Genomic DNA, 57,671 nt, shown 5'->3' on the forward strand with positions numbered 1-57,671 from the left:
CTTCGGCTTCGGCTTCGGCTTCGGCTTCGGCTTCGGCTTCGGCTTCGGCTTCGGCTTCGGCTTCGGCTTCGGCTTCGGCTTCGGCTTCGGCAGCAGTGTCCTCACCGGACGCAGTTGCGTCCAGCGATTCATCGCCATCTGTCGCTTCTTCGCCTTCGGGCCCGGCCGTCGCTTCTTCGGTACCGCCCTCACCTTCGGCGGCGGCCAGCTGCCCCAGATCCAGCGCCTGGTTCAGGCTCTCGATATCGCGGATTTCCGCCAGGGTCGGCAAGTCGTCCAGGGTGCGCAGATTGAAGTAATCGAGGAATTCCCGGGTCGTCGCATACAGGGAGGGCTTGCCGGGAACATCGCGCTGACCCACGACCTTGATCCAGCCGCGCTCCGACAGGGTCCGCACGATGTGCGAACTTACCGCAACGCCGCGAATCTCCTCGATGTCACCGCGGGTGATCGGCTGGCGGTAGGCGATGATCGCCAGGGTCTCGAGAATGGCGCGCGAGTACTTCTGCGGCTTCTCTTCCCACAGGCGATTGACCCAAGGTGCCAGGTCCTCGGGGACCTGGAAGCGCCAGCCGCTGGCCACCTGCTTCAGTTCGAAGCCGCGCTCGGCGCAGCTCGTGGCGATTTCATCCAGCGCCGTCCTGAGCTCGGCCTTTTCCGGGCGCTCGCCCTCATCGATCAGCGACAGCAGCCGGTCTTCGGTCAGCGGCTGACCCGCGGCCAGCAGCGCGCCCTCGACGATGCGGCGCAATAATTCCGGAGCAATGGTCATCTTTTTACTCTAATCCAAATACCCTCAGGGCGCTCAGTGGCGGCCAGAGGTCTGACTACTCTATATCGGCAATCGCGGGACTGCCGGATACGGTCTCTTCCGCGATTTCACCGTCGGGGACAGGTACCGTGCCCGCTTCCGCGGCGGCGTCCATTTCCCCTTCACTGTCTTCCCACTCTGTGGAAGACTCGGGCTCTTCCTGGCCCGCGGCGCGCACGTGAATGGGCCCGAAGGACTCGTTCTGCACCAGCTCCACCAGGGACTCCTTCACCAGTTCCATCACGGCGAGGAAGGTAACCACGACGCCGAGGCGTCCCTCTTCCACCCGGAACAGGCTCACGAAGGGTACGAACTGGCGGTGGCGTATTTTGTCCAGCACCTGGGTCATTCGCTCCCGGGTGGACAGCTTTTCGCGCTCCACCTGGTGGCTCTCGAACATGTCGGCGCGGCGCAGCACATCGGCCAGTGCGACCAATACCTCCTTGAGATCCACATCCGGATCCGGGCGGGTGACGCTGCGGTCCGGGCCCTGGGCGCTGGCCTGGTGAATATCGCGCCCCACGCGGGGCATCTCGTCGATATCCTCGGCGGCGGTCTTGAAGCGCTCGTACTCCTGCAGGCGTCGGATCAGCGCGGCGCGCGGGTCCTCGCCCTCTTCCTCTTCCGCTTCCGGTGGACGCGGCAGCAGCATGCGCGACTTGATCTCGGCCAGCATCGCGGCCATGACCAGGTATTCCGCCGCCAGCTCGAAGCGCATCGCCGTCATCATTTCCACGTAGGTCATGTATTGACGGGTGATGTCGGCGACATTGATCTCGAGGATATCCAGGTTCTGTCGGCGGATCAGGTACAGGAGCAGGTCCAGCGGGCCCTCAAAGGCCTCCAGGATCACCTCCAGTGCGTCCGGCGGGATGTACAGGTCGGCTGGCAACTGAGTGTAAGCCTCGCCCTGCACCATGGCGAAGGGCATCTCGCCCTGGCGCGGCCCGGCATCGGCGGATTCCGCCGCAGTGGCTTCACCGCCATCCTCCGCCTGCCCGTCTACGGCAGCGGCGACTTCGGCGAGCACCTGCTCTTCCGCCTCGGCTAACAACTCTTCAGTGGACACCTTGCCCGACCCTCTTCTTCAGCAACCCCGAATGGGCAAACGCGCGATTATACATAGGTGTACCGCTCTGTTAGCCCATTATTTCGTCTACAGGGCCGCATCCCTGGCGGATCAGTTCCGGCTCATCCCCGGTCAGATCCAGCACGGTGGTGGCCTCGAGGCCGCAGAAGCCGCCGTCAATCACCAGTTCCACCTGGTGTTCAAGGGTGTCGCGAATATCGTAGGGGTCGGTCAGCGGCTGATCGTCACCGGGCATGATCAGGCTGCAGCTCATCAGCGGTTCGCCCAGCGCCTCGATCAGCGCCTGCACAATGGCGTTGTCCGGTACCCGCAGGCCGATAGTCTTGCGCTTGGGGTGCATCAGGCGCCGCGGCACTTCTGCGGTGGCGGGCATGATAAAGGTGTAGGGACCCGGGGTGTGGTTCTTGAGCAGCCGGAACATCTGGTTGTCCACCTTGGCGTAACTGGCCAGCTCGGACAGGTCGCGGCACATCAAGGTGAAGTTGTGCTGTTTATCCAGCTGTCGCAGTGCGCGAATTCGCTCCACGGCCAGCTTTTCACCCAGCCTGCAGCCAACGGCGTAGGCCGAATCGGTGGGAAACACGATCACGCCACCGGCGGCGAGAATGTCTGCCGCCTGGGCGATCAGTCGCCCCTGAGGATTTTCCGGATGGATCTGGAAAAACTGCGCCACTGCAACTACCCCCTAGCCCTGATTCTGTTGAGTACTCCCGCGGCTCGCAGGCCCGCGTCAATTGGGGCTAGTTTGCCACAGTTTCCACACCGGCTCGACGTCCGCGGGCAGATGCACAGAGCCGAGCTCGCGCCAGGGTTGGTCCGGCTGGTGGAAGTCGCTACCGAGGGAATAACGCGGCCCAAGCGCGCCTGGCGCAACAGTCAGACCGTCGACCAGCTGGCGCAGCTCGCGGGTCTGCACCGGATTCTGGCGGCCGCACAGCAGCTCCACGGCGTCACCTCCGGCTGAGTGGAACTCCTGCAGCAGACTGCGCAGACGGGTCCGCGTGAGTCCGTATTTGAGCGGGTGGGCCAGGACAGCCTGACCACCGGCGGCGTGAATGTCGGCGATGGTATCCGCCAGTGATGGCCAGTCGACCTTCACGTCACCGACCTTCCCCGCACCCAGATATCGTTTGAACGCGCGCGCAGCGTCTTCGACGTGCCCCTGCTCCACCAGCCAGCGGGCGAAGTGCGGGCGCCCCAGGACGCTGTCACCGGCCAGGCTGCGGGCTCCCACCAGCGCCCCACTGAACCCGCGTTTTTCCAGGCGCTCTGCAATTCGCACCGCGCGCTCAACGCGCAGTTCATTGCGGCGGTCAACGGCGTGGTGAATCGCGGTGGACGACGGGTCAACATTCAGCCCGACAATATGCACTCCGCGCTGTCCCCAGCGGGCACTGAGCTCGATACCGGGTATAATGGCTACCCCCAGCTGCTTTCCCGCCGCTCGGGCCTCGGCCACACCGGCCACCGTATCGTGGTCGGTCAGTGCCAGCAGAGTCACGCCGTGGGTTTTCGCCCTCGACACCAGCTCTGCAGGACTTAAAATACCGTCCGAGGCTGTGCTGTGACAGTGCAGGTCCACCGAACCGGCAAAGGCTGTTGATGGGAACAGGGCAATCAATGGAAGGCTCTCTCGACCGGGCAGTCTGCCCGTTTGTGAACATTATTGCGGCGCAGCTGTCAGAGCTGCGCCGACGGATTCAGGGATAAGGCTCCGACCAGGGGTTCTCTCCGGAGAACTCGGAAGTAACCAACTTGCCGCTGACCGCGGTACCGTCAGCCGGGAAGCTACCTTATTTATAGAGATGGCGCACATGTGTCGACCATCTCCAGTAGCGACCCGCGGGCATTATCACCGGAAAAGAGCATGACCGAAACCAACCCCACTACGCCGGCAACCGAACAGCAGACCGCTACGCCGCAGAAGCGCGAGAGCCTGCTGGCCAACCTTGCGCTCAATATCGTCATCCCGACCCTGATCCTGACCAAGCTGTCCGGTGACGACTGGCTCGGCACCAAATGGGCCATTGTCGTCGCGCTGGCGTTTCCACTGCTCTACGGCGTGCGCGATCTGGCCCGCTCCGGCAAGGTCAATTTCTTCTCTGCGCTGGGTATTGTCAGTATCCTGCTGACCGGCGGTATCAGCCTGCTGGAGCTGGACGCCGAATATATCGCCATCAAGGAAGCCGGCATTCCCGGTCTGCTGGGTATCGCCACAGTGGTGTCGCTGTACACCCGGTGGCCGCTGGTGCGCACCCTGCTCTATAACGATCGCATCCTGGACACGACCAAGATTGCCCGCGCGCTGGGCGGAAACGGCAATGAAAGTGCCTTCGAACGCACCCTGACACAGGCATCCTGGATGATCGCCGGTTCCTTTTTCCTATCGTCCGGGCTCAATTACCTGCTGGCCAAGCTGTTGCTGAAAAGCCCTCCCGGTACCGAGGCCTTCAATGAGGAGCTGGGCAAGATGACCGCCCTGAGCTTCCCGGTAATTGCACTGCCCGCCACGATCATCCTGATGCTGGTGCTGTTTTTCCTGTTCCGCCGTATCGGAAAACTCACCGGTCTGAAACTGGAAGAAATCGTCGTCCAGCAGTAACCGTACAGAACCATCAAACCCTATAAGAGCTTGAAAAGACCATGTGGTACGCAATCATCAGTGAAGATGTCAAAGACAGCCTCGCCCTGCGCAAACAGGCGCGCCCGGACCACCTGGTGCGCTTGAACCGGCTGAAAGACGAGGGCCGCCTGCTGATCGCCGGCCCCCACCCCGCCGTCGACAGTGAAGACCCGGGCGAAGCCGGATTCAGCGGCAGCCTGGTTGTTGCGGAATTTTCTTCGCTGAATGAGGCCAAAGCTTGGGCGGACGCCGATCCCTACGTGGCTGCTGGCGTTTACGCGTCCGTAACTGTGAAGCCGTTCAAACTCACGCTTCCTTAAATTCTAATTATTCAATCGATAAGAAAAGCTGTATCAGAATGATGAAACAACTGACCGGTATGACCGCAGCCGCGCTGCTCGCCATCAGCATTCCCGCGATTTCCCAGAGTAGCGGTACCCGCTACATTACCGACGAACTGCATGTTCCCATGCGCTCCGGCAAGGGCAACGAGTTCCGTATCCTGAACAGTGGTCTGCCCAGCGGCACCAAGCTGACTCTTCTCGAAGATGCCCCAGATGAGGGCTGGTCGCGCGTGCGCACTGACGGTGGACAGGAAGGCTGGGTGCGTCGCCAGTATCTCGTTTCCGAGCCGGTAGCGGAGATCAAACTGAAAAAGGCCCAGGCCGACCTGGCCCATTTCGAACAAATGGAAGGCAATCTCGGCGGTGCCGTGCGGGATCTGGAAGCAAAAAACCGCAACCTGCAAAGCGAGCTGACTTCCGAGAAGGAAAAAGCCACGCAGCTGGAGAAAGATCTCAAAGAGCTGAAGGCCCTGTCGGCCGACACCGTAGCCCTGAACACCCGCCACCAGAAGCTGTTGCACCAACACGAACTGCTGAAGCAGAAGCAAATGATGGCCGAAGCGGAAATCCAGCGCCTGTCCGGTAGTGAAACCCAGAAGTGGTATATGTACGGCGCCCTGTCCGTAGCCCTGGGTGCTATTCTGGCCATGATCGCGCCGCACCTGCGCCCGCGCCGTCGCCGCTCCGAGTGGGCCAACTGATCCCACTGGCGCCAGGCACCGCCTGGGGTGACGTCGTTCGCCCCAGGCCATAAACCATAAAGAGACAAGGACGATGCGTAAATTTCTCGCCACAGTTTTACTGGGACTGTCCGGGCTGCTGGCCCTGCCCGCGCTGGCCAATAACCCCCACGTGGAACTCAAGACCGATCTCGGCACCTTGCAAGTGGAACTGTACCCGGACAAAGCCCCGGCCACCGTGAAAAATTTCCTCGCCTATGTGGACAGCGGCTTCTACAACGGCGTGATTTTCCACCGTGTAATTCCCGGTTTCATGGCGCAGACCGGCGGCTATACCTTCGATTTCCAGCTGAAAAAAACCGGCGAGCCGGTGGCCAACGAGTCCGACAACGGCCTCCACAACGTACGTGGCACCCTTGCCATGGCGCGCAAGAACGATCCGGACAGCGCCTCCTCACAGTTCTTCATCAACCTAGTGGACAACACGCGCCTCGATGGCGAAAAGGACAAGCCCGGTTACACCGTCTTCGGCAAGGTCACCGAGGGCATGGATGTCGTCGACAAGATTACCGAAGAGCCCCGCGGTCTCTATCGCGCCTTTCCCGACGCGCCCAACGTCCCGGTACGTATTCTGAACGCCCGTCGTATCGATGACGCCGCGGCGAACGGGGGGAACTAAGCGTGATAGCACTCAGCGTCAACCTCAACAAGATTGCCCTGATCCGCAATTCCCGCGAGGGTAACTTTCCCGATGTGGTCGCCCACGGCCGCACCTGTCTCGATGCCGGCGCACAGGGCCTGACCGTCCACCCGCGTCCCGACCAGCGCCATATCCGCCCCGGCGATGTGCGCGATCTGGCGGCGCTGTGCAAAGGTCGCGACGGTATCGAATTCAATGTCGAGGGGAATCCCTTCGCCGAGCCAATGGGTGACTACCCGGGCCTGATGTCTCTGGTACTGGAAACGCAGCCGGACCAGTGCACCCTGGTACCGGACAGCAATGATCAGCTGACGTCCGATCACGGCTTTGACCTGAAGCGCGATGGCGCGCGCCTCGAACCGATGATCGCCAGACTCAAAGACGCCAATATCCGCGTCAGTCTGTTTATGGATCCGAACCTGGAACAGATCTCGCTGGCGCGGGAAGTGGGCGCCGACCGTATCGAGCTATACACAGGGCCCTATGCCGAAGCCGTCGCCACACAGAGCGCGGATATGGAATCCATATTTGCCGCTCACTGCGCCGCAGCCGAACACGCGCGCCAGCTGGGGCTGGGCGTCAACGCCGGCCACGACCTGAACCTGATCAACCTGCCGCGCTACCGCACCCTGCCCGGGCTGCTCGAGGTTTCCATTGGCCATGCGCTGACCGTGGACGCACTGAACATGGGGCTCGACAACGCGGTCACCGCCTACCTGAACTGCCTGTCCGGCAACTGATGCGCTCACTGAACATCATCGGTGCCGGGCGGCTCGGCAAGACCCTCGGCCGCCTGTGGCACCAACAGGGCACTTTTCGGGTACAGACAGTGTGCAACCGCACGGCGGACAGTACCCGTGCGGCGGTCGCGTTTATCGGCGCCGGCCACGGCGCCGCATCACTTGAATCCATGGACGATGCGGACTGCTGGCTGATAGCCACCGGCGACGGACACATCGAAGAAGTCGCCGCCGCACTGGCGCCCCGGCTGGCGGACAAAAACGACACCGTGGTTTTTCACTGCAGCGGCGCACTCAGCTCGAAAGTACTCGCGCCCTGCAGGCCGGCGGCCATTGCCAGCGCCCACCCGGTGCACAGTTTTGCCGATCCCGCACAATCCGTGCGGAATCTGGCCGGCACCAGCGTCGCCCTGGAGGGCGATGCCGCGGCCACATCACTGCTGGGGAGCGCCTTTGCCGCGCTGCAGTGCAAGCTGCTGGCCATCGCCCCGGAAAATAAATCCCTCTACCACGCCGGCTCCGTATTCGCGTGCAATTACCTGAGCGCACTGATGGACCTGAGCCTGCGCACATTTGCCGCAGCGGGCATCGAGCGCGAGCAGGCGCTCGAGCTGCTGTCTCCCATCGTTATGCAGACGGCGCGGAACAATATGCAACTGGGTCCGGAAAAATCCCTGACCGGCCCCATCGCCCGCGGCGACGCCACAACCGTTGCTGCGCAGCTGGAGGCGCTGCAGCAGACGGACCCACAACTGGCGGAATGCTATCGCCAACTGGGCCGGGCCTGTGTAGAGTTGGCCCGGCGCGGCACCCTGTCACCGGATGGTGCCGACGCCCTCACGGAATTGTTGCAAGAGCCACCGCAGTGAACGACTCGCCCGAATACCTGAAAAAACGCGCCTTTTACGACAGCCTGCTGACCATCTACGGCCGCAAGCCGGTGCTCGAAGCACTGGAAGACCTGACCCTGCCGGTGCATAAGCTCCACCTCGCCGACAGCAATCGCCGCGATCAACTGATCGCCCGCATGGAACAACTGGCCAGCGAACGCCAGATCGAAATTGCCTACTGGGATCGCAAGGGACTGTCGCGTATTTCAAAAAACGCGCGCCAGGATCAGGGCGTCGCGCTCGACCTGGCCCTGCCCCACTATGGCAGCGCCAGCGAATTTCTGCGCACGGCGGAAAACCGCCCGTATGAACTGCTGGCTCTCGACGGCATCACCAATCCGCAGAACCTGGGCATGATCATCCGCTCCGCCTGCGCCGGCGGTATTGATGGCATCATCCTGCCGCAGAAAGGCTGTGCCCAGATAGATCCACTGGTGATCAAGGCGAGCACCGGCACCCTGTTCAAAATGCGACTATTGCGCTGCGATCAACTGGCGCCGACGCTGGAGGCGTTCAAACAGCGTGGCGTTCGCATCTGCGGTTTGTCCTCCCACGCCCGGGACACGCTGGCGAGTATCGACAGCGATGAACCCACCATATTCGTGCTCGGCAATGAGACCCACGGTGTCAGCGATGCGGTTTCCCGCCAGTGCAGTCACCATGTGCGCATCCCGATGCACAACAACGTAGAAAGCCTGAACGTCGCCGTCACCGCCGCCCTGATCAGCTTTCGCCGTCAGCGCTAAAGGCCAACTCAGCGTCCGGGGCCGGCTCCAAATAATTCCACGGAACCGCCCCACTCCCTCCGCCTGGCCCAAAGCTCCACCAATTCAAAGTTTGCCGCGCCAAACAAGTGGACAATTGCGCTTTTTCGACTACATATCTCAGGGGGCCAAAAAAGAAAAAGCGGCCCGTCTCAACAGGGATGTTGGGAATTCTTTCCGCCATCTAGCGCGGTTCCAAAACCAATAACACCGATAAAAGGAAGTTTCGTATGCGCCTGTTTTACGCACTGATTTTGTCAGCGGGGCTCGCGGTCACGGCGCCGGTTTTCGCGTCGGGTCCGGAAGACAATTACCTTGACCTCACGCCCTACATCACCCGGGTCGACAAAGACCGCGGCACCGAAAGGCAGGCCGGCGGCCTGCGCGCCGCCTACGGCTGGGGCTGGAAAGGCCCCTGGTATTCCGAGGTCCAGGTGTTCGGCGCCATTCTGGAAACGGATGACTTCGACGATACCCTGTTGCTCGAAGACCAGACCGACTATTACATGTCCGGCGTCGGCCTCGACTTCGTGTATAACTTCGGCGACCGGGACGGTTACACACCCTACCTGCTCGCCGGTTTTGGCGGCGTCTACGACGACGTAGTACCGGACTCGGAAGATACGACCAGCGCGTTTATCAATGTCGCCGCGGGGATCACCACGCAGGAAATTTCGCGCCGCGGCATCCGCCTGCGCGCGGAAGTCCGCTACTTCCGCGACTACTTCATGGATGACATGAACGACTGGCAGTTCGGATTCGGCATCAGCATTCCGCTGCGCTGCCCGCCACCTCCGGTAGTCGCCATGGCGCCCCCCCCCGAAGAGCGCGGGCCGGTCAACGTCAACCTGCAGGATTCCGATGGTGACGGCGTCTTCGACCGCGACGATCGCTGCCCGGACACCCTGCCCGGCGCGCAGGTCGATAGCGAAGGCTGCGTTATCGCCAACCAGACCATTACCCTCGAAAATATTCACTTTGAATTCAACTCCGACACGCTCACCCCCGCCGCCCGGAACTCCCTGCAGCGCGTTGTCAGCGCCCTGCGCAACCAGCCCGGCAGCCAAGTTGAAATCGCCGGCCACACCGACAGTCTCGGCAACGACAACTACAACCTGAAGCTGTCCCGCGAACGGGCCAACTCGGTCAGATCCTATCTGGTCTCCCAGGGAATCAGCGGTTCGCGCATCACCGCCCACGGCTACGGCGAGCAACAGCCCGTCGCATCCAACGCCACCGAGAGCGGCCGCGCGCAGAACCGCCGCGTGGAGTTACGCTTCCGGTAGCCCATCACGCCCGTCCCTCCCGGTTCGGTTTGCCGCTGCCGTGGAGGGACCGAAGCGATTCACGCCCCCCTTTCATGCTTCCGTTCGAGCCAGGCAACCCGACTCCAATCCTGGCGCCGACTCGGTTGTGAAGCGCTCGATCGCGGGAGTTTTTCACTGCCACAACTGACTCTGCGACCGGATGTATAAGCAAGCGCCAATCGATTGGACAAAGTAAGACCGATGATCTACAGCCTTCCACAGATTCTGTGGATAACTCTGTGCACAGTACCCGAAAAAATCCCGCCAGAGCCCGTAACTCCGTTGTCATCCTTTTGTGAAGAAATTTTAACCAAGACTATAACTTGTTAAAAATCAATAAGTTATGGAATGAAGGAAAACGGTCTTGACAACAAAAGAAGCTAACTGAACCCTCAAGTTCCGCTTGATTTTTCTGTGGAAATCATTTTTCCGGGACGCCCGCAACAGGGTGGCGGACGACAATTGAGCAATCTGGTGAAAGTGAATGCAGCGTCGATACAGGCAGCGACTCTGTCGATTTGCCAGGCCAATTTCCTAGTCTGTATCCCGAACAGGTTACTCGGGTTTTTCCTCGGCTAACCGACTGACTTTCCCTTTCGATAATGCCGTGGCGACTTCTCGCGCGGTCCGCTCAAATGTCAGGGCCAGACGCTCTAACAATCCCTCGACAATCGCCGTCTGCTGGGTAAGCTCGCCGGCGCTCTGGATGGCCGCCAGAAGTTCTGCGCTAACCGCCCGGAAACGGGGATCGACTTCGCCGCGGGCACATTTCAGGTAAGACTCAGACAGCGCCCGCTGCCATTTCACGAGGCACCTGTCGACCGTCGGGGAACGATGGTCCTGGATCAGGCGGCGGAGCCGGATAGACATATGCCCCAGGTTGAGACCGGTGAAACCCAGATCGGTCATATAGCGGTCACTGGAACCCGTGTTTTGATCGTAATTAGCCAGCCGCAAGAGCCGCTCCCCCATTCGGCCATTAAACCAGTTCTCCGGCTGGGCATGCTCGTGCAGTGCATTCAGGTCCCGGGCAGTCGCGCGAATCAGGCGCCGCTGCAGCAACTGACTGTCGGGCGGCGAAATCAGTTTGAAGACCCAGTAAAGAATACTGACACCGACAAACAGCCCCAGCGCAGTACTGACCGCAGAACCTGCATTGAACGTCATGTGATTGCTGGGCTGGGTGATCAGGGTGAAAGTGATACAGAAGCCCAGGCCAAAGGGCAGCGTCGGCGGGTTGGCGAGCACCAGCAGCCCGAAAAAATACGGCCCAGACAGAACCAGCACGAGAATCTCAAATGCACCGCTACCCCGGGATAGCAACCCCAGCCCGAAAAAAAGCGCCACCGGTATCGCCATCACAACGCCCATCAGCAATTGCCGCATCAGTGACGACAGTGCGAAAAGTGAAAAACGGGCGAACATCACCGAGAAGATTACCGGCATGACCATCAACAAAACGACCGCGGGGCTGGCGGTCTCGACCCAGATAAACGCGCCAATAAGAAATACCAATGCCGTGCGGAATCCGTTCACCGCGCCGACCAACGGGTCCCGGTGGGTTTCCAGGCGCGGCGCATTGAGCAGTGTCTGATCACGGTACTCCAGGGCGTTGTAGGCCCGCAGGATCACCACCAGGTCCGTCACCAACTCCACCGCCGACTGGCCCAGGCGGCATACCAGAGGCGACTCCCCCTCCTGTCCGGCATGTAGTTCCTTCAGTTCGCGGCGCAGAGACTGCGCCAGGCGATAAGCTTCCTCATAGCTGCCTGTCTCGGTGATCCCGCGCAGCCGCGCGCGCAGGACGTCCATCAGTTCGGCAAAAGCCGGTGAAACCTGGTCCGCATGTTCGCGGCGAAATCGGCCGAGTATCGGCGTCACCGCCAGTAGCGACAGAATCCGGTTGCACAACAGACTCGCAGCCCGTCCCCGGCCCGGCCCTTCCGGCCCTTCGTAGACCACCGCAGTGGAATCGTCATTGACGGCAACGAGCGTTTCCAGAATCGGGTCAGCAAGCTGGCGGCGCTGGGCCCGACTGCTATTCGGGTCCAACTCCAGCGAGATGTAGTCCAGGGTTCTATTGATAGCGGTGCGAGCGTTCGCTCGCAGGCTGTCTTTCACCTTTACCGACCACAGCAGCTGGCTGACCAGCATGGCGCAAACCGCGCCGACGCAGATCTCGCTGATCCGCGCACGGGCGATGGCAAAGACGGCTTCGCTGTCTACCGTACTCGCGTCGGCCATCAGCAGGACAACTACCAGCCCCGCAGTCATACCCGCCATCGCGAAGGCATAGATATAGTTGGTATTGTGCACCATGGATGCGGCGGCAGAATTGAGGCCGACCCACAGCGTCAGGCAGCCCAGTGCCAGCACCGGGTATACGGACAGGTAAGCAATTATCAGGACACCGATGCCTCCACCGACAACCGAACCGAGAATCTGGCACAGGGCCTTCTCGATCACCAAGCCGCTCTCCGGGCGTATCTGCAGGAAAACGGCAGAAACCAGCGCCCAGTAGGGACGCTCTAGTTGCAGGTACATGGCCACATAAAGTGCCAGGGCCATGGCGATTACCCCTTTGAGGGCAAAAATGATCGCGCGCCGCTCCGGCATCAATAATTGGGCGATAACGGGATGAAGCGACATGGATAGTGCCCCCGCTATTCGTGTTCCAGATAGATCGACACCGTCATACCGGCGCTGATATTGACGTCTTCGGGCACCGGCTCCAGTTCAATATCGACTGGGATGCGCTGTGCCAGCCTCACCCAGTTGAAGGTCTGCTGCACCTCCGGGAGCAACTGTTGGTTCCCGTTCGTATTGATGTCGGCGATGCCCTTGGCAATGCTGGTTACCTTGCCACTCAGGGTGCGGCTGTCCCCCATCAGCCGGATACGCGCGGCTTGCCCGACATGTACCAGCTGCAGCTTGGTCTCCTCGAAATAGCCGGTCACATAAAAAGAGTTCTTCTTGACTAAGGACAGTACCGAAGTGGCGCGGGTGACGTAGTTGCCTTCACGCAATGTCAGGTTGCTGATGGTGCCGCTTTCGGGGGCCACCACCCGGGTACGCTGCAGGTCGATACGGGCCGAATTCAGCTGGGCTAAGGCCAGGTCGTAACTCGCCTTGGCCGCTTCAGCCTGGATGCGATAGATATCCAGATCCTCTTCGCTGATGACCTGCCGCGCGGGTAACAGTCGGCGGCGCCGGTCCTGGTGCTTTGCCAGTTCCCAGGCCACCCTTTTCTGCTCCACCAGCGCTTCCGCTTCAGCGATTTGCGGTATGAAGCGGGTGTCATCGATCGTGAACAGCAGATCGCCTTTATTCACCTTCTGGTGGTTCCTGACCGCCAACTGGGTCACCCAGCCGGACACGTCCGGGGCGATGATGATGACATCGGCGCGCACCCGCCCGTCGCGCGTCCACGGTGAATACAGGTAGTAATTCCATACCCAGATACCGGCCACGATGGCTACGGCCACCACAGCCAGAGTCACACCAACGCGCAGCAGCTTCCCCATCGGTCAGGTCCAGCTCTCGTACAGGTAGACCACCGCCGCCAGGTAACAGACAAACAGCCCGACATCGAACCAGGCCTCTTTCCAGATCAGTCGCCGCAAGTCCAATTGATGTAACACCAGGCGTGACACGAAAGAGAGCGCAAAGGCAATGGGCACGAAGACGACCAGTGGACTGAACAGCATTCCGCCAAACCCCAGCTCGTGCAGCATGAATTCTCGGGTCTCCTCAATAAACGGGCACCGGGCACCGGGCACCGGGCACAAAAGCCTATTGGAGCATGACGCGGGTAACCGCCTTAATCGCCAATCCCCGGATAATTAATCCTAGCAATTGCCCTCGGGTTCCGGACAAGACCACCCCACCCGGCGTGAACCAAAAGTCCGGACTGGTCACAGGTAGCTTCGGACTCAATGGCGGGATAAGCGGGCATCCGAAAAAGGGAATGGAGGCGCGACAGGCGCTCAGCGGCGAAGGGGCCGACTGGTATGGCGGGGAAAAACCAGCTTTTACCACAGTAGGTGTGGTGCCGCAGCGCGTTCATTGAGCCGAAAGTGGAAGCGGCCGCCCGGTCAGTTCCATGGACTGGAGCTGCTCATACAGCCGCCCAAGAACTGGTATAGTCTCCTTATATCGCCGCCGTAGTGCGGGTGAATACTAATAAGGAGCGCACCCCCGTTGATCACTAAGACCAAAGGCATTTTGCGGCACACCGCCAACGGTCTACAGGTGCGGCTGATCCAGTTGTTACCCCGCCGAGTCCCGATTGCGCTCAAACTGGCACTGGTCATGACCCTGCTGCTGGTGCTGGGGATGGCCAGCCTCGGCCTGTTTATCAGTGATAACCAGAACCGCCTGATTCGTACCCAACTGCATGATTTCGGCAACACCATGGCGTTGCAACTGGCGAAACTGGCCAGTGAGCCGATTCTGTCGGAGAACAACCTGAACCTGCGTATGCTGACCACCAACCTGGGCCAGGATGAGAAAATCCTCGGTGCAGGTATTTACGCACTCGACGGCGAATTGCTATCGGCGACCGGTATCCAGCCGGACTTGACCGAGCCTACTGTCGAATCGGCCGGGGTCATATCCCGGCCCTGGTTCCGGCACACTGCTGACGGATCTCCGGAACGGTTGGTCAGCTTTATCGCCCCGGCTACCTACCAGAGCGTTCAGGTCGGTTCGGTGGTGGTGACCCTGTCGGCGTCACAGATGGACCAGGCCGCAACCAGGGCTCGCGACGCCATTATCTACGCCACCCTGGCCATGACGGTACTGGCGTCCTTACTCGCCTATTGGCTGAGCCGGCGCCTGTCGCTACCGATCCACCATTTGATGGAAGCGACCCGGGCCATCGACCGCGGCGATCTGGCGACCCGGATCGATCAGCAGCGCAATGACGAACTCGGCTATCTATTCGAAGGGTTCAACAATATGGCGGCCGGGCTGTTGAGAAAATCGCAGGTCGAGCAGGTTTTTTCCCGCTATGTGTCGAAAAACGTTGCCGACAAGGTACTGGCCAATCTGGACGAGGTCCGACTGGTCGACCGACCGATCGAGGCAACGGTGTTGTTCGCCGATATCACCGGTTTTACCGCCATGTCGGAAAAGCTGCAGCCGAGTCAGGTTTCCGAACTATTAAACGAATATTTCTCTTATATTTCGCGCGCCTGCTCCTTGTATGGCGGAGTGGTCGACAAATTTATCGGCGACTGTGCGATGCTGGTGTTCGGTGTGCTGGAGGACGATACCGACCACGCGTTCAACGCGATCAGTTGTGCGGTATTGATTCAGCAACTGGCGGCGCGGTTAAACCGGCAGCGCTGCGCTGACGGTCGACCCGAAATACATTTTCGCATTGGCATCAACTCCGGTGCGATGCTGGCCGGCAACTTGGGCTCCGACGAGCGGATGGAATACACTGTGGTAGGCGATGCCGTCAACCTGGCATCCCGGTTGTGCAGCGAGGCCCAGCCGGATCAAATCATCATTCGAAAACAATTGTTCACCATGCTGGAGCCGCGCATCATCGCACAGGCCGAGCGGACGCTGCCGATTCGCGGCAAGTCAGTACCGGTGGGGATCTATTCAGTGCAGAATATCCATCACAACGACCAACGACGACTGCAGGCCAACCTGCAGAAAATACTGAATACCCAGACCCGTCAACAGATCCGCCAGGCAGTCGACCATGCGTGATCGCCCGTTAGCGCTTTTATGGTTTTTGCTGTTGCCGCTGCTGCCAGCGTGTAGCCTGATCCCGACACAGCAGCAGGCGCTGGAAGGTTTTCCACCCGATACACTGCAGCAGGTCCGCCAGCAGTCAGCCGAACTCGTTCAGCTACAGCAACTGAATGCTGTGACGCCGGCTCAGCAACAACAAATCAGACAGTTGCATAGCCGTCTGCGACAGTTTGAACGCAACGTAATCCGCACCGCGAGCCGTCTGGAAAAACAGGACGACTGGCATGGCGCCGAGCAGATTTTACAGGGCGCCACAGACGTACTGCCAAACAGCCAGGTATTAAACAGTGCGCGAGCACAATTTTCAGAGCGACGCCAGGCGCGCGAAGAACGGGTGCGTATGGAACTGGAAATCCACCGCGGCGAGCAGTTGCTGGAAGACGCCGAGGCCTACCAGCGCTTACAGCAGCTCAAGGGCCCCGATGTGCTGACCTGGTTGGAACTGAAGAATTTTCACCGTAAATGCCGTGATTCGGCACAGGCGCTACAGGACCATGCGCAACAGGCGATGCAGCGGGACGATTATGCACTGGCTCAGCGTGGCTTGAAGGTTGCACAACGCCTGTACCGCGACGACCCTCAGCAAGATAAGGATCAGCTCGAAAAAATCGAACGCGACCTGGCCGTGACCGACCGCCAGCTTCGCCAGACGAAACGCCAGCCGGCCAGGGGCTCCCTGAATAGGGATCACAAGATCGCTGTCACGGAATTGCAACAGGCACTGGATGCCGGCGACCTGCTCGGTGCGCGGCAACATCTGAACCAGCTACGGCAACAGTCACCACAGGATCCGTTACTGCCGCCCCTGCAATCGCAGTTTCGGGCGCAGTTAAACACTCGGGTTGAAGCCGCGATCAAGCGGGGCAATGAACTGTACAGCAAGGCCGAAATCGAGCGAGCCCTGCAAGTCTGGCGCGAAGCCAAGGACCTGGATCCGGATAATGTCGAATTGCTGACCAACATCGCCCGGGCCGAAAAAGTACTGGAAAACCTGAAAGCCCTGTCGACACCGCCCGGCGCTGAGCCTTAGGCTCTAGGCTCTCCCTTACTCCCTTTCCCTCTACTCACTCTCCCGCCATTACTCCCACTCGATGGTGGCAGGTGGCTTGTTGGAGACGTCGTAAACCACGCAGGAGATATTGTCGATCTCGTGGATGATGCGGTTTCACACCTTTGGTTGTGGAAAATCACGCGCAATAAACAACCATCACAATAGCCAATCAAGCCCATTGTGACATGAAGGATCTCCCATGGATCCTGGCTGGTCGAGGCTATCGCCGGCCAGCTCGAAAGCTCACTATTGTTTCCCCTCGTCAGCACGACCGCCGTTGACGAACGCGAACAACGACGGCGACAGCCAACGCAAGCTTAAAGCGGCGACCATTGAAATGGCCACGCAACTCACCGGCAGCACAAGGAAGAAGACGAGCATACCGATTTCACTATCGAAACCGGGTATTTTAAAAATCACGTCCTTGATAAACCCCAGCGTCGGAAAGTGGAAGGCGAAGATAAAAAAACTAAAGGGCGACAGGTAGCGCAGCACGCGCAAGACTAAATTATCCCGTAAAGTCAGAGAGCTCATCAGCAAAATAAAGGTAAGCAGCCCCGTTCCCCGCAGCAGACAAAGGTAGCGATATGATGCGAGCACCCGATGTGAATCCTGGAACATGCGGCCTAGCAGTAGCGCGACGAAACTCAAGCCGATAACCCAGCGAAATGGCCTGAGGACACGCAAAGCCCAGTCGAAGTCGAAGCGCGTAGTCGCGGCAACGGCACCAACGGAGAAAAATAACAAGACATTGGGCGAAAAGAATGGGTAGATATCGACGTGGAAGATCCAAATAAGCCCCAAGCCCATTAGTAGTACCCAGGGCGCCCGCGCGGTCAACCAGCCAATCACCGGACACAGCGCAAAGGTCAATACCAGATCGTGAACAAACCAGAACTGGTAGGCATAGGGCAAGCGGCTGATGCCCAGCGCCCCATCGAGGTATAGCCCTGGGCCGATCGTATCGAAATCGTAGTCGACCCACTCAAAGTGCCCATTGTTCTCACCCCAGACGTGGGTGAGGAAGGCGAAGAAAAACCAAAAACTCGTCCAGGCAATCGAAGGGAGAACAACAGTAGTGATACGACGGTGCAGAAGCTCAAAGTAATTGACACGCTGGCGCCTGAAAAAAAGATAGCCCGAAATCACACTGAGACAGGGGACAGCCGCCATCGCAGTCCAATGGACTATGCTGTTGAGATAATCGGCAATGTGTGCGGTACTGGGGTCTATGCCGTGGCGAGGGTAAAAATCACTGCCGGGCAAGGTAAATACATGGTGAAAAACCAGCGCGATGATCATTACGATACGGGCAAGTGCTATAAAGTCGCTTTCTTCGCGGCTGATATAGCGCTTGATTTCCTGAACAGACTGCGAGCTTGCTCGTTCCCCAACCAAGCCGAAAATATTCATTCCCTAGAGTCCTCCAGCTTCCTCGCGTCATGATGTATTGCCGTTTCCGTGCCAAGCACAGCACTAGCTATCCGCGTATATTTTCAAGTACTGGCTCCCATGAACGCAAAAATAGCCATTCGCTTCGCCAGCAGATTTGGGGTCTAAAAGCCCACATCAGCGAAATACAGATATGTTTCAGGCGGTCGTTATTTTGAAAAAAGGCGATTGAACGCCGATTTACCCAAGTCGAACGACCGCTTCCAACGGATTACCCGGACCCGATACTTCATCGAGCGATTCGTCCTTCTAAACTCCGTCTCTCTAATGATCACCAACACGCAACGCACCACCATCGGCGCTTTGATAAGGCAAAGCATGAGTCTCGTCATCCAGACTTCTGGCTCTCTCGCTGTCGACATCATCGCTCACTTCCTTTGCAAGATGGCGATCGAGATATTCCTCCCCCATCTAGCCAGGTGGCGCAATTCCGACACAGCGGAGTTCGCCCTACGAAACTAGTGGACTCAGCGCTGACTCAGCTCTGAGCGACTGATTATTGGTCGGATCTGGGGAGGTTTGCCGAGTCTGGTGTGTGAAGCGGGCGAGGTGCTCCGCAATAGCACTCGTGACTAATTGGCGGTTTTCCTCGTCCCAAATCTGCATGTGGTCCCCGGGAAAGGTAATCAGCGAAATGGGGCCGCCGATATATCGGCGCCAGCCATGGAGAGGGTCGTCCATCTTCATTCCGACCCAATAGGGTGTCTCCTCTGCCCGGATTAATAGCAGAGCGAGATCCTTCTCCGCGCCTTGGGGACGGTAGGTTTTACCAGCGTGGATCTGGACGTTGCGGACCTTGTTCATATGAGCCTGGAGCTCGTGCTTCGGAACCGCATCACTCACCTCCTCTGCTCGACCGAGCCAATTGAGTACCCTGCGTTTTAAGCGCACACTTCGATCCTTCAAGTATTCGAGCCGTCCTCGGAAATCCCGGGAAAGGAACTCCCTCGTGTGGGCCAGAATTCGTTCTGGAGTAGGCAGGTAGTAGGGGTAACCGGGAGCAAACCCATCGAATGAGACTAAGAGGGGCACAGGAACCCCCTTCCGTCTTAAACGACGAGCTAATTCAAAGGCAATGAGAGCGCCAAAACTGAAGCCTCCCAATATAATGGGGGAGTCGCCACAAGCCTCAAGGATTTCCTCCTCGTAGAGATCGGCCATCCCCTCGATTGTATCTGGGAAGTTTTCGGCTGAATCGGCTGCTAACAGGTCAATCACATAGATGGGTTGCTGAGCTCCCAAGGTGTCCGGCAATGAGCGATAGGTAAACGCCGTCCCCACGACTCCTGGGACCAGCACCAAAGGAGCCTGCGATCCATCGCGATTGAATGCCTGAAGGTGTCGCGTGGCACTTTGTACGCCGATTTTTCCCTCGATGTGTGGAGCCAGTCTTCGGATGGTGGGATTTGCGAGTAGCGTGGCCAGGGGCAAATCAATCGTGAACCGATGCTTGATTCGGGCAATAAGCATTACGGCCAGGAGAGAATGCCCCCCGATAGCAAAAAAATTATCCTGCACACTGACCCGGTTTCTTTCCAGAAGATTGGACCACATCCGAACTAGCTCTTCCTCCACCGCTCCTTCGGGCGGAACGAACACTTCCGAATCGTCTCTGAGGTTGGGTTCCGGCAAGGCGGCTCGATCGAGCTTTCCGTTCGAGGTCGTCGGAAGAATATTCAGGAACAAGATTCGCGACGGCACCATGAACGACGGCAGCTTTTCTGCGACAAAAGACTTAATGGCCTCTTCTTCGAGCTCCACTTGCCTCATGGGAACCACGTATGCCACGAGCGACTTCAGCCCCGTCGCGTCGGAATAAGCTGCGCAGACCGCTACGCGGACCTCGTCCAGCTGAGAGATGACCGCCTCGACCTCTCCCATCTCGACCCGAAATCCGCGGATCTTCACCTGAAAGTCCGAACGACCGAGAAACTCGAGGTTGCCATCTTCGAAGTAGCGAGCCAAATCGCCAGTCTTATAGAGACGCTCATTTTCCTCTGGTCGGAAAGGATCCCGTACGAACTGCTCCGCGGTCAGCTGCTCTCGGCCGTGATAGCCAGAAGCCAAACAAGCGCCACCAATGTACAAATCCCCGGGGACTCCCACCGGAACCGGTTGCATTCGTCGGTCGAGCACATGATAGCGGGCGTTTTGGATCGGCTTTCCATACGGGATACTGACCCACCCGTCTTGAACTTCCTCGATCGGGTACCAGTTGGACCAAATGGCGGCCTCCGTCGCCCCACCGAGGCTCATGACTCTGGACCCTGGAAAGGCGCTCCTGACAGCATCAGGCAGGGAAAGCGGGATCCAATCGCCGCTCAACATGCATAGCCGGAGATCGGTTCCCCCCCGCTCTGCAATAAACGGGGCCAGGCGCTGAAGAGCGGCCGGCGCCGAGTCCCATACGGTAATCTTCGCGTCGACGAGAAAGCTGGCCAGTGCTCGGGGGTCTGAGAGAACTTCCTCTGTCGCTACGACGACCGTACCGCCAGCCCCAAGCATTCCAAATACGTCGTAGACGGACAGATCGAAACAAGGCGAGGTGACGAAAAGAAGCCGATCCGAGGGGCACATCTCGAACTCGCGATTGATCCATTCGAGCGTGTTGACGACAGCCCGGTGAGTCAAAACCACGCCCTTGGGGCGACCAGTACTACCCGATGTGAAAATGGTGTAACAGCGAGCTTCAGGCGTCGTTCGCCGTGGGGGCCGGTCGCTGGATGCACTGTCCCATTCTTCCCTGTCGGCTCCGTCGAGTACGATTCGGGCGTAGTCGAGGGCCTGCTCTGACTTCGCTTCCGTGATAACCAGAGCCGCATCGACGTCGCTGAGCATCAAGGACAGACGCTCCGCTGGGTAGGTCGGGTCCAGGGGGACATAGGCCGCACCCGCCTTCACGATCGCCAGCATCGTGGTGACGAGATCCAGCCCACGGCTCAAGCAAATTCCGACGTATCGGCCCGGTTCAACGCCTCGTGAGATCAGAACCTGAGCGAGCCGATTAGCGCGCTCTTCGAGCTCCCGATAGGTAAGCACCTCACCTCGAGCTTCGACTGCCGGCGCGTCCGGCTGCTCATTAACGCGAGCCTCAAAGAGTCCGTAGATGCAAATCTGGTCCGAAAAAGGGCGAGCCGTGTCGTTCCACTCGAGCAAAATCTTCTTTCGCTCAGCGGGCGGCAAGACGTCAATTTCTGCCAGTTTACGATTCGGATCCAGAGTCAGCTCTCGGAGGGCCTGTTCGCACGATTCGAGCAAGCGGCGAACTGCAGTCTCACTCAGGCGCTTGCGGTCGAATAGCATCCGCAGCTCCAGCTCTGCTCCATCGAAAGCAGTCAGGGTAAGAGGAAAGAATGGCTGTTCGCGCAGTTGCACGGCACGACCCTTCCACTTGGCGCCACCCAACTCGGCCAAGGCCTCCTGGAGCTTCCGGTTTTGGAAGATGACGAGAGTCTCAAAGAGAGGGATCCCTGGCCCGATCTCTGATGAACGATAAACTGCGCTCAACGGTATGGTTTCGTGCGGACAAATCGCGAGGTCCTGCTCTCGCAACGACTGGAGCAGATCCTTTACCGACCACTCATCGCTGACGTCAGCGCGGGTGGCCACAGTGTTGATAAACAAGCCCACCATTTCCGCGGCATCTGGGCCAAACACATCTCGTCCTGCGCGAGCGTTCCCGAAAATGACGTCCTGATCCCCGCTATAACGCGAAAGAACGAGGCTCCACATAGCCTCGATTACCGTACTGACCGCCGTCTGCGTCGACTCCGCCAGGGCACGGACACCTGCACACACCTGTGCTGAGCAGACCCGTTCCATCGCCCCGTAGCCAGTATCCGCCAGTGACCTCGCTGCAGGCTCGGCAAGCGGCACGGCTGTCGGAGTGCGTTTTCCCGCGAGGAGTCTTCGAAAGTACTCGACGCCGCCCTCGTGATCCCGCTCCGCACAAAACTGCAGGTAGTCTTTGTAGGGGCGGGGTTCGGGACCCAAATCAGGAAGGCGTTCGTCGCGATAGGCCTCCACCGTCTCGAGCAATTCGTAGGCGAATTGGGCAATGGATTGATTGTCGACAAGTATCTGGTGAAATGTCCAAACGAGATCCGCCTTTCCCATTTCATCGACCACAATGGTGGCACGCATCAGGGGCGGCGCAGCGAGATCGAAGCCCCGGTCCCGATCGTGAGCTAGGAACTGTTCAAACTCGGACTTACGGAGAAAAGAATCAGTGGCTGCGAGAGAGGCGACTTCGACTGGCACCTGCAAGTTCCGGTGGAAGCTCTGGTATGGCCTCCCTTCGGCTTGGTGCAGCGCTCCCCCCCCCGGAGTGGCGTGAAAACTCGCCGACAGAGCGGGATGACGGTTGAGCAAACTCGTGAAGGCATTCTCAACAATCAATTGATCAACAGGCTCAAGAAGTTCGATGATCAGCTGCTCGATGCCGAAACCGTCACCGCCTTGTCCCGACAAGAGCGCCTGAAACAGCATTCCCCCCTGCAAAGGAGACAAAGGAAGGGAAGGTTCCACCGTCTGACTAACCGCGTCGTCGCGCAAGTTACTTTCGAGGTTTTGAAGCTGCAGTCGCTGCATCGGGTGGTTCGTCCCTTATTATTTATTTTCAGTCGCTCTCGATTCTTCCCGAGCGCGCAACCGCACGGGCTCCGTGAGTCGATTTAGACCAGCCTGATCAGTTTCTGATTCACTGCGCCGATTCCACATGCCGGATTAGCTCACTGAGACCATCACCGAAGTCTTTTCGACAATGAGGACACGGCAATCCTGATCGGAAATTACTGCAATAAATCACTAAATTACTTGCGCGAGATGCGCTGGGAGGAGAAGGCGGAGAGAAGTTTCCTCGACAAATGCCCTTCGGGCACTCCGGGACCGATTTCAAGCGATCGAGTCGATGAAACCGTAAAATTCAGGCTTCCATTGCCCCCTGCCCCAACTTTCAAACCGGGATCAGGTCTATTCCTATTCAAACAGGATAACCAGATGCTACTGTGGTCGTCCGCTAGCTACATACTTCACACGACCTGATCCGATACCCAAGAAATACCTACTTCCTGCTTTCTTTGAAATCCGCTATTTACACACTCATGGCGTATACGGGCGGACCCTTCCAGCCCGCACCAATTCAGCTTTTAACCCATTGAATATGCTGAAGAAACACAGCCATTGTAATGACACGCCAACGAATGTGGAGTCAGCCACCTAAATAATTCGTGGCGCACTTAGTTTTATCATGTGTAAAACTGTGATCTGTGTCAAGAAAAAACACTTGAAAAGCTAACACCCATTGCCATAGCAATTACCGGCTATGTGGGCATTCATTCTTACACGGCATTGCATCAAGGACGATCCGGCCCGCGTTCAAACCATAACCCGCAAAAATTTTGCGATTTAATCAATTACTAGCCGGTGCAAACTGTGGCGTGCAGGAATCAGACCTTATTGCCATGCAATCACATTGCCTTATCAGAGATAAGGTTCTCAACAACCGACGGGAAGGCTGACATAGAACGAGAAAGATTTATGATCGGATATCATGGAAACCGCAGCCAAAAGCACGTAGAGCAATGATCTTGTGCTCTGGTTCGCCTGGCCAGCTGGGTCTGGCGTCTCATTTATGGATCGTAAATATTCGATAACCTTCTTCACAGCGTCCCAGGTAACGCCCGCACCTGGTACTTAGGAACAGATAATACATAGAACCTGCAATATCCTTTTACGTCAGCATATCGTTGCCCATCTCATAATCTTGCCCACGCAGGACTCAGAGACGCTATATTTTCATCATGCTCCGCGGAACGAAAGTACCCTTTCAGCCCGAACCCCAGAGAAACTCTTTTACCTACGCGTTAACTAATAATTGCGTTTTTCGATATTGCATCCATTTCTTTACGCTGCGAATTGAATTTTTACATCTCGACGCCAGATTAGACTTATTTACAAATGACACATCGACAACCGGCTTAGTCTCAGTGCTAAATGAAGACTTCATGAGACTTGTCCCATAACCCGAATCTAGAATTTTTGCGCCAAAATTACTAATCTCCTGATCAAAGGCATAATACCAAAGCGACCTACTCATATAATGATTTTTTAGAACTTCAGTAAAAGCAGTCAAGCAAACATCAGTAAAACCACCAAAACCAAAGCACAATAAAAAGCAGACTATTTTTGAGTCCACCCTTAGAACATATATTCTAAGCGCGTCGTTTTTCTCAGCATAAACAAGCTTATTGAAAAAGATCTCTCTCTCGAGATTATCTGCCAGAAAATTCATACGCGACTTTCCAGACTTCTCGAAATGCTGTTGGCGCTTAATATGAATTTCGCTGATTTCCTCAAATAATACAGGATCAATTTTCGTATAACATAAATACTCAACTTTCGAAAATGAATCGTGCAACTTTTCTTTAGCTCTTCGAATCTTCTGCCTGACATTGCCACTTATGTGTGTTTCAAGCTTTACATTCGAATTATAGATATGCTTGTTCCCACATTCGTTCAATGTCATACCGCCTTTGAAATACTTATTGATCAGCCCATAAAATGGCCCTTCGCAAACAATCTTTCCAAATGTTATCTCATCAAAACGGGAATAGAATTCTTTTGCCAAAAAACTCATAGCGATCTGAGGCGCACTATCGATATATTCAGGCAAACATAAAAACTCCGTCCGATAATTATCATTGTAGCGACCTACCTGACCCCAAATTCGTAACCGCCGATAAAAAAATGGAGCGCTTCCGACGCTCTTAATTTGCATTGGGAAAAATGCCACGATCATCGAACCACGAGTTACAGTTATAAAGAACGGGGTTTCACCATATTCAGTAAATAGCGGTTCTTTAATCCTCATTGCCTCCGAACTGAAGCACCAGGGATAAAAACCAGCCAACTTCCCCAAAAAATCTTCATATCTTTTTTGAAAATCTTCTTTCAAAAAATCTGACATCTTCAAAATTGCAAATACGTCTAAATTTTTTTTCGACATGCGATTTATCCCTTGAAAAGGCTATATTTTTTTCTTTTCAGGCAGCCATTTACTTTCAGCGACACACCCTGATCCTTCCACGTGTAATTCTTGTGGGGGATTGTCCCAATTGCCTGGAGTCAATTGTCACATCATGACAAAGCATTCGCGCGGGATACACTGAGAGAAGAAGAGGGAGAGAAGTGCCTTCCAGGTATTCTGGAACGGATTTCAGGCGACCAATAGTCGATGAAACCGCACGATTCAGGCTTCCATTGCCCCCTGCCCCACCAAATGCCGGGACCAGGTCCATTCCTGCTCAAACAAGACAACTGGGCACTATTGTGGTCGCCAGCTGGTCGCATGTCTCACATGACCAAACCCAGCAGCTACACATTTCCTATTTCCCGTTGTCCTGGGAATCTACAAATCACACTTTCAATCTGTACGGGCGAACCGTTTTAACTGACGTTTATTCAGCACTTAAGTCATTGAATGTTTAAAAACGGTAACTGTAAATTGGTACGCACGCGCAGTGCATCCAGTCAACCACAAAATCGTGGCGCGCTTAACTTTCATCATGTGTAAATGTGTGATTTGTGTCAAGACAAAGCGCTCCAAGAGATAGCGCCGCTTGTCGGACAAATTGCCCGGAATAGATGGCACTCTCGCACCTCACTGTAACAAGGTGATGCAACCCGAGCGCAAAGCGAAAATTGGCACAGGCATTCTAAAGGAATAACTGACTGCGGCAGGTACCTGACATAAAAAAGCCCAGCAATTACGCTGGGCTTTTTCAGTTGGTTATGCAGGGAAAAGTAAGGCCAAATCAAATAAGGTCTACTTCCACTCACTCCCACTCAATGGTCGCCGGCGGCTTGCTGGAGACATCGTAAGTCACCCGCGAAATATTCTCGATCTCGTTGATGATGCGGTTTGACACTTTCTCGATCAGTTCGTAAGGCAGGTGTGCCCAACGTGCAGTCATGAAATCCACGGTTTCGACTGCGCGCAGCGCGACCACATATTCATAGCGGCGGCCGTCGCCCACCACACCGACCGATTTCACCGGCAGGAAGACCACAAAAGCCTGGCTGGTCTTGTGGTACCAATCCGCCTTATGCAGCTCCTCGATAAAGATGGCGTCCGCCTCGCGCAGGATATCGGCGTACTCTTTGCGTACTTCGCCGAGGATGCGCACGCCCAGACCAGGGCCCGGGAAGGGGTGGCGATAGACCATGTCGTAGGGGAGTCCCAGCTCCAGGCCGATCTTGCGCACTTCGTCCTTGAACAGTTCGCGCAGCGGCTCCACCAGTTCAAACGCCATGTCTTCCGGTAGGCCACCGACATTGTGGTGGGACTTGATCACATGGGCCTTGCCGGTTTTGGCTGCGGCGGACTCGATCACATCGGGATAAATGGTGCCCTGGGCGAGGAACTTTACATCCTGGAGCTTGGACGCCTCCTCATCGAAAATCTCGATAAAGGTATTGCCGATGATCTTGCGCTTGGCCTCCGGATCGGCCTCGTCCGCCAGGCGCGACAGAAACTTGTCCTCCGCATCGGCGCGGATCACTTTCACACCCATGTTGTCGGCGAACATTTCCATAACCTGGTCGCCTTCGTTCTTGCGCAGCAGGCCGTTGTCCACGAAGACACAGGTCAACTGATCGCCGATAGCCTTGTGCAGCAGCGCTGCCACTACCGAGCTGTCGACACCACCGGACAGCCCCAGCAGCACCTTGTTACTGCCTACCTGCTCGCGCACCTTGGCGATGGAATCCTCGATGATATTGGCGGGCGTCCACAGTTTCTCGCAGCCGCACAGGTTGATCACGAAGTGCTCGTAGATACGCATGCCCTGCAGGGTGTGCGTCACTTCCGGGTGGAACTGCACACCGTAGAAATTCTTCTCGGCGTTGTACATGCCGGCGATCGGGCAGGAATCCGTCGAGGCCATCAGGTCGAAGCCCTCGGGCATCTTCACGACCTTGTCGCCGTGGCTCATCCACACATCCAGCAGAGCGCTGCCGTCACTGTCGACGTGATCCTTGATATCGTGCAACAGCGCGGACTCGCCCTCGACCTTCACCCGGGCATAGCCGAATTCACGGATATTACTGCCCTGCACACCACCGCCAAGCTGGTGGGCCATGGTCTGCATGCCATAACAGATACCCAGTACCGGAACCCCGAGTTCAAAGACCACCTTCGGCGCGCGCGGCGAGCCCTTCTCCGGCACTGACTCGGGCCCACCGGCGAGAATGATGCCCTGCGGGTTGTACTCGCGGATTTCCTCGTCGCTCATATCGAATGCGCGGATTTCGGAGAAAACACCCAGTTCGCGAACGCGGCGCGCGATCAGCTGGGTGTACTGGGAACCGAAGTCGAGGATCAGTATGCGGCTGGCGTGAATATCTTGAGACATGATTTACTCGGTTTCTGCAGGGAAGCTTCCCAAAAACTGCAAACGGACCCCTGGGGTCCGTTTGCCATGCAATATCGGTCGTCGCTAATACGACCGCTACTTAGCGCCCACCTACAGGGTAGTTCGGCGCCTCTTTAGTGATCTGCACATCGTGCACATGGGACTCGCCCATGCCCGCGGCTGTCACCCGGACAAACTGCGGCTTGCTGCGCATGGTTTCAATATCGACACTGCCGGTATAGCCCATCGCGGAGCGCAGGCCACCCATCATCTGGTGCACGATCACGGACAGCGGCCCCTTATAGGGTACGCGGCCCTCGATGCCTTCCGGCACCAGCTTTTCCGCGCCCTTACTGGCGTCCTGGAAATAACGGTCGGAAGAGCCCTGGGTGCGGGACATGGCGCCCAGAGAGCCCATGCCACGGTACGACTTGTAGGTACGCCCCTGGAACAACTCCACCTCGCCCGGCGCCTCTTCGGTACCGGCAAACATGGAGCCCATCATTAGCGAGTGAGCGCCGGCTACCAGCGCCTTGGCGATGTCGCCGGAGTAGCGAATGCCCCCATCAGCGATCAGCGGTACACCGGTACCTTCCAGCGCTTTGGCGACTTCCGCGATGGCGGTGATCTGCGGCACGCCGACACCGGACACGATACGGGTGGTACAGATGGAACCGGGGCCAATGCCCACCTTGACCGCATCCGCGCCGGCTTCGAGCAGCGCCTTGGCCGCCTCGCCGGAGGCAATATTGCCGCCAATCACGTCCACCTGCGGGTGCATTTCCTTGATGCGGCGCACGCGCTCGATCACATTGCGGGAATGACCGTGGGCGGTGTCGACCACCAGCACGTCCACACCGGCTTCCACCAGCGCGGCGACGCGATCGTCGGTATCCGGACTGGTGCCCACGGATGCGCCGACACGCAGGCGGCCATCCGCATCCTTACAGGAATTCGGGTACTGTTCGGCCTTGTTGAAATCCTTGACGGTAATCAGGCCGCGCAATTCGAAATCGTTGCCGACCACCAAGACCTTCTCGATGCGGTGCTTGTGCAGCAGTTCCTGCACCTTGCCGGGCGCAGCGCCCTCTTCCACGGTCACCAGACGCTCGTTGGGCGTCATGATACTGGCGACGGTAGCGTCGAGATCAGTCTGGAAACGCACGTCACGGCTGGTGACGATGCCCACCAGGTTGCCTTTTTCCATCACCGGAACACCGGAGATGTTGTGGTGGGTGGTCAGTGCAATCAGCTCCCGTACGGAAGCACTGGACTCGATGGTAATCGGGTCCTTGACCACGCCGGCCTCGAATTTCTTGACCGCGCGCACTGCCAGCGCCTGGTCCTCGATGGACATGCTTTTGTGGATGATGCCGATGCCACCTTCCTGCGCCAGGGCAATGGCCAGACGCGACTCGGTAACGGTATCCATGGCAGCGGATACGATCGGAATATTCAGAGTGATGTTGCGAGACAGCTTGGTCTTCAGGCTGACATCCTTGGCGGTGACTTCCGAGTAGCCGGGCACCAGCAGGACGTCGTCAAATGTGAGAGCTTCGCGCGCGATGCGCAGACCAGATTCAGACATGGACACTCAAACCTCGAAGTAGCGGGATTGGGTATCGGCGCGATTATAGCGGCAAGATCGCCGCCGTCAAAAGTCTATTTGCATTTTTTGGCAAATCTCTTTACCTCCCTACCCGATACTGCAATATTGGCCCGCCTAATCACCGGCCAAGAGTCTGAAATGCTAGGAAGCCCGCCCGAACAACAGCGCAACCGCAGTGTCCTGTCAGTCAGCGACCTCAACCGGGAGGTCAAACAGCTGCTCGAGGGCAGCATCCCACTACTCTGGGTGGGCGGGGAAATTTCCAACTTTGCCGCCCCCAGCTCCGGACACTGGTACTTCACCCTCAAGGACGCCCGCGCCCAGGTGCGCTGCGCCATGTTCCGCGGCCGCAATCGCACCGTGGCTTTTCGCCCGGGAAACGGCCGCGAGGTACTGATTCGCGCCCGTGTCAGCCTCTACGAAGGACGCGGCGAGTTTCAGCTGATCGTGGAACATATGGAGGAAGCGGGATTCGGTGCGCTGATGCGCCAGCTGGAACAGCTGAAGGCGCGCCTGCAGGCCGAGGGCCTGTTCGACAGCGCGCGCAAGAAGCCACTGCCCTTCCTGCCCGCCAATATTGGCATTGTCACCTCGCCCACTGGCGCCGCGGTGCGAGACATGATTCAGGTGCTGGGGCGTCGCTATCCGGCTGCCAACATTGAGTTGTGGCCGGTGCAGGTCCAGGGCCAGGGGGCCGCCCAACAGATTGCCGACGCCATTGCCAAAGCCGGCCGCAGCGGGCGCCACGACCTGCTGATCGTCGGGCGCGGCGGCGGTTCGCTCGAGGACCTGTGGCCTTTCAATGAAGAGATTGTCGCCCGTGCGTTGGCGGCCTGCCCCATCCCCACTATTTCTGCCGTCGGCCACGAAACCGATACCACCGTCGCCGACCTGGTCGCGGACGTGCGCGCCCCGACCCCCTCCGCGGCGGCGGAGATTGCCAGCGCCAATGCGGCGGAGCTGCTGCAGACACTGGAAGCCGTGCTGAGCCGCCTGCTGCGCGCCACCCGCCACCTGCTGCGCCACTTGCACCAACGGGTGCAGATCAGCGGCAACCGCATTCGTCACCCCAGGGAACAGCTGCAGAACCGCGCCCAGCACCTGGACCACCTGGAGCTGCGCTTGCGCAGCGCCGGCCAGCAGCACATTCGTCTGCGCCGCCAACAACTCAACGCCGCTCTGCGCGCTTTTTCCCACAGCCATCCAGAGGAGGATCTAAAAGCGAAAAAAGAAGATCTGCTACAGGCGGGTAGGAAACTGGAACGCGCAATGCGGACGCTACTAAGGCAGCGGGAAGGGCAGCTCATTCACGTCGGGCAGCTGCTACACAATGTCAGCCCGCTGGCGGTGCTGGAGCGCGGCTACGCCATAGTGAAAGATAATCGCGGAAACATTGTGAAGCGCGCTGACAGCGCACTGCTCGGTCAGAGGCTGCACACACGACTGGCCAGCGGCGAATTTACTGCTGTTGTAGATAAAATTCTGGAATAAATTCGCTATCCGCAAATCGCGCCGCTTGCCGTAAGGCAGGCCCGCGACCCACCCCAGCAAACCCGCCCAGATCGCCGCCAGCACCCGAATGTCGGTGGCGAAATCACATCGATTGCCAATGGGGTTGGCGAGCGAGGGCCCGTCTTCTGCCACGGGACCTGTGAAATGGAGCCGAATTGACCTCACTCTAATATATGGGTCACAGAAACTCCCGGAGCCCCCAATGGCATCTGGCAATACGGCAACTCATTTCGTCTGGCGTTGTTGCCTGGCATTCCTACTGGCGCTGCCACTCGCCGCGTGCGACAGGCCTGACTCCGGTACCGCACAAAAATCCAAAGCCGAAACGGGCACCGCAAGCGAGCCCCCCGCCTCCACCGAAGAACAAGGATCGCGGGCTCAGCAAAAAAATCAACAGCAAGAGCCGGCAGCCGAACCCGAAGGAACAAATTACCGGGAGCTCGGGGACCTCACTGCAATTAAAAAACGCGGCGTGATTCGCTTTGTCAGTATGCTCAGCGACAGACACAGTGCACTTCCACGCGGCGCCATCGTCAACCAGACCCATGTACAGCTCGCGGAGCGGCTGGCGGCGCGACTGAATCTTAAGGCCCGCTGGCTTGTCGCGGAATCACCGCAGCGGGGAATAGAGATGGTGGCCAACGGTGAGGCAGACGTCTACACAGGCAACCTGACCAAAACGCAGCAGCGCGGCGAAATACTTCGACTCACGGTTCCTTTGCTACAAACGTATGAAGTGCTGGTCACCGGGGAGAACGGCCCTGATATCAGCAATATTGAAGAACTTAAAGATACCGAGCTGCTCGTAGTGGCAGGCAGTGTGTTTACACAGACGGCACGAGAGATAGAACAGAAATATCCGGCGGCAAGCTTCTCAATACGCGAGGTGCGCCTCGGAGTGAAACTTGGCGCTCTGATCGACATGGTCAACCAAGGAGAGAATCGCGTGGCACTCCTGGACGAAAACACGGCCGAGGAATTCCTTCAGTACCGCAAAGACCTGAAAATCGGTGCCCGAGTCAGTGGATCACGGGATATCGTGTGGGGCGTGCGCAGGGGTGCTCCGCGACTGCAATACCGCATCAACAACTTCCTAACCCGGTCGCTGATCACCGAAAAATCCGCTCGCGACTCGCACTGGTACTCTATCAAGAAGTCCGGAATTCTGCGCTTCGCCACCTATAACGGACCAATATGCTATTTCCTGTGGAAAGGGATGCTGATGGGATTCGATTATGAAATAGCAAAGCAATTCACCGACGAGCACAACCTCCAGCTGCAGGTCATTGTGGTACCACACGGCGAGGACATCGTCGACTGGGTAGTGAGCGGACGCGCCGACATTGCCGGAGCGACGACCACCATCACCGATGAGCGCAAAGCCGAGGGCGCTGACTTCAGTGTCCCCACCTTTGACACGCCCCAGCAAATTATCAGCAATCGCAATAAACCGCCAATCGCGACCCTGGACGACCTTCAGGGGCGCACGCTGACCCTCTCCCCCCAAACCGCATTCATCGAGACCGCGCTCGCTCTGCAGAGGAGCGGCATCGACGTAAAGCTTCAAATTGCCCCCAAGGGCACGTCTTTCAATGAAATCCTGGACAAAATCGCAAACGGAGAATTCGATGCCACCATTCAGGATGCGTATGTCGTCGAGATGCAGTCGGCGCTACGCCCCGCCCTTGTTGCCGGGGTAAAGGTCAGCGATCCGCTGCCGCAGGGGTGGATGGTAAAGCGGGGCAATCGCGAACTTCTCGAGCAAGTTGATCGTTTCATCAAAAAATTCCGCGATAGAAAGGCGTATCAAGATCTCCTCGCCATCTATTTTCAGCCCGACCAGCACCTTTTGCAGAAATTTTCGGCCAAGATAATACCGGGCGAAGATCTGTCGCCGTTCGACAACCTGGTCAAAGCCTCGGCGCTGAAATACGATATTGACTGGCGCTTGGTCGTAGCGCAAATGTGGCAGGAGAGCAATTTCAACCCGAAAGCAAAGTCTCCTGTGGGCGCTCAGGGGCTGCTGCAAATCATGCCGCAAACCGGCGCGGATATGGGCTACCCCCCTCCCCTCTTCGATCCAGACAAGAATATCAAGGCGGGGGTGAAGTACCTGGGCTGGATTCGCAATCGCCTTGAAGCCCCTATCCACTTGAGCGATAAGCTCTGGTTTACCCTCGCCTCCTACAACGCGGGCCTCGGCCATCTGTATGACGCTCAGCGGTTGGCAGAGGAACTGGGACTAGACCCGACCAAGTGGTTCGACAACGTGGAAATCGCTATGCTCAAGCTGTCCGAGCCGCGTTATTTCGAAAAGGCGCGGTACGGTTACTGTCGTGGCACCGAAACCGTGATATACGTGCGCAAAATCAGCAATTTGTATAAGGCCTATACCGACGTTGCAAGTGGCGATATCGGCAGAGCGGGCCAGAGTGCGCCAGTTCCATGGCGGGATATCAATGGAACCGGGGGGCAAGCGCGCCCAGTTGGCAGCCCCGGCTCTTCCCTGCATGTTCTGCGAAAGGGATTGCAGCCAGCAAAATAATAACTGCATTTGGAGAATTTTTGGCGTGCAGCTTTGTCATCAGTCGCGATGTTTCAATAGTTGTCTACAAAACCTCCCTTCAGGGGCCGAATTACTTGGCCGCCAGACAAACCAGTGGGCCGTTACAAACCCGCTGGCCGTGCCAGAGAGCGCCTACACATCAGTGCGCAACGGCGAAGGGTGGATCATAGAGGATACCGCCGCGCTGTGCATCGACACCGGGCGCAGCCAGCCAGTGTGGACAGGAGCGCCGCCGCGACCTTGTCGCCGTGCGCAGGGCCTTCGCCCACTGCCTCCCGAGCGGAACCAGCGCCGGTCGCGAGCGCCTGCAGCTCAGCACTGCAAGCCTGTACAGCGCCATGCGCAAGTTGCTGTAGCAGCGCGCTGAACGACTCGGCCACAGCTGTCAGTTGCTGCACAACATCAGCCCGCTGGCCGTACTGCAGTGCGGCTATGCCATCGTGCGCGACGAACAAAACCATGTGGTCAAGGACTCCAGCACCCTGTCTCCAGCACAGCCAGTGACGGTTCGGCTCGCTCGCGGCGAATTTGTCGCCTCCGTCAAAAACATCGTCGACTGAAGGCCGCGTTTCCGGTTCCGATGTCGGCACCTGTCGTCATCGGGCCAATCCCCACACTAGCATTCGGTTGTCAATGACAGCCGGAGCAGTGCATGCGGGAAGGTCGACTGTGCCACCACATTTCCAATCATTTCTTCCAGATCACGCTGGCCCTGTCTCTGGCGCTGATCATGGTGGCTTGTGGCGGGCCGAAATCGCCGGATCACCTCAAGCAGCAGCCCCCGTCGCATAAGCAGGCCGTGGATCAGGGGCAGATACCGCCGCCGGCGAAAACACCGGAAACAAGGGACACGACCGAATTCAAAAACTATGTCGAGACAGGCGACCTGAAAGCCTTGCGCAAACGCGGCACGATCCGGTTCGTGAGCATTACGCTTTACGAACAGGAGCAACTGTACCGATCAAATACCATTGACACCCAGCTCCATCACCAACTCGCCGATAACCTGGCCCGGCGACTGAAACTGAAACCCGTCTGGGTTCGTACCAACTCGGCGGCCAAGGCCATTGAGCTGCTGCAACAGGGATATGGTGACGTCATCGCCGACAATCTCTCCGCGACCAAAGCCCGGGGAGAGATCATTAACTTCACCGCGCCAATCGAGCACATTCATCAGCAATTATTGACCGGTCCCAACGGGCCCGACATAAGCGATGTGGCCAATCTGCACGACGTCAAGTTCTTGGTCATTGCCGGTAGCACACATGTCAATGCCGCAAAAGAAATTATCGAAAAGCACCCCGATGCCAACCTGGCCCTGGAAGAGCTCCACCTGGACAACAAGCTCGGAGGTCTGGTTGATAGAATTCTCAAGGATCCGCATGCCGTCACTATCCTCGACAGCAATACCATCGAGGGTCTGCGGCAATATCGCGACGACCTCCGCGTCGGGGCAAGCGTTTCGGAGTCGCAGGATATTGTCTGGGGTGTGCGAAAGAACTCTTCTAACCTCCTCGCAAGGATCGATAACTTCCTCACCCGCTCACTGGTAAAGCCGGTCAACCAACGTATTGCTGACTGGCCTGAAATCAAGAAATCCGGGGTATTGCGCCTGCTTACCTATAACGGCCCTACGGGATACTTCCTCTGGAAGGGTGTACTGATGGGCTTTGATTTCGAACTGGCCAAAGCCTTTGCGGAAAAGCATCGCCTGCAGCTCCAAGTGGTCGCTGTCCCCTTCGACAAGAGCCTGGTGCAATGGCTAAAGGAGGGCCGTGGTGACATTGCCGGCGCCTTTTCCACATTTACGCCCGAGCGGAAGGCCCAGGGCGTGGCTTTCACAGTCCCTTACGCGGAAATGGCTGAAAAAATATTAAGTAACAGCGACAAACCTCCCATCGAGACTCCACTGGATCTCAAAGGGCGCACAATTACGCTGCGCGCATTTTCGCCATTCAGCGCAAGCGCCCACGCCTTGAAAGAAACTGGCCTGGGCGTAAAAGTCGTCGTGGCGCCCCCGGACGTCTCCTACCTACAACTGATTGCCATGGTGGCCAGTGGCGAGCTCGATGCGACCATTATGGATGCGAGCACTGCTGAAATAGAAGCCTCTGTACGCCCGGAGCTACTGGCCGGCATGCAGACCGCAGACCCGCGTCCCAAAGGCTGGATGTTGCTGCCACAGAACTGGCAACTACTGAAAGAGGTCAACAAATTTATCAAGCAATACCGCAAGAGCGATAAATATCAAAATTTGGTAAAAATCTATCTCAAACCCGACCGACGCCACCTGCAGCGCATGGAGGCACGCATCATACCCGGCGCCGACCTGTCGCCCTTCGACGCTCTGGTCAAGGACTATGCCACGCGCTACCAGTTCGACTGGCGATTGGTAACCGCACAGATGTGGCAGGAAAGCAGTTTCAACCCGAGGGCGGTTTCTCCAGTCGGCGCGCAGGGATTGCTGCAGGTCATGCCAAATACAGCGAAAGATATGGGGATTCCACCTCCGTTATTTGAACCGGAGCGGGGCATCAGAGCCGGCGTCAAGTATCTGAGATGGGTGCGAAACCGTTTTCCCGCCGGCACCAAACTAGACGAAAAATTGTGGTTCACCCTCGCTTCCTACAATGCGGGTTTAGGCCACTTGCTGGATGCGCAAGTACTGGCCAGGGAACTGGGTCTCGACCCCAACAAATGGTTTGGCAATGTGGAAGTCGCCATGCTGAAACTGTCGGAACCCCAATATTTTAAAAAGGCCCGTTACGGCTACGTGCGCGGCGCCGAACCGGTGCAATATGTCCGCAATATCAGCAATCTCTACAAGGCCTATACCGACGTGGCTACCGGGGAAGTCACTGTGCGCCCCCCCCTTCGTCCGCCGCCAGCGGTGATTCGTTACCCGGCGGCAACTGGAACCAGCCGGCCAAGCGATAGCGTCCCTTAGGTCAGCAGCTGTCTTTAACGGCGGGCGCGCCAAGGATGACGATTATGCGATTCCAGAGCGGTAACTGTACTCGCCTCCCGATCGCGCAATCTTTCCGCAAATGATTATTTTCGAACCAATCGGATGTCACCTAGTAGAGTCTCTGTCGTCGAGGCTAACATAGCGAACACGACTGGAAGCCTTGGAAACAAATCATCGAGCAGGTCTTCCCGGGCTACCCTGGCCCGCGGCGGACAGGCCCAGGAGCAAATAGTCGGAAGTCGAGCGAAGGATGCGCAAATATTAACGAGGATGAATTTGCACTCCAGACGATCTCACTCTGTGCCGGAGGTTCACATGGGCAGAGCTACCACATGGTTTCACTACATTCTGCTGATCTTTACGCTGATCGCGATGACAACAGCCTGCCATCGCGGTGAGGCTCCAAAGGCGATTAAGAAAAATTCGGCGGTCAGCGCACCAGCCAGTGAAACTTCACCCGGCGGGAAATTCAAAAACTACACCGAAACCGGCGACCTGGCAGCAATCAAAAAGCGCGGCATCATTCGCTTTGTCCTCGTTTATCGCAATTTAGCAAACTATTCCTCCAAAGGATCACTGGTCCAGAGCCACTACCGGCTCGCCGAGAAGCTTGCGAAGCGCCTCAACCTGAAACCGCATTTCATGCTCGCCGAATCACCCAATCAGGCCATCGAAATGATCATCAATGGCCAGGCTGATGTAATAACAGACAACGTAGCGGAAACTGAGGAGAGAAAGGAAAAACTCAGTTTAACGGAGCCATTGACGCAAACGCAAAGGGTACTTTACACCGGCAAAAATGGGCCGGATATCAGCAACCTGAAAAACTTGAAAAATGTCCAGTTGACAGTACTCGCCAACAGCGTCTTGGCTAAGGAAGCGCATAAGATTTCGAAGAAAAAACCATCGGCTAATATTACAGTGAGAGAACTCCCTATCGATGAACTCTCCGAAGAATTTTTGGACACCCTGGACAGTGAGCGCCCCATAGTTGGCCTCATTGGCAAAAACACCGCAGAAAGTCTCAGTGGTTTTATGGCTGACATGAAGATCGGCGCCACGGTCGGAGAGAAGTACTCGATTGTCTGGGCCGTTCGCAAAGACGCCCCGAAGTTACTCGCCGACATAAACAACTTTCTCACACAAACCATCGTGCAGGCTCAGGAGCGGCGCAAAACGGATTGGAGTTCGATCAAGAAATCGGGCGTACTGCGGTTCGCCACCCACAACGGTCCGGGCTACTTTTTGTGGAAGGGTGTGCTGGCCGGCCTGGATTACGAATTGATCAGCAAATTTGCTGACAAGCACGGCCTCGAACTTCAGGTCATCTCTGTCCCATACGATACAGACCTCATTGAACTACTGAATAGCGGTGAGGCCGACGTTGCTGGGGCCAGCACCACGATAACACACCAACGTCTGGAAAGAGGTGTCGAATTCAGCAGCCCTATCCTGCAGACCGAACAACGCGTACTCAGCCACAAAGGCTCACCGCCAATCAATTCTCCCCAGGAACTCAGTGGCCGCACACTGACTTTACGCGAAGGTTCCGCATTCATTGCAACTGCCAAGTTCCTGCGGGACAAAGGCATTGATGTTGACGTGCAGATCCTCCCCAAAGCCACCTCATTCAACGAAATTCTCACAGGCGTTGCCGAAGGAAAGTTTGACGCGACGCTGGAAGATGCCAACCTGAGTAAAGCGCAGATACTCGTACACGAGAACTTGATCGAAGGGGCCATTGTCAGTGAGCGGCTTCCACAAGGCTGGATGGTCGCCAAAGGGAACAAGAAGCTTCTGCGCAGCGTCAACGATTTTCTGCAGAATTTTCTGTCCAGTGAAGCCCATAAAAAATGGGTGCTGAACTACTTCGAGCCAGACAGGGACCTGACCCAGAAACTCGAAAACGTGCTTTTGCCTGGTGGCGAACTGTCCCCGTATGACGGGCTGGTAAAAAAATATGCTGCGGAGAACAATTTCGACTGGCGCCTGGTGGTTGCGCAGATGTGGCAGGAAAGTAATTTCGATCCCAAGGCGGAGTCATCGGTCGGGGCACAGGGATTGCTACAGGTAATGCCACAAACCGCCCAGGAAATGGGCTTCGACCCGCCATTGCTTCGACCGGAGGAAGGAATCGATGCCGGCGTCACCTACCTCAACTGGGTCCGCGCGCGTTTCAGCGACAAGCTGCCAGTAGATGAAAGACTCTGGTTCTCGCTCGCCGCCTATAACGCGGGCATCGGCCATCTTAATGACGCACGCCTTCTGGCCAAAAAACTGGGGCTGAATCCGGACAAGTGGGTCGACAATGTTGAAGTCGCGATGCTCAAACTCTCCGAACCCCGCTACTTCGAAAAGGCTCGCTACGGCTACGCGCGCGGGGCCGAACCCGTTATCTATGTGCGCAATATCAGTAGGCTCTACAACGCCTATACCGATGTCGCCACCGGCGATATCAGCAGATCGGTTCCACTGATACTGTCGCCATGGGTGATTACAAAGTCAGCACTATCTTGCCGATATGGCTGTTGGACTCCATCAGCCTGTGCGCCTCTGCCACTTGTTCCAGCGGGAAGGTTGCGGAGATCTGCGGACGGATTTTTCCGGCTGCCAGTAACGGCCACGCCTTTTGCTCCAGCGACCGGGCGATGGCCGCCTTTGCTTCCGCGCTCTGCGGCCGCAGGGTCGAGCCCGTGAGGGTGAGTCGCTTCAACATAACTGGCAGCATATCGACCCGCACCCGCGATCCCTGCAAGAAGGCGATATTGACGATACGGCCGTCCCGCGCGGCCAACTGGATATTGCGGTCGACGTAATCGCCTCCGACCATATCCAGAATCACATCGACACCGCGACCATCGGTCGCTTCGCGCAGTACCTCGACAAAGTCCTGGGACTTGTAGTTGACGGCTTTGTCCGCACCCAACTTTTCACAGGCCGCGCACTTTTCATCGGAGCCGGCGGTCGCAAATACCTGCGCACCCAGATTCGCAGCGAGTTGAATCGCGGTAGTGCCGATACCGGAAGAACCGCCGTGGACCAGCAGGGATTCACCCGCCCGTAGACCTGCGCGATCGAACACATTGCTCCACACGGTAAAAAAGGTTTCCGGCAGCGCCGCGGCATCGACCAGCGACAGTCCCTCTGGTACCGGCAGGCACTGGCCGGCGGGCACCGTACAGAACTCGGCGTAACCGCCGCCGTTGGCCAGGGCACAGACCTCGTCGCCGACCCGCCAGCGCGCCACACCTTCACCCAGCGCGACAATTTTCCCGGCCACTTCCAGCCCCAGGATCGGCGACGCGCCGGGAGGTGGCGGATAGAGCCCCATGCGCTGAAACACATCCGGCCGGTTGACGCCGGCGGCCTTCACCTCGATCAACACTTCGCCCGCGGCTGGTAACGGTTTCTCGCCTTCGGCCAGCTGCATGACTTCCGGACCACCGTATTCGGGCAAATTGATGTAGCGCATAGGACTCCCGTTAAACTCTGCAATAGGTTGGAATAACTCCCCGGCGAGTATCCTAGCGCAGCGCCGGGACTTTTAAAGTGCCCGGTGAGAAATTGCCACAAAAAAGCCCGGCAGTGCCGGGCTCTTTCGTGACGGTTTGGAATTGCCGATCAGATATCGTAATTGAATTCCAGACCGATGATGCGACCGCGATTGAGCGGTGTAAAGGTGGAATTGGGTCCCAGAGCAACCGGACCAAGCATAACCGGTAGCTGGGTATTGTTACCCTCGCTGACTTCATCCAGCATGTTCTTGCCGAACAAGGACAAACTGTAATTGCCTTCCAGCGGCGCAAAGCCAATGCTGAAATCGACCATTTCCACTTCGCTCAACATACCGCGGTTGTTATCCGTATAGGCTGATGCGTCGCGGAAGTTGTAATTGACCCGAGAAGTAACAATACCGAGATTGCCCAGAGCCAGGTCGTGTACCAAACCCATACCGTAAGTCCAGGGCGCCAGGCGAGGAATGTCCAGGCCGAGATCCGTGTCATCTACTACTCCGTCACCACTGATATCCAGCCAGACCTTGTCGTAGTCGCCATCCACATAACCGACATTCATGCTCAGCAGCAGGCTGTCGGACAGCCCCGCCATCATCTCGAATTCAGCACCGCGAATAGTCGCGTCCGCGGTATTGCGGATCAGCTGAGCAACGCCAGCGGTCTCGCTGGGCAGGTTCACTTCACGCTGCATGTTGTCGATGGTGTTGTGGAACACCGCCATATTGGTCCGAACCCGGCCGTCCAGCCACTGAGCCTTGGCGCCGACTTCGAAGCTGTTCTGCTCTTCCTGATCGGTGGGACCGGGTTCAGCACCGGGCACGGTATTGCGCATATTGTAACCGCCGCTGCGGAAGCCCTTGGTCCAGACCGCGTAGGTCTGCGCGCTGTCGCTGAAATTCCACTGCAGGCCGACTTTCGGTGTAAAGGCACTCCAGCTATGGCTGTCGTTGAAGTCGAAGGCCGAACAGCCCCCCAGCGTACAGTCGTTGCCCGGAATGATGGAGGCAATATCTACATCCTTGTCTTCCTTGGAGTAGCGGCCGCCCAGGGTCAGTACCCACTCGTCGTTCAGGTCGATATCCGCTTGGGTGAACACACCCAGGGCCTGGTGATCCTGAACGCCGCCACCGGCATGAATCTGCGGAAACAGCTGATCATAGGGCGGACCCAGCGCCGCCAATACACCGAGAATCTCACGTCTCTCCATGTACTCCAGGTCCTGGCTGAACCAGTAAACACCGGAAGTGATCGAGGTGTTGCCAAAGCGGCCGGCGTAACGCAGTTCGTTGGACACCTGGCTCTGGTCGATGGAACTGCCGGAATGGAAGAGAGGTAGCGGCAGTGAATCGATATCCGCCGCACCGATCATGTCGTACTCCCGCCAGGCGAGAATGTTGGTAATGGTACCGTTACCGAACGCCACATCCTTGTTGTACTCGGCAATCGCCTGGTTCCACTCGGTTTCTGACCAACCCTCTTCGTCGATGGCGATCTCGAAGGAGCCTTCGCTGTTATCCCAGTCGGTCACACCAACTGATGCGGCGATCTGTTGCGAGTAGTCGCCGCGATTCTGTCCCGGCACACCATCGCCGTCCACACGGCCGGATTCGAAGCGCAGCAACAGGTCGCCCGCATCGCCGAGATCCACGCTGAAGCTCGGGCGCATAAACCAGGTGGTCGACGCACCAAAGTGGTCATTGCCGGTGTATTTGTTTTCGAACCAGCCCTGATCGTCGTTGTAATAGGCGGTCAGGCGACCATTGATGTTGTCGGTCAGCTTGCCGGATACCGCACCGGCCACATTGGTTTCCTGGTGATCCGTGGTGGATACGCGGAACTTGCTGGTGAATTCTTCGGTGGGGCGTGCCGTGCGGATCTGCACCGCGCCGCCGGTGACGTTGCGCCCGAACAGCAATCCCTGGGGGCCGCGCAGTACTTCGATGCCCTCGAGATCAAACAGGTCGAGTACCACACCGGCATTCACACCGAGGTACATGCCGTCCACGAATACCCCAACGGTGGGATCGATGGAGGGGATGGAGCTGTTTACGCCGAGGCCGCGGACCGTAAAGTTGGCGGTGCTTTTGATGGTACCCACATCGTCCAGCTGGACGTTGGGCATTTTGAAGGCAAGGCTTTGCAGGTCTTTGGTCTGCAGTGCCTCGAGCTGGTCGCCGGAATAGGCGGTGACCGCCACTGGCACTTCCTGCAGCTTTTCTGCATTGGCGCGCTTGCGCGCGGTAACTTCAACTTCTTCCATGACGGTCGCCACCGCGCCGTCAGCGGCGTGTACCGCTGCCGCGCCACTGGCCAACCAGAGCGTCGCCACTGAACAGGCGGACATCAGGGCAGAAGCGCTTCTTCCATTAAATGGACGTCTCATTTTCTCTCTCCATTGCTCTTTTATTGTTATCGATGGCAACGGGTTCATCGCGATCGGTACTGCACAGCTTCGCTGTTGTTTTTTTATGAAGCCCCGACCAGCAACCGCGCTGAAATCGCACCGACTATTCGTCGATACCAAGAAGATTACACAGAAGTAATGACTAGCGGAAGCAACTTGTTACTACATTTTCGAGCAATTTCCGGGAGTATTTTACCTTCAAGGTAACAGCTCCGCCCCGAAATCGGTCTCTAGTGACAATTGTGCAAGGATTTAAAAAACTCTGTAGTTTTACTACCGGGAAGCGTTACCAATTTGCACCAGAATAGCGCGCTAGTGAAAAGGAGAATTCGGCATGGTATCTGCCCCAACAGTGGCAGCAGAAAATTAGACCAGCGAGTCTTCTTGTTGCTAACCGATCGAAACACGAGACAAACCGAGCCGATGCATCCACATTGGCCCAGTTTTGGCCCGCCAGCCTGCTTCTGATCAGGGGGACAGTCGCGCCGCCTGCCACTCGCCATCCGCACTGCGGCGGTACATAAAACGGTCGTGCAGGCGACTGGCGCCGCCCTGCCAGAACTCAACCGCTTCGGGCACTATCCGGTAGCCACCCCAGAAATCCGGCAGTGGAATTTCACCGTCACCAAAACGCGCTTTCACGGCCTCAAACTGCTCCTCAAGCTGTGCGCGGCTATCCAGCACCTCACTCTGTCGCGAAGCCCATGCCGCCAGCTGGCTCTCCCGGGGGCGGGAGTGGAAGTAGCGCAGTGTCTCATCGCGGTCGAGCGGCTGTGCGCGGCCATAGACAATGACCTGGCGCTCCAGCGACTGCCACGGAAACAGCAGCGAGACCTGGCCGTTGGAGGCGATATCCCGCGCTTTGTGGCTGTGCAGGTTGGTGTAAAAGACGAAACCCCGCTCATCGACCCCTTTCAGCAGTACGATGCGCTGGGAGGGCTGCCCGTTGGCATCCACGGTGGACAGGCACATGGAACTGGGATCCGGCAGCCCAGCTGCCGCCGCCTCTTCCAGCCACTGCTTGAACTGCTCTACCGGACTTTCACACAAGTCGTCCCGCGACAGGCCGCCGCGCAGATACTCCCGGCGCCACTGATCTATTTCCATCAATTTGCTACTCCGTGTGGATCAGACTTACAAGTCCGCTAAGTTTACTCGCCGTCGCGGGAATTCCCAATGCGCGCAATTTTCCGCACGGCAGGCCTGTCCTATGCTCAATTATCCAGTGAATTCTCACGCCCCAGAAGCAGACTCTGCAGCTGCTTGCGTCGCAATTCTGCGCTCGCTAGGCTCACTGCAAATTCGAAACACAAGGATCGGCAAAAGCCATGCCCTCTGCACCCACTTGTGCCCAGGTGTTAATGCGCCTGCTGCGGGACTACCAGGTTGAAAAAGTCTTCGGTATTCCCGGCGTTCACACCATCGAACTCTACCGCGGCCTGCCCGGCAGCGGCCTGCAACACATTACCCCGCGCCACGAGCAGGGCGCCGCGTTTATGGCGGACGGCTACGCCCGCGCCAGTGGCAAGCCCGGCGTGTGCTTCCTGATCACGGGACCAGGCCTGACCAACGCCGCCACGGCCATGGCCCAGGCCTACTCGGATTCGATCCCGATGCTGGTGATCTCTGCGGTCAACCGCCGCGAGGACCTAGGCATGGGCCGCGGCCGCCTGCACGAGCTGCCACGCCAGAGCGATGTGAGCCGCGGCTACTGTATCTGGCAACACACGCTGACTGTTGCGGAGCAGCTGCCGGAGGTGATGGCCCGCGCGTTCCAACTGCTGTCCTGCAGCCGCCCGGGACCGGTCCACATCGAAATCCCCATCGACCTGTTCCCGGCGCCGATGCCCGGCCAGATCGAAGACTACCGCGCCAGCCCGACCGCGGAAGTTCCCGCAGCCAATAGTGCGGCCATTGAAACCGCGCGAGAGTGGCTGCAGGCGGCGGATCGTCCGGTGATCCTGCTCGGCGGCGGCGCCCAGGCCGCCGGACGGCCGGCAACCGCAATTGCCGAAAAACTCGCCGCGCCAGTGTTTCTCTCGCTCGCGGCCAAGGGCATCGTCGACGAGCGCCACCCCCTGTGTGGTGGTGCCAACCTGAGTTTCGACTGTGTGCGCGAACGGGTGGAGAATGCCGACGTGGTGCTGGCGGTAGGTACCGAGCTGGCGGAAACCGATCGCAACCTGGTACGCGCCGACTACGCCTTCGCCGGCAAACTGATTCGCATCGACATAGACCCGGCACAACTGGTCTGCAACGCCAACCCGGACCTGGCGATTTGCGCCGATGCCGAAGCGGCACTTCAGCAGCTGGATGCCGCGCTCAGCCCCTGTGACAACGCCAGGCAACAGGCTGTTGCCGCCGAACTCGCACAGACCCTGCAGGAGTGCCGCAAAGAGTGGTGGCCCGGATCGGAAGAGCGTTTCCCCTGGGTCGAGGCGCTGCGCGCCGCGCTGCCGGAACAGGGTATCCTGGTGACAGACTCCACCCAGCTGGCCTACAACACCAATCACGCGCTGCCGCTGTACCATCCCCGCAGTCACCTCACCTGCACGACCGGTTACGGCACCCTCGGCTTTGCCCTGCCCGCCGCCATCGGCGCCAGGCTCGCCGGCCCGCGGGACGTACTCGCGCTGATCGGCGATGGTGGCATGATGTTTACCGTCGGCGAACTGATGGTGGCCGTGGAACAGCAACTGCCGCTGCCTATCCTGGTGTGGAACAATGCCGGCTACGGTGAGATCCGCGACTTTATGGATGACGCCGGGGTTGATCGTGAAGGCGTCGAGCTCCGCACCCCGGATTTCGTTGCCCTGGCCAGATCCTGTGGGGCAGAGGGACAGCGCATCGATCGACCGGAACAACTGGTGGACGCCGTTGCCGAAGCCCTGCAGCGAAAGACCCCGACACTGATAGAAATAACCGCGCCCTGAAGAGCGCAAAACGGAAGAGCGTTATGACAGATTTTACCCAGGTGCATACGGATAAACTCTATATCAACGGCCAGTGGCAGGACTCCCGCGGCGGCGACCTGCACACTGTGGTCAACCCGGCTAACGAGGAAGTCATCTGCCAGGTGATCCAGGGTTCTGCCGAGGATGTCGATGCCGCCGTGGCAGCGTCGCGCACCGCATTCAAATGCTGGAAGAACTCCTCCGCCAGCGACCGCGCCGCGCTCATGAATGCCATTGCCGACGGCATGGAAAAGCGCAAGGAAGACCTGATTCAGGCGGTTTCCCAGGCACTCGGCTGCCCGGCGCACATCACCCGGTGGCTGCACGTCGACGGCCCCATTTACGCCATGCGCTACTACGCCGAGCGGGCCTCCATCATGGAAAAAACGGAGAAGGCCTCCCACTCGCTGATTATCCGCGAACCGATCGGTGTCTGCGGATTTATCACCCCGTGGAACTACCCGCTGCACCAGTTCGTCGGCAAGGTGGCACCGGCACTGGCTGCCGGCTGTACCATGATCTGCAAGCCGTCGGAAACGACACCGCTGCAGGATTACGTGATGGCGGAAATAATCGACTCTGTCGGCCTGCCCCCGGGTGTCTTCAACCTGGTACCCGGTGCCGGGCCGATTGTGGGTGCGGCGCTGTCTTCGCACCCGGATATCGACATGGTGTCGTTTACCGGCTCCACCCGCGCCGGGATCGAAGTGGCCAAAGCGGCTGCACCGACCGTCAAGCGCGTCACCCAGGAGCTGGGTGGCAAGTCACCGTTGATCATCACGCCCGACGCGGATCTGCAGGCCGCGGTGCGCTGGGGCTGTGAAGATGTGTTCATCAACAGTGGCCAGACCTGCACCGCACTGACCCGCATGCTGGTACCGGCAGATCGCTATGAAGAGGCGGTAACCATTGCCAAGCAGGTGGCCGAAGAAGTGGCCCTGGGCACTGGCTCCGATGCCTTCATGGGGCCGCTGTCATCGGCGCGCCAGCGCGACATAGTGCGCGGTTATATCGAAAAGGGCGTGGCAGAAGGCGCGCGCCTGGTCACCGGCGGCCCCGAGACGCCGGAAGGTTTCGACCGGGGTTACTACGTCAAACCCACGGTCTTCGCCGACGTCAACAATGACATGGCCATCGCCCGCGAGGAGATCTTCGGCCCGGTGACCTGCCTGATCCCCTACAAGGATATGGACGAGGCCATCGCCATCGCCAACGACACCGAGTACGGGCTCTCCAGCGGCGTCTGGGCCAAAGACGCGGAAAGCGCCCTGCCCGTTGTGCGCCGTATCGAGGCCGGACTCTGTTTCGTCAACGGTGGCGACTTCAATTACGATGCCCCGTTCGGCGGCTACAAGCGCTCCGGCAATGGCCGCGAGTTCGGCGAGGCCGGGCTCGATGAGTTTATCGAACTGAAATCCGTACAACTTCCGGCATAAAATCCTGCGCCGCCCCGTTCGCGGGGCGGCCTGTTGACTGACCATCCAAGCCCCGCTATCTTTGCTCCCACATCCAGAGAGTGGCTGACGCCAACGCCAACCTGCCGACCGGGGCAAGGTGGTTTCTCTCTAACCGCACTTCGGTGCAGATAGAGAGGATGGGGCTCATAGAGAGCAATCCAACCGGAATTACGCGAATACCTTTTTCGCCGCTTCCACGTCAGCCCTCCAATTCAGTATTTTTGGAGGGATCATGTCCGAATCATCACTACCCTGCTCAGACGTTATCGAAATCCAGATAGCGAATCAGCGCCGCCGCACCGCCGTACGCGCCGTGCGACGAGCCGACCGGCAATTGCTGTGGCAACTACTGTTCGACAGCGCGGAAGAGGCATTAAAATTCGCCACCAACTGCCGCGCCAGTCATCAGCCCATCACGGCCCACAAAGCCTGCGAACTGGCGGGATGAACTAAACTAAGCGCCGTCAGCGCCGGGCTACATCGCGCCGATCTCGCCTCTGTGGAAGAGACAAGCTATCGGGGCGTCCAGCCGCGTGCCAAAAGCACAACAAAGGAGCAAACAACAACACCATGTCCAAGCCAGAACAATTCTTTCAGCACCTGCGCGACGAACTCAAACAGATCGAAGCGGACGGCCTCTACAAGCGTGAGCGCATCATTACCTCGCAGCAGGCCGCTGAAATCCAGGTCAACAACGACACCCAGGTACTGAACTTCTGCGCCAACAACTACCTGGGCCTGGCCAATCACCCGGACCTGATCCAGGCGGCCAAAGACGGCCTCGATCAATACGGTTTCGGCATGGCGTCGGTGCGCTTTATCTGCGGAACCCAGGATATTCACAAGGCGCTGGAATCCCGCCTGTCAGAATTCCTGCGTACTGAAGACACCATCCTCTACACCTCCTGTTTCGACGCCAACGGCGGCCTGTTTGAAACGCTGCTGGGCCCCGACGATGCGATCATCTCCGATGCACTGAACCACGCTTCCATTATCGACGGCGTGCGCCTGTGCAAGGCCAAGCGCTTCCGCTATGCCAACAACGATATGGCGGAGCTGGAAAAGCAGTTGCAGGCGGCCGACGCGGCCGGCGCGAAAACCAAGCTCATTGCCACCGATGGTGTTTTTTCCATGGACGGTGTTATCGCCGACCTGAAATCCGTCTGTGACCTGGCGGATAAGTACAATGCCCTCGTGATGGTCGACGACTCTCACGCGGTAGGATTTCTCGGCGAGCACGGCCGCGGCACCCACGAATTTTGCGATGTGATCGACCGTGTCGACATCATCACCGGCACCCTGGGCAAGGCGCTCGGCGGCGCCTCCGGCGGCTTTACCTCCGGCCGCAAGGAAATTATCGACCTGCTGCGCCAGCGCTCCCGCCCCTACCTGTTCTCCAATTCCGTCGCGCCGGCCATCGTGACCGCATCGCTGAAGGTGCTGGATATGTTGATGGAAGGCGGCGAGCTGCGAGAACAACTGCGGGAGAATTCCGCCTATTTCCGCAAGCGCATGAGTGAGGCCGGCTTTACCCTGGCCGGCGCGGACCACCCGATCATTCCAGTGATGATCGGCGACGCCGCTCTGGCGCAGAAAATGGCGGACAAGATGCTCGAACGCGGTATCTATGTCGTCGGCTTCTTCTACCCGGTGGTGCCGAAGGGCCAGGCCCGCATCCGCACCCAGATGTCCGCCGCGCACACGAAGGAGCAACTCGATCAGTGCATCGACGCCTTCGTGGAGGTAGGCAAGGAACTCAACATCATTTAAACCAATCAGCCCCGGCCCGGGTTTTGCCACAAGCAAAGCCCGGGCCTTGTGCTGGCCGGCGGATCGCCGGACCAGAATCGGGAAGTATTATGAAAGCACTGTCAAAACTGAAATCTGAACCGGGTATCTGGCTCACGGATGTGGACGTCCCCGAACCCGGTCACAACGACCTGCTGATCAAAATCCACAAGACCGCGATCTGCGGTACCGACATGCATATCTACAACTGGGACGAGTGGTCGCAGAAAACCATTCCGGTTCCCATGGTGGTGGGCCACGAATATGTAGGCGAAGTCGTCGGTATGGGGCAGGAAGTGGCCGGTTTCGAAATCGGTGACCGCGTCTCCGGCGAAGGCCACATTACCTGCGGTCACTGCCGCAACTGCCGCGCCGGCCGCCGCCACCTGTGCCGCAACACCTACGGTGTGGGTGTGGATCGCCAGGGCGCCTTTGCCGAATACCTGGTTATTCCCGCGCTGAACGCGTTCAAGATCCCGGACAACATCTCCGACGAGCTGGCTTCCATTTTCGACCCGTTCGGCAACGCCGTGCACACTGCCCTGTCATTCGACCTGGTTGGCGAAGATGTGCTGATTACCGGTGCCGGTCCCATTGGCATCATGGCCGCGGCGGTTGCCCGCCATGTTGGTGCGCGCCATGTGGTGATCACCGATATCAACGACTACCGTCTGGATCTGGCAAAAAAAATGGGCGCCACACGCACCGTCAATGTCAGCCAGGAAAAACTGCCGGACGTCATGAAGGAAATCGGCATGACCGAGGGCTTCGACGTGGGGCTGGAAATGTCCGGCGTTCCAGTGGCCTTCCGCGATATGCTCTCCGCGATGAACCACGGCGGCAAAATTGCGATGCTGGGCATTCCCTCCGGCGAAATGGCAATCAACTGGAGCGAGGTGATTTTCAAAGGCCTCGTCATCAAGGGCATTTACGGCCGCGAGATGTTTGAGACCTGGTACAAGATGGCGAGCCTGATCCAGTCCGGCCTCGACCTGACACCGATCATCACCCATCAATTCGGTATCGACGACTTCCAGAAAGGTTTCGATACCATGGGCTCCGGTGAATCGGGCAAAGTGATCCTGAACTGGCAGTAATCAGCAGTTACTCGGGGGTGGCCGACTGGCTACCCCCGATTGCCAGCCCCCTCCTCTACGATATTCCCCGTGCAATGGCATCAGGCCGGTATGGTGTGCAACCGTTTCGCATTCCTTTACGATAGCGGCAGCATAATAAAACCATAAAGCAGGTCGCCATGTCCGCAATCACCTTCCGTCCCTGTACACCGGCGGACGCCGACGCAGCCATTCCCCTCATTTACAGCTCCGGCCCCGCAGCATTTGATTACGCCTTCTGCGACCGCCACCAGCAAGAAGCAAAAGCGTTCCTGCACCGGGCATTTGTACGGGGAGTTTCGGAATTCGGTTACCGGCAACATATCGCTGCGATCCTGGACGATCGGCTGGTCGGCATCGGCGCGGTGCGTTTCGCCGAGCAAAATCTCCCGTTCACCTTCGCCGCCCTGCGGGACATAGTGACTTTCTATTCGCCACTGGCTGCAGCGCGCACGGTGATTCGCGGGCTCAAAACCGAGCAGGTCATCCACCCTCCCAGGCGGGGTGTGGGCATTGTCTACCACCTCGGTGTGGCACCGGAGTGCCGCAGCCGCGGCATCGGCCGACAGTTGGTCGCGTACCTGATACAAGAAATGCGCAAACGGAAGCTGCCCACTGCCGCGCTGGATGTCGCCGCCACCAATCCCCGCGCGCTGGCACTGTACGGAGACCTGGGATTCACTCCCTGTAAAACCCGTGTAGGCAATCTCTGCTCGACGTTCGGGCGCGTAGTGGATCACACCTATATGGAGTACGCGCTGGACTACAGTGAACAGGCGGCCACAGAGAGTTAGGGGCAGCGCATCCGGCCACCGAATTTTGTATCGACATGCCCTGGCGAAGGATTGCGAAATTGGTAAGAATCATCGTTCTGATCGCGGTCATCCTGGGCCTGCTGGCATTTGCCGGCTATCGGTATTTCTCCGGACGCGAATATGAAATCCGTATCCCCGAATCCGAGATTCAGGCAAAGCTCAGCGAAAAGCTGCCGCGAACCAAAACCTATCTGGGTCTATTCCAGCTGACCCTGAAGAATCCGAGAGTACAGCTGCTCGAGGACAGCGGCCGGATCCGCGCGGGTCTGGACCTGCAGCTGACCATCAAACTCGGCGGCAGCCGCGAACCGCTCAGCGGCTCGGTCGATGCCTCGGGCCTGCTGCGCTATGCCCCTGAACAGGGACAATTCTTTCTGGCCGAACCACAGATTGAACAGCTGCAGATACAGGGCCTGCCGGACAAACACAGTGGCAAGGCTCGGGCCGTCATCACCGCCGCCTTAACCGAATACTTTGCCAGCCACCCCGTCTATCGACTGAAGAAAGACGACGCCAGGCAGGCCGCCGCCCGGCTGGTGTTGAAAAATGTCGCCGTCAGCGGTGACGAGCTGGTGGTCACTATGGGGCTATGAGAGACCCCCTCGTATTGCGCCCGCTTAAATTCCCTAGACTGACTCCTCAGTTTCCATCAGCAGCTTCTAGACTCTGTTAAATGTCCGCCTAAACATGAATTGCGCGCCAGCCTGCCAGCGGTTCACCCAGCTGCACCTGTCGCTGCCACAACAGAGGATTCCACATGAAGGCAATACAGCGTTTTGCGATATCCGCGGCCGCCCTCCTACTCGCCGGCCTGGCGCACGCCGACGTCGTTATCGAAATGCATGCAGTCAGCAAAGACGGCGTGGGCAAGTCCCTCGGCAAGGTGGTCGCCACCCAAACCCGCTATGGTGTGGTTTTCACGCCGATGCTGGAGGGAATTCGGGTATCGGCACCGGGACTACACGGCTTTCACGTACACCAGAACCCCAGCTGCGCGCCCATGGAGAAAAACGGCAAGATGGTGCCGGCACTCGGCGCCGGTGGCCACTACGACCCCAAGTCGGCCAACCGCCACAGTTTCCCCTGGGGTACCGGCCACCTCGGCGATCTGCCGGCGCTGTTTGTGGATGAGAACGGCACGGCCAACAGCCCGGTGCTGGCGCCGCGCCTTAAACTGTCAGACCTGAAGGGGCGATCGCTGATGATTCACGCCGGTGGCGACAACTATTCGGACACTCCCAACCCCCTTGGCGGCGGTGGTCCGCGCGTGGCCTGCGGCGTAATTCAGTAACAGCGGGTTTTCCGTGAAGCGCTTGCTGGTACTGCTGATCGTCGTGCTGTTTTTACTGGCGCTGGGCGGCACCATCCAGCAGTGCAGTAAAGCCCGGCGCCAGGCCGAGGGCACTGAACAAGTTCAGTAGCCGCCCTGCGATTCAGTCTTCGTCGCGCAATTTGCCGAGCAGCCAGCGGCTGCTCGTGCCCTGCACCAGTAGCGAGAAAAGCACCACGCCGAATACCATCGACTGCACCGGTAGCCGAAAGGGCAAGTCCGACGGCAGCGACAGGGCCAGCGCCACAGCGATAACACCGCGCAGGCCGCCCCAGCCCAGCAGCAGTCGCCAGTTGCGCGGTATCGGCGGACCGACAAAGCGTGCCAGTGGACCGGTCACGAAGATTGAAAGTGCGCGCGCACCCACGGCCGCGGCAATAGCAATCAATATCGCGAACCATTGCTGACCGATCATTTCCGGCGTAATCACCAGCCCCATGATCACGAAAATCAGCGCGCGAAACAGCAGGCCCAGCCACTCCCAGGTGGGAGATACATGGGCGAGGTAAGTCTCACGCTGTTCGCGCAGGCAGGCGCGGGCGACCATGGCGCAGACCATCACCGCAACGATACCGGATACGTGCACCACGTGCTCCGCCAGATAGTAGGTGCCCAGAGCAGCGAATAGCAGCGTCACCAGCGCCGCGCCGGCGGCGCCCAGCAACAGAACGACAATGGCGGTCAGCAGTCCGCACAACACACCCACCGCGAGGCCGCCGAATACGGTCACGGCAAAATACATGGTGATAGTCCGCGCATCTTCCAGCGGCTCCCCGGTGCTGACGGCGCCCTCGAAGACGCTGTGACTGACAGCGCCCAATACCAGCGTGAAGAGGACAATCGCCGCGACGTCGTTGAACAGGCTCTCGCCCTTGATCAGGGTCAACAAATCCTCGTTGCCGGATTTCTGGCGCAGCTTGGTCACCACCGCCCCCGGATTCGTGGCGGCAAGAATCGCGCCGGTGAGCAGCGCCGCCTGCCACGGCAGTGTCTCCGGTTCGTTGACACCGAAATAAATCAGAACAGCGATCAACAACGCACAGATGCCGACGCCGAGGGTCGCCATCAGGAGCAGCGGACCCAGCCACTCCTTCAGTTCACGCGGTTCGATTTCCCAGGCGGATTCAAAAATCAGGATCGGCAGTATCACGAAAAACACCAGCTGGTGCAGGTGCTCCGCACGCAGGCTGGTGTTGTAATCGATCAGCGGCAGCAGCATGCCGGCAACGACGCCCGCGATGAAACAGCCAAGGGTATTATCGCTGCGCAGTATCCGCGCCAGCCCGAGGCCGGCCACCGCGGCAGCCGCCATATAGAGTCCCTGGCCCACCAGGGTGGTGATACTTTCCACTATTCGACTCTCCGATCGCTCGCCAGTACCGATTTTGGCTTCACCTCCGGCACCAGTTCGGTTAGCGGCATAGCCAAGCCGCGCTCGTTGATCACCTCCACGTGGTGACGGCGCAGCAGGCGCGGCTCGGGCACACCGCAGGAGTGCGCGATGGTACCGACTTCGTGCACCATATTGCGCGCGTAGCTATTGACCCGCTCGGCCTTGTCCGTGGGATCCAGTCCCTGCTGCAGATCCGGATCGTGCGTGGTCACCCCGGTCGGACAGGTGTTTTTGTTGCACTGCATGGCCTGGATACAGCCGAGCGCGAACATAAACCCGCGCCCGCAATTGACGAAGTCCGCACCCATCGCCAGCGCCCAGGCCACCATCGACGGCGTCAGCAGTTTGCCCGAACAGACAACTTTAATGCGCTCGCGCAAGCCGTACTGGGTCAGCAGGTCTACCACCAGTGGCAGGCTGCGGTTGATCGGCAGGCCCATATAATCCATCAGGCTCTGCGGTGCCGCACCGCTGCCACCGTCGGCGCTGTCGATGGTGATAAAGTCCGGCGCGCTGTCCAGACCGCGCAGCTGGATGCTCTCGCACATCTGGTGCAACCAGTCACTGGAACCGATCACACACTTGAACCCAGTGGGCTTGCCGGTAATACGGCGAATACGCTGCACCATGTCCAGCAGGCCATCGACGGTGTTGAATTCCGGATGGCCATTCGGGCTGATGGAATCCTGTCCCTCCGGGATACCGCGCACCCGCGCAATTTCCTCGGTGACCTTGATCCCCGGCAGGATACCGCCCTTGCCCGGCTTGGCCCCCTGGGACAGTTTCAGCTCGAACATTTTTACCTGCTCGTGCTCGGCCACCGCTCGTAGTTTTTCCTCGGACAGTTTGCCCTCGGCATCGCGCACGCCGTATTTGGCCGTACCGATCTGGAACACGATGTCGCAGCCCCCAGAGAGGTGATAGGAGGACAGCCCGCCCTCACCGGTGTTCATCCAGATACCCGCCTTCTTCGCCCCTTTCGACAGGGCCGTCACCGCCGGTACTGACAGCGCACCAAAGCTCATACCGGAGATATTGAAAATGGAACTGGTGGTGTAGGGTTTGTCCGCATAACCTTCACCGACCGTGACCTCGCCCGGGGGTACCGCGTCTTTCTCCAGGGTGGGGAAAGGATAGTTGAGGAACACCACATCCCCTGGCTGGTTTAGCGGCCGCGTGGAACCGAAGGCCACGGTGGAATCGACGTTTTTGGCCGCGCGGTAAACCCAGCTGCGCTGGGCGCGGTTGAAGGGCATCTCCTCCCGGTCCAGGGCGAAGAAGTACTGGCGGAAGAATTCACCGAGATGTTCGAACTGGTAGCGAAACCGGCCGATGACCGGGAAATTGCGCCGGATCGCCTGCTTCGTCTGGCTCACATCCGACAGATACAGATAGAGCACATAGAGAACCAGCAACACCAGCGCGAAGGCAAACAACAGCGCAAATACTTGTAATACATGAACCGCAAATGTGCGAATCGCGGCTACTGCCTGTAAATCCATCTCACAGCCCCCTGATTTTGGTGGCGATCATTGTATGCCCTGTACCGGCTGCTTGCATATCGCCGCCGCCTCCACTTAAACTGTATATCCATACAGCTAAGAGATGGTATCCTTGGCCAACGAAGATCCGACAAACCCCACTCAGTGCCACAAAGCCCGCGGTGCCGCCAGCAATCTGGCCGGCCGCTTTGTGCCCCATACCAGCACCCGGGAAAACGATGGCTGGCAGCTGGAGCCGGAACCCGTCGAGCGGATACTGACTGAGGCCATTGCGGAAAAGGCCAAGAGCATCATCGCCACCAACCGCTCGCCGGATTTGCCCTTCAGTCAGTCCATCAATCCGTACCGGGGCTGCGAGCACGGCTGCATTTACTGCTACGCGCGCCCCGCACACGCCTACGTCGATCTGTCGCCGGGGCTGGACTTCGAAAGTAAAATTTTTTTCAAACCCGAGGCCGCCGCACTGCTGGAAACCGCCCTGCGCAGGCGCAGTTATCGTTGCACTCCCATCGCGCTGGGCTCCAATACCGATCCCTACCAGCCGCTGGAAAGGGACAAACAGATCACCCGCCAGCTGCTCGAGACGATGCAGCGCTTCAATCAGCCAGTCACTATCGTTACCAAGAGTGCACTGATTCTGCGCGATCTGCCGCTGCTGGCGGAAATGGCGCGGGATCGGCTCGCCCAGGTAGCCATCAGCGTCACGACCCTCGACAACGCGCTGAAACGAAAACTGGAGCCCCGCACAGCCGGTCCGGCCGCGCGCCTGCGGGCGCTGGAGGCACTGGGCAATGCCGGTATTCCCACCGCGGTGCTGGCCGCACCGATGATCCCCGCCTTGAACGACTGCGAACTGGAAGCCATTCTTACCGCCGCCACGGATGCCGGCGCGCAGCATGCCGCCTATATCCTGCTGCGCCTGCCGCATGAGGTTGCGCCGCTGTTCCGCCAATGGTTGGACGAACACTATCCGGAGCGCGCCGCCCATGTCATGAGCCTGGTACAGCAGAGCCGCAACGGCCGTGACTACCAGAGCGACTTTGCCCAGCGCCAGACGGGTACCGGTATTTTTGCCCAGCTGCTGCAGCGGCGTTTCTCAGTGGCGATCAAGAGACTGGGATTGAACCGGCGCAAACTGGCTCTGGACTGCAGCCGCTTTCTCCCTCCTCCCCAGGCCGGCGACCAGCAGTCACTGTTTTGATAGCCAGAGCAAAGTCGCGGTTCCCCCGCGCCGCCCGCTATCGGACAATAGTCCGGTATCAATAGTGGAATCAGAATCTTGAGTGATTGGTTTGTCTACATGATCCGCACCGGTCGAGGTGCCCTGTACACCGGTATCACCCGCGATGTGGTGCGCCGTTTTGCCGAGCACCAGAGCGGCGGCCCCAAAGCGGCCAAGGCCCTGCGCGGACGGGGACCGCTGACGCTGGAATTCCACTGCGCAGTCGCCGACAAATCCGCCGCGCTGAAGCTGGAAATAGAGATAAAGAAGTGGCCGAAGAAGAAAAAAGAGGCCCTGATTGCCGGCAGAAAGGGATTGATACCCGCGGTGTATTTATCAGGGCCCAAAGGGGTAGATGGTGAATCGCTGTAGCGCCCAGTGAATTACTGGACGGTATATTCCAATTGTATGGTTGGCTCCGAGCTGGCCGGGCCGGTAAAGGCCAGGGCAGTGACAAACACCATGGCTGTTGCAAAAATAAAGCGCCTGCACATCACTGACACCTCTCTACTAAATCGTATTTAACACTCTGATGTTAAATAGCTGGATTGAAATCATCTCCCGACCTGTTCCGCCACTGCCGAATCCTGGTTTCCCGACAGCCAGCGGCCCTGTGTCTCCGACGTCAGGCAGGACACCTCGCCAATCTGGCTCTGCTGAATTCTCAGCAAACAGGCGTCGATAACGACTGTGCGCAATCTGTTGGCCGGGTAGCGGACCAGTGCCCCGGCGGCAGCTCTCAAGCGACTCATTGCTCAACCTCCACTACATCCTCTGAAACCCGAACCTGTCCAATCCCGAGCGCCCTGCGCACAAGAGCCGGCAGCGTCGCGGCGAACACCCCCACGGAAACCGCAGCGGTCAACGTCAGGTAGGTGTCCAGCGATGTCTCCATATTCGCCACCAGTGCGATCAGGATACCGATGTAATAATTGGGAACATTGCTGACACCAGTAATGAACTGCATCAGTTGCACGCTGATCGCTGCGAGTAGCAATGCAGCCGGCAGCGCCGTCCAGGCGGAATTCAGATCAAAATTAGCTGCTGCCGACAACGAAACAATGCCGAGGCCGAGGCCGGTAATCGCACAAGCCAGGTTGTACGTGCCGTGGCCAAGCGACGAACCGCGGCTGTAGAAGACTGCCAGGCCGGCCAGCGTGACCCAGACTGGTAACCCGAGCAGGTACCCCGCCACTCCGGCACCAGCAATCTGCACCGCTACCAGTAGCACACCGGCCCCTCGGGACAACGGTGTCGACTCGATACGATGTTCACTCGCAACTGCATGGCTCATGGCAATCTCCTCCCGTTATGGCTCAATGCTTTCCATCGCCAACCGATTTTCACTGACCCGTCGGTTTCCACTTGCACAAAAACGGCCTGGTCCGATGAATCGAAAGCGGTTACTAACTTCCTTTCGTTGCAGCGCATTCTGCCGTTCGGGCCCATAGAGCGGTAGCAGATAACTTCGCGATACTTGCCTAAAATTGCACGCGGTCGGAGTATCCTTATTTCGGCAAGACAAGTCGCTCTAACCCAATAGCAGTCGGTTATAAGTGCCGGTAATTCGCCGCCTGTGCGGCCGGGGGGCAAGGTGATCTGGTCAATTGGCGCGACGATGATGCAGGGACAGGTGCTCGGAGCCTACTTTGGCAGTCACACCATGCTGGCGGGCGGCACCCGCCTGATCCGCCCCATGGTGATCACCGTGTGCATACTCATGTCCCTGAGCCAGATCGCCCGGCATTTGGATTTCACTCTGGGTTGAGATCCGGCTTTGCCGCCAGGCGCGGCTTCATGATTTCCGCCATCCACGCCATAAATACCTGGACCCGCTTGGGCAGGTGGCGGCGATTGGCGTAAACCAGGGATACCGGCATGGGAGCC

Annotated in this window: 44 protein-coding genes, 3 pseudogenes and 1 riboswitch (1 of these 48 running past the window's edge); of the genes and pseudogenes, 26 read left to right on the plus strand and 21 right to left on the minus strand. The window is 58.3% G+C overall.

Features of this window, described 5'->3' with window-relative positions:
- The 4 genes from scpB to IG168_RS00020 all read right to left on the minus strand — a co-directional run.
- The coding region (gene scpB / locus IG168_RS00005) for an SMC-Scp complex subunit ScpB (protein WP_193161079.1) at positions 1-772 on the minus strand (772 nt) is incomplete at its 3' end.
- A 55-nt stretch (positions 773-827) separates the two neighbouring features.
- Positions 828-1,880 carry a segregation and condensation protein A gene (locus IG168_RS00010; RefSeq protein ID WP_319024627.1) on the minus strand — a complete coding sequence of 351 codons (1,053 nt, stop codon included), beginning with the start codon at positions 1,878-1,880 and terminating at the stop codon, positions 828-830.
- Between the two features lie 70 nt (positions 1,881-1,950).
- On the minus strand, positions 1,951-2,574 hold the full coding sequence (locus tag IG168_RS00015) for an L-threonylcarbamoyladenylate synthase (protein WP_193161080.1): 624 nt from the start codon (positions 2,572-2,574) through the stop codon (positions 1,951-1,953).
- A gap of 57 nt (positions 2,575-2,631) precedes the next feature.
- Positions 2,632-3,522, minus strand: coding sequence for a PHP domain-containing protein (locus IG168_RS00020; RefSeq protein WP_226876367.1), 891 nt, complete (start codon positions 3,520-3,522; stop codon positions 2,632-2,634).
- A gap of 246 nt (positions 3,523-3,768) precedes the next feature.
- Here IG168_RS00020 and IG168_RS00025 point away from each other — a divergent pair, with 246 nt between their 5' ends.
- The 8 genes from IG168_RS00025 to IG168_RS00060 all read left to right on the plus strand — a co-directional run bounded on the left by IG168_RS00025 (position 3,769) and on the right by IG168_RS00060 (position 9,928).
- On the plus strand, positions 3,769-4,503 hold the full coding sequence (locus tag IG168_RS00025) for a VC0807 family protein (RefSeq protein ID WP_193161081.1): 735 nt from the start codon (positions 3,769-3,771) through the stop codon (positions 4,501-4,503).
- Between the two features lie 41 nt (positions 4,504-4,544).
- Positions 4,545-4,844, plus strand: coding sequence for a YciI family protein (locus tag IG168_RS00030; protein ID WP_193161082.1), 300 nt, complete (start codon positions 4,545-4,547; stop codon positions 4,842-4,844).
- A gap of 38 nt (positions 4,845-4,882) precedes the next feature.
- Positions 4,883-5,569, plus strand: coding sequence for a TIGR04211 family SH3 domain-containing protein (locus tag IG168_RS00035; protein WP_226876368.1), 687 nt, complete (start codon positions 4,883-4,885; stop codon positions 5,567-5,569).
- Between the two features lie 73 nt (positions 5,570-5,642).
- Positions 5,643-6,227, plus strand: a complete 585-nt coding sequence (locus tag IG168_RS00040; RefSeq protein WP_193161083.1) for a peptidylprolyl isomerase — start codon at positions 5,643-5,645, stop codon at positions 6,225-6,227.
- A 2-nt stretch (positions 6,228-6,229) separates the two neighbouring features.
- A complete protein-coding gene (locus tag IG168_RS00045; RefSeq protein WP_193161084.1) occupies positions 6,230-6,988 on the plus strand; it encodes a pyridoxine 5'-phosphate synthase in 759 nt (252 codons plus the stop codon).
- Complete coding sequence (locus tag IG168_RS00050; RefSeq protein ID WP_193161085.1) at positions 6,988-7,857, plus strand: Rossmann-like and DUF2520 domain-containing protein; 870 nt, start codon at positions 6,988-6,990, stop codon at positions 7,855-7,857. Before IG168_RS00045 ends, IG168_RS00050 begins: the two co-directional genes overlap by 1 nt.
- The gene (gene rlmB / locus IG168_RS00055; protein WP_193161086.1) at positions 7,854-8,624 is read left to right on the plus strand and encodes a 23S rRNA (guanosine(2251)-2'-O)-methyltransferase RlmB; all 771 of its coding nucleotides are present in this window, start codon (positions 7,854-7,856) and stop codon (positions 8,622-8,624) included. Before IG168_RS00050 ends, rlmB begins: the two co-directional genes overlap by 4 nt.
- A gap of 248 nt (positions 8,625-8,872) precedes the next feature.
- Positions 8,873-9,928: an OmpA family protein gene (locus tag IG168_RS00060; protein ID WP_193161087.1), complete on the plus strand. Its 1,056-nt coding sequence runs from the start codon at positions 8,873-8,875 to the stop codon at positions 9,926-9,928.
- Positions 9,929-10,504: 576 nt separating this feature from the next.
- On the opposite strand, the gene IG168_RS00065 is transcribed toward IG168_RS00060, so the two are convergent.
- From IG168_RS00065 to IG168_RS00075, 3 genes are read right to left on the minus strand one after another with little or no spacing between them, the layout of a single operon-like run.
- Positions 10,505-12,598: an FUSC family protein gene (locus IG168_RS00065; protein ID WP_193161088.1), complete on the minus strand. Its 2,094-nt coding sequence runs from the start codon at positions 12,596-12,598 to the stop codon at positions 10,505-10,507.
- A 14-nt stretch (positions 12,599-12,612) separates the two neighbouring features.
- Positions 12,613-13,473 carry an efflux RND transporter periplasmic adaptor subunit gene (locus IG168_RS00070; protein ID WP_193161089.1) on the minus strand — a complete coding sequence of 287 codons (861 nt, stop codon included), beginning with the start codon at positions 13,471-13,473 and terminating at the stop codon, positions 12,613-12,615.
- A gap of 3 nt (positions 13,474-13,476) precedes the next feature.
- The gene (locus tag IG168_RS00075; RefSeq protein WP_193161090.1) at positions 13,477-13,683 is read right to left on the minus strand and encodes a DUF1656 domain-containing protein; all 207 of its coding nucleotides are present in this window, start codon (positions 13,681-13,683) and stop codon (positions 13,477-13,479) included.
- 466 nt (positions 13,684-14,149) lie between these two features.
- Here IG168_RS00075 and IG168_RS00080 point away from each other — a divergent pair, with 466 nt between their 5' ends.
- Together IG168_RS00080 and IG168_RS00085 are read left to right on the plus strand one after the other, a co-directional pair.
- The gene (locus IG168_RS00080; RefSeq protein ID WP_193161091.1) at positions 14,150-15,673 is read left to right on the plus strand and encodes an adenylate/guanylate cyclase domain-containing protein; all 1,524 of its coding nucleotides are present in this window, start codon (positions 14,150-14,152) and stop codon (positions 15,671-15,673) included.
- Positions 15,666-16,748 carry a hypothetical protein gene (locus tag IG168_RS00085; RefSeq protein ID WP_193161092.1) on the plus strand — a complete coding sequence of 361 codons (1,083 nt, stop codon included), beginning with the start codon at positions 15,666-15,668 and terminating at the stop codon, positions 16,746-16,748. Before IG168_RS00080 ends, IG168_RS00085 begins: the two co-directional genes overlap by 8 nt.
- A gap of 48 nt (positions 16,749-16,796) precedes the next feature.
- Here the strand turns inward: IG168_RS00085 and IG168_RS00090 are convergent.
- The 6 genes and pseudogenes from IG168_RS00090 to guaB form a co-directional block, all read right to left on the minus strand.
- A pseudogene (locus IG168_RS00090) lies at positions 16,797-16,883 on the minus strand (GMP synthase (glutamine-hydrolyzing)); the annotation flags it as partial.
- A 132-nt stretch (positions 16,884-17,015) separates the two neighbouring features.
- Entirely contained in the window at positions 17,016-18,182 is a 1,167-nt protein-coding gene (locus IG168_RS00095) for an acyltransferase family protein (protein WP_193161093.1), read from the minus strand.
- Between the two features lie 489 nt (positions 18,183-18,671).
- On the minus strand, positions 18,672-22,811 hold the full coding sequence (locus IG168_RS00100; RefSeq protein WP_193161094.1) for a non-ribosomal peptide synthetase: 4,140 nt from the start codon (positions 22,809-22,811) through the stop codon (positions 18,672-18,674).
- Between the two features lie 1,267 nt (positions 22,812-24,078).
- Positions 24,079-25,227 carry a GNAT family N-acetyltransferase gene (locus IG168_RS00105; RefSeq protein ID WP_193161095.1) on the minus strand — a complete coding sequence of 383 codons (1,149 nt, stop codon included), beginning with the start codon at positions 25,225-25,227 and terminating at the stop codon, positions 24,079-24,081.
- An 829-nt stretch (positions 25,228-26,056) separates the two neighbouring features.
- A complete protein-coding gene (gene guaA / locus IG168_RS00110) occupies positions 26,057-27,634 on the minus strand; it encodes a glutamine-hydrolyzing GMP synthase (protein WP_193161096.1) in 1,578 nt (525 codons plus the stop codon).
- A gap of 100 nt (positions 27,635-27,734) precedes the next feature.
- Positions 27,735-29,222, minus strand: coding sequence for an IMP dehydrogenase (gene guaB, locus IG168_RS00115; protein WP_193161097.1), 1,488 nt, complete (start codon positions 29,220-29,222; stop codon positions 27,735-27,737).
- Positions 29,223-29,381: 159 nt separating this feature from the next.
- Here guaB and xseA point away from each other — a divergent pair, with 159 nt between their 5' ends.
- The 5 genes and pseudogenes from xseA to IG168_RS00140 all read left to right on the plus strand — a co-directional run.
- Positions 29,382-30,734 carry an exodeoxyribonuclease VII large subunit gene (xseA, locus tag IG168_RS00120; protein ID WP_193161098.1) on the plus strand — a complete coding sequence of 451 codons (1,353 nt, stop codon included), beginning with the start codon at positions 29,382-29,384 and terminating at the stop codon, positions 30,732-30,734.
- 223 nt (positions 30,735-30,957) lie between these two features.
- Complete coding sequence (locus IG168_RS00125; RefSeq protein WP_193161099.1) at positions 30,958-33,300, plus strand: MltF family protein; 2,343 nt, start codon at positions 30,958-30,960, stop codon at positions 33,298-33,300.
- 392 nt (positions 33,301-33,692) lie between these two features.
- Positions 33,693-33,881: pseudogene (locus IG168_RS00130) on the plus strand (exodeoxyribonuclease VII large subunit); the annotation flags it as partial.
- Positions 33,882-33,973: 92 nt separating this feature from the next.
- Positions 33,974-36,268, plus strand: a complete 2,295-nt coding sequence (locus IG168_RS00135) for a transporter substrate-binding domain-containing protein (protein WP_193161101.1) — start codon at positions 33,974-33,976, stop codon at positions 36,266-36,268.
- Positions 36,269-36,661: 393 nt separating this feature from the next.
- Positions 36,662-38,551: pseudogene (locus IG168_RS00140) on the plus strand (transporter substrate-binding domain-containing protein); the annotation flags it as partial.
- A 232-nt stretch (positions 38,552-38,783) separates the two neighbouring features.
- Here IG168_RS00140 and IG168_RS20540 read toward each other — a convergent pair.
- The 3 genes from IG168_RS20540 to pdxH all read right to left on the minus strand — a co-directional run bounded on the left by IG168_RS20540 (position 38,784) and on the right by pdxH (position 43,315).
- Positions 38,784-39,761, minus strand: a complete 978-nt coding sequence (locus IG168_RS20540) for an NAD(P)H-quinone oxidoreductase (RefSeq protein WP_226876369.1) — start codon at positions 39,759-39,761, stop codon at positions 38,784-38,786.
- 149 nt (positions 39,762-39,910) lie between these two features.
- Positions 39,911-42,187, minus strand: coding sequence for a TonB-dependent receptor (locus IG168_RS00145; protein WP_193161103.1), 2,277 nt, complete (start codon positions 42,185-42,187; stop codon positions 39,911-39,913).
- Between the two features lie 489 nt (positions 42,188-42,676).
- Entirely contained in the window at positions 42,677-43,315 is a 639-nt protein-coding gene (gene pdxH / locus IG168_RS00150; protein ID WP_193161158.1) for a pyridoxamine 5'-phosphate oxidase, read from the minus strand.
- 221 nt (positions 43,316-43,536) lie between these two features.
- On the opposite strand from pdxH, the gene IG168_RS00155 reads away from it, so the two are divergent.
- The 8 genes from IG168_RS00155 to sodC all read left to right on the plus strand — a co-directional run bounded on the left by IG168_RS00155 (position 43,537) and on the right by sodC (position 51,628).
- The gene (locus IG168_RS00155; protein WP_193161104.1) at positions 43,537-45,141 is read left to right on the plus strand and encodes a 5-guanidino-2-oxopentanoate decarboxylase; all 1,605 of its coding nucleotides are present in this window, start codon (positions 43,537-43,539) and stop codon (positions 45,139-45,141) included.
- 23 nt (positions 45,142-45,164) lie between these two features.
- Positions 45,165-46,598: an aldehyde dehydrogenase family protein gene (locus IG168_RS00160; protein WP_193161105.1), complete on the plus strand. Its 1,434-nt coding sequence runs from the start codon at positions 45,165-45,167 to the stop codon at positions 46,596-46,598.
- Between the two features lie 64 nt (positions 46,599-46,662).
- Positions 46,663-46,790: riboswitch (SAM-I-IV-variant riboswitch) on the plus strand.
- A 61-nt stretch (positions 46,791-46,851) separates the two neighbouring features.
- On the plus strand, positions 46,852-47,067 hold the full coding sequence (locus tag IG168_RS00165) for a hypothetical protein (protein ID WP_193161106.1): 216 nt from the start codon (positions 46,852-46,854) through the stop codon (positions 47,065-47,067).
- 122 nt (positions 47,068-47,189) lie between these two features.
- Positions 47,190-48,389 (plus strand): glycine C-acetyltransferase, encoded by a 1,200-nt coding sequence (locus IG168_RS00170; RefSeq protein ID WP_193161107.1) that lies wholly within the window; start codon positions 47,190-47,192, stop codon positions 48,387-48,389.
- Positions 48,390-48,478: 89 nt separating this feature from the next.
- Positions 48,479-49,504: an L-threonine 3-dehydrogenase gene (tdh, locus tag IG168_RS00175; RefSeq protein WP_193161108.1), complete on the plus strand. Its 1,026-nt coding sequence runs from the start codon at positions 48,479-48,481 to the stop codon at positions 49,502-49,504.
- Between the two features lie 158 nt (positions 49,505-49,662).
- Positions 49,663-50,316 (plus strand): GNAT family N-acetyltransferase, encoded by a 654-nt coding sequence (locus IG168_RS00180; RefSeq protein ID WP_193161109.1) that lies wholly within the window; start codon positions 49,663-49,665, stop codon positions 50,314-50,316.
- 59 nt (positions 50,317-50,375) lie between these two features.
- The gene (locus tag IG168_RS00185; RefSeq protein ID WP_193161110.1) at positions 50,376-50,930 is read left to right on the plus strand and encodes a DUF1439 domain-containing protein; all 555 of its coding nucleotides are present in this window, start codon (positions 50,376-50,378) and stop codon (positions 50,928-50,930) included.
- Positions 50,931-51,094: 164 nt separating this feature from the next.
- Complete coding sequence (gene sodC, locus IG168_RS00190) at positions 51,095-51,628, plus strand: superoxide dismutase family protein (protein ID WP_193161111.1); 534 nt, start codon at positions 51,095-51,097, stop codon at positions 51,626-51,628.
- A gap of 142 nt (positions 51,629-51,770) precedes the next feature.
- Here the strand turns inward: sodC and IG168_RS00195 are convergent, their stop codons facing one another.
- Together IG168_RS00195 and IG168_RS00200 are read right to left on the minus strand one after the other, a co-directional pair.
- Positions 51,771-53,018 carry a cation:proton antiporter gene (locus tag IG168_RS00195; RefSeq protein WP_193161112.1) on the minus strand — a complete coding sequence of 416 codons (1,248 nt, stop codon included), beginning with the start codon at positions 53,016-53,018 and terminating at the stop codon, positions 51,771-51,773.
- The gene (locus IG168_RS00200) at positions 53,018-54,562 is read right to left on the minus strand and encodes an FMN-binding glutamate synthase family protein (RefSeq protein ID WP_193161113.1); all 1,545 of its coding nucleotides are present in this window, start codon (positions 54,560-54,562) and stop codon (positions 53,018-53,020) included. Before IG168_RS00200 ends, IG168_RS00195 begins: the two co-directional genes overlap by 1 nt.
- 112 nt (positions 54,563-54,674) lie before the next feature.
- On the opposite strand from IG168_RS00200, the gene IG168_RS00205 reads away from it, so the two are divergent.
- Complete coding sequence (locus tag IG168_RS00205; RefSeq protein WP_404931978.1) at positions 54,675-55,763, plus strand: PA0069 family radical SAM protein; 1,089 nt, start codon at positions 54,675-54,677, stop codon at positions 55,761-55,763.
- Between the two features lie 78 nt (positions 55,764-55,841).
- Positions 55,842-56,156, plus strand: a complete 315-nt coding sequence (locus IG168_RS00210) for a GIY-YIG nuclease family protein (protein ID WP_193161115.1) — start codon at positions 55,842-55,844, stop codon at positions 56,154-56,156.
- A 182-nt stretch (positions 56,157-56,338) separates the two neighbouring features.
- On the opposite strand, the gene IG168_RS00215 is transcribed toward IG168_RS00210, so the two are convergent.
- Together IG168_RS00215 and IG168_RS00220 are read right to left on the minus strand one after the other, a co-directional pair.
- Entirely contained in the window at positions 56,339-56,536 is a 198-nt protein-coding gene (locus tag IG168_RS00215; RefSeq protein WP_193161116.1) for a hypothetical protein, read from the minus strand.
- Complete coding sequence (locus tag IG168_RS00220) at positions 56,533-57,078, minus strand: DUF1097 domain-containing protein (RefSeq protein ID WP_193161117.1); 546 nt, start codon at positions 57,076-57,078, stop codon at positions 56,533-56,535. Before IG168_RS00220 ends, IG168_RS00215 begins: the two co-directional genes overlap by 4 nt.
- A 300-nt stretch (positions 57,079-57,378) precedes the next feature.
- On the opposite strand from IG168_RS00220, the gene IG168_RS00225 reads away from it, so the two are divergent.
- Positions 57,379-57,552, plus strand: a complete 174-nt coding sequence (locus IG168_RS00225) for a hypothetical protein (RefSeq protein ID WP_193161118.1) — start codon at positions 57,379-57,381, stop codon at positions 57,550-57,552.
- Here the strand turns inward: IG168_RS00225 and IG168_RS00230 are convergent.
- Positions 57,539-57,671: the 3' portion of a LysR family transcriptional regulator gene (locus IG168_RS00230; RefSeq protein ID WP_193161119.1), read on the minus strand. 800 nt of this gene lie beyond the right edge of the window; 133 of the gene's 933 nt are visible here — the last part of the coding sequence; its start codon lies beyond the right edge, outside the window — the gene reads right to left on this strand; its stop codon occupies positions 57,539-57,541. The two genes, IG168_RS00225 and IG168_RS00230, sit on opposite strands and share 14 nt — an antisense overlap.

Origin of the sequence: Microbulbifer hainanensis (assembly GCF_014904735.1) — a bacterium.
Classification (GTDB): Bacteria; Pseudomonadota; Gammaproteobacteria; order Pseudomonadales; family Cellvibrionaceae; genus Microbulbifer; species Microbulbifer hainanensis.

Excerpts from the sequence above, each read along its gene's own strand:
- IG168_RS00025 (WP_193161081.1), top strand. The coding sequence starts at position 3,769 with ATGACCGAAACCAACCCCACTACGCCGGCAACCGAACAGCAGACCGCT.
- IG168_RS00030 (WP_193161082.1), top strand. The coding sequence starts at position 4,545 with ATGTGGTACGCAATCATCAGTGAAGATGTCAAAGACAGCCTCGCCCTG.
- IG168_RS00035 (WP_226876368.1), top strand. The coding sequence starts at position 4,883 with ATGATGAAACAACTGACCGGTATGACCGCAGCCGCGCTGCTCGCCATC.
- IG168_RS00040 (WP_193161083.1), top strand. The coding sequence starts at position 5,643 with ATGCGTAAATTTCTCGCCACAGTTTTACTGGGACTGTCCGGGCTGCTG.
- IG168_RS00050 (WP_193161085.1), top strand. The coding sequence starts at position 6,988 with ATGCGCTCACTGAACATCATCGGTGCCGGGCGGCTCGGCAAGACCCTC.
- IG168_RS00060 (WP_193161087.1), top strand. The coding sequence starts at position 8,873 with ATGCGCCTGTTTTACGCACTGATTTTGTCAGCGGGGCTCGCGGTCACG.
- IG168_RS00065 (WP_193161088.1), bottom strand. The coding sequence starts at position 12,598 with ATGTCGCTTCATCCCGTTATCGCCCAATTATTGATGCCGGAGCGGCGC.
- IG168_RS00070 (WP_193161089.1), bottom strand. The coding sequence starts at position 13,473 with ATGGGGAAGCTGCTGCGCGTTGGTGTGACTCTGGCTGTGGTGGCCGTA.
- IG168_RS00075 (WP_193161090.1), bottom strand. The coding sequence starts at position 13,683 with ATGCTGCACGAGCTGGGGTTTGGCGGAATGCTGTTCAGTCCACTGGTC.
- IG168_RS00085 (WP_193161092.1), top strand. The coding sequence starts at position 15,666 with ATGCGTGATCGCCCGTTAGCGCTTTTATGGTTTTTGCTGTTGCCGCTG.
- IG168_RS00095 (WP_193161093.1), bottom strand. The coding sequence starts at position 18,182 with ATGAATATTTTCGGCTTGGTTGGGGAACGAGCAAGCTCGCAGTCTGTT.
- IG168_RS00100 (WP_193161094.1), bottom strand. The coding sequence starts at position 22,811 with ATGCAGCGACTGCAGCTTCAAAACCTCGAAAGTAACTTGCGCGACGAC.
- IG168_RS00105 (WP_193161095.1), bottom strand. The coding sequence starts at position 25,227 with ATGTCGAAAAAAAATTTAGACGTATTTGCAATTTTGAAGATGTCAGAT.
- guaA (WP_193161096.1), bottom strand. The coding sequence starts at position 27,634 with ATGTCTCAAGATATTCACGCCAGCCGCATACTGATCCTCGACTTCGGT.
- guaB (WP_193161097.1), bottom strand. The coding sequence starts at position 29,222 with ATGTCTGAATCTGGTCTGCGCATCGCGCGCGAAGCTCTCACATTTGAC.
- xseA (WP_193161098.1), top strand. The coding sequence starts at position 29,382 with ATGCTAGGAAGCCCGCCCGAACAACAGCGCAACCGCAGTGTCCTGTCA.
- IG168_RS00125 (WP_193161099.1), top strand. The coding sequence starts at position 30,958 with ATGGCATCTGGCAATACGGCAACTCATTTCGTCTGGCGTTGTTGCCTG.
- IG168_RS00135 (WP_193161101.1), top strand. The coding sequence starts at position 33,974 with ATGCGGGAAGGTCGACTGTGCCACCACATTTCCAATCATTTCTTCCAG.
- IG168_RS20540 (WP_226876369.1), bottom strand. The coding sequence starts at position 39,761 with ATGCGCTACATCAATTTGCCCGAATACGGTGGTCCGGAAGTCATGCAG.
- IG168_RS00145 (WP_193161103.1), bottom strand. The coding sequence starts at position 42,187 with ATGAGACGTCCATTTAATGGAAGAAGCGCTTCTGCCCTGATGTCCGCC.
- pdxH (WP_193161158.1), bottom strand. The coding sequence starts at position 43,315 with ATGGAAATAGATCAGTGGCGCCGGGAGTATCTGCGCGGCGGCCTGTCG.
- IG168_RS00155 (WP_193161104.1), top strand. The coding sequence starts at position 43,537 with ATGCCCTCTGCACCCACTTGTGCCCAGGTGTTAATGCGCCTGCTGCGG.
- IG168_RS00160 (WP_193161105.1), top strand. The coding sequence starts at position 45,165 with ATGACAGATTTTACCCAGGTGCATACGGATAAACTCTATATCAACGGC.
- IG168_RS00165 (WP_193161106.1), top strand. The coding sequence starts at position 46,852 with ATGTCCGAATCATCACTACCCTGCTCAGACGTTATCGAAATCCAGATA.
- IG168_RS00170 (WP_193161107.1), top strand. The coding sequence starts at position 47,190 with ATGTCCAAGCCAGAACAATTCTTTCAGCACCTGCGCGACGAACTCAAA.
- tdh (WP_193161108.1), top strand. The coding sequence starts at position 48,479 with ATGAAAGCACTGTCAAAACTGAAATCTGAACCGGGTATCTGGCTCACG.
- IG168_RS00180 (WP_193161109.1), top strand. The coding sequence starts at position 49,663 with ATGTCCGCAATCACCTTCCGTCCCTGTACACCGGCGGACGCCGACGCA.
- sodC (WP_193161111.1), top strand. The coding sequence starts at position 51,095 with ATGAAGGCAATACAGCGTTTTGCGATATCCGCGGCCGCCCTCCTACTC.
- IG168_RS00200 (WP_193161113.1), bottom strand. The coding sequence starts at position 54,562 with ATGGATTTACAGGCAGTAGCCGCGATTCGCACATTTGCGGTTCATGTA.
- IG168_RS00215 (WP_193161116.1), bottom strand. The coding sequence starts at position 56,536 with ATGAGTCGCTTGAGAGCTGCCGCCGGGGCACTGGTCCGCTACCCGGCC.
- IG168_RS00220 (WP_193161117.1), bottom strand. The coding sequence starts at position 57,078 with ATGAGCCATGCAGTTGCGAGTGAACATCGTATCGAGTCGACACCGTTG.